We start from the raw sequence: 57,671 nt of genomic DNA, 5'->3' as shown, positions 1-57,671 counted from the left end.
CGACGATGTTTCCACTATTTTCAGCAAGTGCAGTGGCGATGCAGACGGTGGCAATCGTTGGAGCTTTCACTGCGATCTTTGCGGCTTCTATCGGTCTTGTACAAACGGACATAAAGAGAGTGCTTGCTTATTCTACAGTTAGTCAGCTCGGGTATATGATGCTTGCGTTAGGGTCTGCTGGTTATGTAGCTGGTGTTTTCCATTTAACGACACACGCTTTTTTTAAAGCGCTACTATTTTTGGCGGCAGGAAGTGTCATTCATGCAGTGCATACGCAAGACATTAATAAAATGGGCGGTTTACAGAAGAAGATGAAAGTAACGGGTGCACTATTTTTAATCGGTACACTTGCAATTAGCGGGGTTCCGCTCCTTTCGGGTTTCTTTAGTAAAGATGAAATTTTAGCGGCGACTTGGATGAATGGCAATTACGTTTTATTCATATTAGCAGTAATTGCAGCGTTCTTAACAGCATTCTACATGTTCCGGCTCTACTTCCTTGTCTTTACTGGGGAAGTAAAGACAAAGGAAGATGTGCATGAATCGCCCCGCGTTATGACGTATCCGATGATCGTCCTTGGCGTTCTCGCCGTAGTGGCGGGTTATATGAATACACCATGGTTTGGGACATTCCTCGGGGATTGGCTTACGAAAGATGTAGCATTTAAAGTGCGAGAGGCACACGGACCAGTTTGGATTATGATCGTAGCGACTATCGTTTCATTTGCAGGAATCGCTCTCGCATATTTCATATATGGCAAGAAATCTATTTCTAGAGATTGGGCTGGTGGCGATGGAACACCTCTTTATAACCTTTTGAAAGAAAAATATTATGTGGATGAACTATACAATATGACGGTGCTCCCTATTACGAAGGGAATCGCCCATGTGCTTCGCTTATTTGAGGTGTATGTAGTCGAAGGAATTGCCGTTTTAATAGGGAGTCTAATTAAAGGGCTAAGCGGACTCGGTTCTAGACTCCAAAACGGAAATGTACAAGTGTACGGCACTGTAACAGCTGTTTCGCTTGCAGTACTCGTCATTATTTTGCTCTATACGGGAGGGGATTTACGATGAATGATTTGTTATTAACGTTCTTCATTTTTTCCCCGCTTTTAGGAATTCTCTTACTTGTATTAACGCCAAAAAAAGAATCGCGTACTGTGCGAGCGCTTGGTTTATTTGGAACGGCGCTTCCATTTGGAATCGCTATCGTTCTCGCTTGTACATACGCTTCTGGAAAAAGTTTATCGCTATTTGATGAAAAAGTGAAATGGATTAAATTTGGGGATCTTGCAGCGGTGGATAAAAGATGGTTTTCCATTTATTACGAGCTCGGCATTGATGGTTTATCGCTCGTTATGATGGTGCTGACAGCCCTTCTAGCGATGCTTGCAGCAATTGCGGCATTTACTATTAAAAGAAACTTGAAAGCCTTTTATATGCTGCTACTCATGTTAGAAATAGGGATGCTCGGCGTCTTCGCTGCTCAAAATTTAATGTTGTTCTTTATCTTCTTTGAAATTACGTTGCCTCCAATGTTTTTATTAATTGGGAAGTGGGGGAAATTGTCGAGTGAAAAGGCTGCTTATAGTTATTTAATATATAACGGTATTGGCTCCGCTATTTTACTCATCGTTTTCTCAGTTTTATTTGCAAAAACAGGTACAACAAATATTACAGAGCTTAAAGAAATATTAACGAGTGTAGGTGCTGGGGGAGGAATGGCTGTCTCAAGCAGCTTACAGTTCGGTTTGTTTCTTGCCATAATGATTGCCTTTGCGATTAAACTACCCGTTTTCCCGCTACATCGCTGGATGGTCAATGTGCATGTTGAAGCGCATCCGGCTGTAGTTATGCTTCATGCGGGCGTTTTACTGAAGATTGGGGCATACGGTATGATTCGTTTCGGAAAGGGGCTATTCCCGGAATACTTTCGCGAGTTTGCAACGCTTATTGCGATTTTAGGAGTCATTAATTTATTGTACGGAGCCTTCTTAGCGCTCATCCAAACGGACTTCCGGAAGGTACTTGCTTACTCTAGTATTTCGCATATGGGCATCGTATTAATGGGCCTTGCGGCGTTAAATGCACCAGGTACACAAGGGGCACTATTCCAAGTTGTGTCTCACGGTTTAATTGCAGCCTTACTCTTTTTCTTACTTGGCGTTATAGAACAGCGCTTTGGAACTTCGGACATTACAGCGCTTGGCGGACTCGCAAAAAGTGTCCCGGTACTTAGCGGCTTCTTCTTAGCGGGAGGAATGGCATCGCTTGGATTGCCAGGAATGTCTGGATTTGTTAGCGAGTTTCTTGCTTTTCTCGGTTTATTCCAAGGGGAGCCAGTCATTGCTGCAGTCGGTGTACTTGGCATCATTTTAACCGCTGTATACGTATTGAGAGCGACACTTCAAGTAACATTTGGTAAGAAAGAGTGGGAGGCGAAAGCTGATATACACGGTTGGGAGTATGTGCCTATATTGCTACTTATCTTCTGCATTATTGCAATTGGAGTAATGCCAGAAATACTAGGGGATCCGCTTCAAAATACATTGAAAACATTGGGGGTGAAGTAGGATGGATATGAATACGTTACTTAGCTTATCATGGCATCTCATGGTGCCAGAATTCATTATTCTCGGAGCTGCCATCCTTCTTTCCATATGTGATTTGTTTTTTAAGTTGAATCATAGATATGTAGCGCTTAGTGCAATCGCAGCCGTCATATTAGCAATCGTGTCGTTAATCACGCTATACGATGAACCGACAGGAGATATTCTAAATGGATCGTTTGTGTTAGATGGGTTTTCAAAAGGGTTTAAAACGTTGTTATTAGGCGGAGCGGCCCTCATCTTATGCACCGCCATGAGCGATGATAAGAAGAATCCAATTGAAGATAAGGGAGAATATTATTACTTATTTTTAATGGCACTTCTTGGGGCTATGTTTATGGCTTCTAGTGTTGACTTCATTACACTTTTCGTCGGTTTAGAATTGCTTTCACTTTCTTCATATATTTTAGTAGGAATACGAAAAAGGAACCGTGCGTCAAACGAGGCGGCCATGAAATATGTCATTAATGGAGGTATTGGCACGGCAATTACGCTCTTTGGAATGAGTTATTTATACGGTATTACAGGATCAACTAATATCGTGGACATGCAAAAAGTATTCGCAGGGGAGCTTGCTGGTGGTATTCAGTTATTGTTAGCTCTCGCATTTCTACTATTACTCGTTGGACTCTCGTTTAAAATTGCGACAGTGCCGTTTCATATGTGGGCACCAGATGTGTATGAGGGAGCGGCTACGCCTGTTACTGCTTTTCTCGGGACGATTTCTAAAATTGCTGGATTCTTACTCATTATTCGTCTGTTTCTCATGGTTTTTGCAAGTGTATCGGTGCAAGGAGACATGCAATCTTTATACGGACGTATGAGCATATACATTGCAGTACTAGCGAGTATTACGATGATTATTGGAAACGTAGTAGCGTTAAAGCAATATAACGTAAAACGCCTATTTGCCTATTCGGGAATCGCACATGCGGGGTATTTACTCGTTCCGCTTGTCGCATTATCGCCATTTACGATGGATAGCATGTGGTTTTACATGCTTGCGTATATGCTTATGAATATAGGCGCATTTGCGATTATCCACGGCTTAATCTTACAAAGCGACAAAGAAAATATCACCATTTTCACTGGATTATATAAAAGGTCGCCATTTACAGCGATAGTAATGACGATTTTTATTTTATCGTTGGCCGGGATACCAGGAACAGCTGGTTTCATCGGGAAAATTAACATCTTTTTAGGTGCACTGCATGTAGAGCCAGCTCATTACGTACTAGCTTCTATTATGATGGGGACTACAGTTATCTCATTCGTATATTATTTCCCTATTCTACAGCAAATGTTTTTCCGGACGGGAGAAGTGGAAGAGAAAATTCGTTTGCCATTGAATATAAAGGTTGTTATGAGCCTTTGTGCAATCTCGATTGTAATACTAGGGATTATGCCGATGATTGGATACAATTTCTTTTATGAATATTTTCCATTAATGAAGGATTTCTTCTTCTTAGGGAACGTGGTACAATAGTGAAAATAAAAGGTGTGGAGTTGTTACTCTGCGCTTTTTATTTTGTGTGAATTACAATTGAAAATGCATGTAGGTATATGTTTTTTGAGAGCAAATTACGATGTGAAATGTAAGATGTTTATTTGTATTTGAAAAAGTGTGGCTCCTACTTATCATGGTATCGTTTTTATAGTATTTCGTAAGTAGTAGCTGGGTAAAAAGGGGTCGATTTTTTGGCACATCTTTTAGGGCAACAAGCACTGATTGCCATTGTTTCGCATTTATTGTTTATTACCATTACGTGGTGGGCCTTACAAGGTGTTCACATTGAGCGTTTAATGAAGTCTGGAAAAGTGATGCAGACGCGAGTGTTACTCATCCTAATTACAATTGCAATTGGGACATCTGTAAGTAACTTTTTCCTTGATTATTTAGGCTATTCAAAGAGTTTAACGTATTTAGTAAAGTAAGTGTATAGAACCTCATATCTCCGTTAACAATGGGGGTAGGAGGGGATGAAATTGAAGCTTAAAGCCATTCTTATTGTTATGATAAGTGTTGTTTTATTTTTGGTTGGATATAGAGAGATGAAACCGATCAGCGATGAACAGAAAATGGAGAGCATGATTGCAACTTTAGAGAAAAATGATGCTAAAGTAGAGAAGTGGTCATGGTTAGCGCGAGAAACAAAAACAATTTCTAATATACATACGTTTCAAAGGTTGTTAAACGATGTGAAGGACAAGGCGAATATTCAAAAGTGGGAATTAGAGCAATCTCCAGATGGATATAAAGCTACATCCTATAAAAAGTTTTCTTCTTATGAAGAACGAGTAGTAGTAACATGGAGTAAGGAAAATACTAAAGAAAACACTTTCATTATTTTTGAAGTAAGCGGGGCGAAATGGGACCCGAAGTACATTCAGAAAACAAATAAAATTTTTAGTGAAAAACCTATAATTTACACTTGTGTTCAAGGTGTACTGAATGATAAGATTGAAGGTGTTTTGCAAAATAAAACCAATCAGTTTTTGAAAGATCTTTCAGCAAGAGCGATCGAACAGATAGAAGAAAGAGCATTTGTGTCAGTCTCCGCATACAATAAAAAGTGGGATGACGCTCTTTCAACAAATAGAGAGAAAATAAATGTGCAAATAGCAATACGTTCTACAGACAACAAAGATACAATTGTGGTTGGCACACCGATCATAACTTCTGAGTATTGAGTGAATAGATACTGAAAAAAGGACACGGAGGGGAATAATTTGGAAAAGATCATCGTCCGTGGCGGAAAGCGGTTAAACGGCACAGTGCGTGTTGAGGGCGCAAAAAATGCTGTATTACCTATAATCGCTGCAGCCCTATTAGCGAGTGATGGAAAGAATGTACTATCTGAAGTACCAGTTTTGTCTGATGTATACACAATTAATGAGGTATTACGTCATTTAAATGCTGAAGTCGTATTTGAAAATAACCAAGTAACAATCGATGCTTCTAAAGAACTAAACATTGAAGCACCATTTGAATATGTACGTAAAATGCGTGCATCTGTTCAAGTAATGGGACCATTACTTGCACGTAACGGCCGTGCTCGTATTGCACTACCTGGTGGATGTGCAATTGGTTCACGTCCAATTGACCAACATTTAAAAGGCTTCGAAGCAATGGGAGCAAAAGTACAGGTTGGTAATGGTTTTGTTGAGGCATACGTTGAGGGAGAACTAAAAGGAGCTAAAATTTATTTAGACTTCCCAAGCGTGGGCGCGACAGAAAACATTATGTCTGCAGCTACATTAGCAAAAGGGACAACAATCCTTGAAAACGCAGCGAAAGAACCAGAAATTGTTGACTTAGCTAACTTCTTAAATGCGATGGGAGCGAAAGTACGCGGAGCTGGAACTGGAACGATTCGTATCGAAGGCGTTGATAAATTATATGGTGGAAACCACTCTATTATTCCTGACCGTATTGAAGCGGGAACATTCATGGTGGCAGCGGCAATTACTGGTGGAGACATCTTAATTGAAAATGCTGTACCTGAACATTTACGCTCAATTACAGCGAAAATGGAAGAAATGGGTGTTAAAGTTATTGAGGAAAATGAAGGTGTACGTGTTATCGGCCCAGATAAGTTAAAAGCGGTTGATATTAAAACTATGCCTCACCCAGGTTTCCCAACAGACATGCAATCACAAATGATGGCATTATTACTACAAGCTGATGGAACAAGTATGATTACAGAAACGGTATTCGAAAACCGCTTTATGCACGTTGAAGAATTCCGTCGTATGAATGCTGATATTAAAATCGAAGGTCGTTCTGTTATTATGAACGGTCCAAACAGCTTACAAGGTGCTGAAGTAGGCGCAACTGACTTACGTGCTGCTGCTGCATTAATCTTAGCTGGTTTAGTATCTGAAGGTTACACTCGTGTAACTGAGTTAAAGCATCTTGACCGTGGTTATGTAGATTTCCATAAGAAATTAGCTGCATTAGGTGCAACTATTGAACGTGTAAACGAAAAAGTAGAAGAAGTGAAAGAACAAGAAGTTTCTGATCTTCACGCTTAATTGAAATAGTCTCTACGTCTTTTGACGTAGGGACTATTTTTTTGGGTTATTACTGTTATAGTCAATAAATTCTATACTTATGCACGTACCAGTAAAAATATTTAGAAAATTTCCGTTTTAGCTGCTTCCCCCTTAAGTATGTTCTAAAAGGAAGAGTTGTTCCATAAGAATGAATGGAGTAAAGCTTTTGGATATTGGGGGAAATAAGATGAAATTTTCAAAGCCACTTTTTATCACAGTAGCGCTTCTCATAGCGCTCGTTATCATTGTACCTGCTGCTCTTGTTATTCCGTTTGCGAAAGCAAAAGTAGGGGAAGAAGCAGCTTCTAAAACTCCTCCAGCGATAGAAAGTATACCAGCTCCAGGGAAAGTGGATACAGCGGTTCAAGTTGCTGTATATCGTGAGAAACAGAAAAAGGTAGATACATTACCTATGGAGGAGTATGTGACCGGTGTAGTAGCTTCTGAGATGAATGCCAGTTTTGAAATAGAGGCGCTAAAGGCGCAGGCATTAGCAGCGAGAACATTTGTGGTACAGCGTATGCTAAGCGGAGGAAAGAAAAACAATGCGGACGTGACAGATACGGTGAAAGATCAAGTGTACAAAAGTAAAGAAGAATTGAAGAAACAATGGGGTAATAACTACGAAAATAATTTGAAGAAAATCGAAGAAGCTGTTTCGAAAACCGCAGGACAAGTTTTAACGTATGATGGAAAACCAATCTCAGCATCCTTCTTCTCAACGAGTAATGGCCGGACAGAAAATGCAGCTGATTATTGGGGAAATGATTATCCGTACTTAAAGAGCGTAGATAGTCCGTGGGATCAAGCCTCTCCAAAATTTACGAGCGAGCAAACCTTTACAGTAGCTGACTTTCAAAAACGTCTCGGTGTGAAGGTGTTGGCAGACGGGAAGGTTGGAAATATTAAAGATCTTACGGAAGGAAAGCGAGTAAAAGATGTAGCATTTCAAGGGAAAACATTAACAGGAAAGCAAGTTCGTGAAAAGTTAGATTTACGCTCTTCTGACTTCACATGGAAACAAGAAGGGGATAAAATCGTCGTTACAACGAAGGGATTCGGTCACGGCGTTGGCATGAGCCAATACGGAGCAAATGGCATGGCGGCGGAAGGTAAGAAATATACAGATATCGTTGCTCATTATTATAAGGGTGTCGAAATAAAATCGATGAATGATTATGAAGGAAAGTTGATGGTGAAGAAGTAGGGGGAAAAGAGGCCGTTCCAAGAGGTATATTGGGACGGTTTTCTTTTGTTAGTAGATAGGTTCCTTGTCGAATCGTTGATATATTAAAAAATCGTCAATGTTCATCGATGACAGAACTCTGTTTAAGGGGCCCATGGATCGCTGGAAGCTATTATAAGGATGAACGTACAGAAGAATCAATGAAAGACGGTTGGCTCTATACAGGAGACATTGTCACGGTTGATTCGGAAGGATGTATTAAGATTGCTGATCGTACGAAAGATTTAATTAAAAGTGGAGGCGAATGGATTTCTTCCGTAGATTTAGAAAATGCTTTAATGTCACATGATAAAGTGTTAGAAGCATCTGTTGTGGCGGTGCTGCATGAAAAACGTCCCGTTTACTTGCGTTGTACTAAAAGAGGGACAAGCAGTAGAAAGAGAAGATCTGTATGCTTTACTAAAAGCAGAATTTCCGAAAACATCTGTAGGGAAATTCTTAAAGAGAGCGCTGCGTGATCAGCTCAAGACGTATGTAGAGCAAAACTAGAGAAGAAGGCTATCCTTTCATTTAGATATTTTATGATACTTCATAAAATATCTAAATCTTCCATTAATTGTTTGGTATAATAGGATAAAAAGTATTTGGGGGAGACAGAATGGCGTTATTGGAGTTGAGACAATTAGGGAAGACGAACCAGTTACCGGCAGTTGAACTGAAGGTTGAGAAGGGACAATGCGTTGTTTTGCAATGTAATAACCATACAGCTAAAGTATTGCACCGCATCATTATTGGTGAGGAAGAAGCTTCAACTGGCAACGTGCTATTTGAGGGAGAATCGATTGGAAAGAAAAATTATTCCCGCATCGGTTTTTGTTTTTTGAAAGATGAAGCATATGATCGTTTGAAGGTGAAGGAATACTTTAAGTTTTTAATAGGTCTTTATGAATCGAATATGAGTACGGAAGAAGTTGTACAATATGTCGGCCTTTTAGATAAGTTAAACGTTAAAATAGAAAAACTATCATTTTCAGAGAAACGCCGTCTTCATATCGGGCGAGTTATGGTTCATAATCCGGATTTAGTTATTCTAGAAGAGCCAGAGCAAAATGTAGATACAGAGAGCACGATTATTATTCGAAAAGCGATTATGGCAATGAAGGAGAAAGGAAAGGCGATTTTTATAACGTCATCCTTTCTATCGGACGCCCTTTCGTTAACAGAAGATGTATACATATTAAACAATGATGGTGTGAAGAAAATAGAAATCGAACAAGAAGAAATTGAAGAGGTGGATGAAGAAAAGGTTGTTCAAATGATTCCGCAAATGAAACTTGAAAGAATTCCAGCGAAAGTGAACGATAAAATCATTTTACTTGATCCGATGGAAATTCATTTTATTGAAACGCAAAACGGAGTGACACATATCCATGTGCGCGAAGGTGATTTCGTATGTGCATTAACATTAAGTGAACTAGAAGCGAGATTAACAGGGTTCGGGTTCTTTAGATGTCATCGCTCGTACCTTGTGAATTTACAAAGAGTACGAGAAGTCATTACGTGGACTCGTAATAGCTTTAGTTTAATTTTGGATGACGAAAGAAAAAGTTCAATCCCGCTTTCAAAAGGACGAATGGATGAATTAAAAGGTGTGATTGGGCTATAAAATTTGCTCCAGTAAGCTTAAAATACGATTCATTCACCGGTAAAAATACTCCTTTTACCGGTATTTTACTGCGTAACCCTTTTGTTTTTCATATGATTGAGTCAAGAAAAGCGAAACAAACAAACGAAAAGCGCTAAAGCGACTTTCATCTATAAAAAGAAAAACAAAGGGGATGACGGGATGACATTGGCAATTGAAATGAAAGATGTAATGAAAAGTTTCAACGAAAAAACGGCACTTCGAAATGTAAATATTGAAGTGAAGCAAGGAGAAATTTTTGGATTCCTCGGGCCGAGTGGATCTGGAAAAACAACAACAGTAAAGATTTTAACTTCTCAATTGCTGCATAGCGTTGGAACAGTGAGGGTACTAGGTAAAGATATTACCGGACCAAGCAGCATCGATTATAAACGAATTGGTATTTTAACAGACAACAGCGGTTTATATGAAAGACTTAGCATTTATGATAACTTACTATTATTTTGTGACTTATACGATTGTAAAAAAGAACGAATCGATGAAGTACTAGCGCAAGTGAATCTATTAGATGATAAAAAAACATCAGTAAAGAAACTATCAAAAGGAATGAAGCAGCGCGTTACACTAGCTAGAGCAATCCTTCATAAACCAGATATTCTCTTCTTAGATGAACCAACATCTGCACTCGATCCAGTTAACGTACAAAACATTCATAAAATCTTAAAAGACTTAAATAAAGAAGGAACGACGATTTTCTTAACAACGCACAACATGGATGAAGCAGAAACGCTTTGTAACCGCATTGCCTTTCTGTGTGGCGGAGAAATTGTAGCGCTTGATACACCGGAGAACCTTCGCTTACAATACGCGAAAGATCAAATACAAGTCGTGTTAAAGGATAAGAAGAAAGAAACGGTACAAAAAGATGAATTAGGTGCAAAACGTATTTCAGAGTGGATGAAAAAAGGAGAACTATTATCCATTCATTCTTATGAGCCGACGTTAGGCGATATCTTTATTGAAGTTACTGGGAGGGGATTATAATGACATTTTCAATGAGACGATTTTCAGCTATTTTTCGGAAAGAGTTACAAGATTTTAAAACGAATTCACAAACTTTAATTATGTTGTTAATGCCACTTGTCTTTTCGGTATTATTTAGTCGCTCAGATAATATGAGAGAAATTGGAGCGAATTCATTAACTGCGATGACGTTAGTTATGGTCGGAGGTTTTGTACAGGCAATGCTCATTGCCGAAGAAAAGGAAAAAAATACGCTTCGTGTTCTTATGCTATCACCAGCATCATCAATTGAAGTATTAATTGGTAAAAGTTCATTAACAGGTCTGATTACAGTTGCAATCTGTTTTATTAATCTACTTATTTTAGGTAAATTAGAAGGTAATTTTGCATTATTATTACTTATCTTTGTTCTCGGAATGCTAATATTTAACCTTATTGGTACTTGTATTGGATTATTAGCTCAAAATGTACCACAAACATCAACAATTGGATTGCCAATATTAATGATATTTCTTTTCGGTGATTTAATTGGAATGTTTGTGAAGAATGAAGTCGTTACAAAAATAATCGATTATTTACCAACTCGTCATATCGGTGTGGCAGTTAGCAGTGTTATAAAGGGAGCGGGTTTTAGTGCAATTACTAGTAATTTATTGAACATAATAATTTGGTTAGTTGCGGTACTTGTTATTACACTCTTCGTGTATAGAAAGAAACAAATGGACTGAAAACTGAGCCGAAAGTGCTCAGTTTTTTATTTTTTCTATCATTTCCTCGGAAATTTTACAATTCTTATACATATTTTTACAGATTTTGTCGAAAAGTAATTAGTTATAGGTTGTATAGGATACGTGAATATTGTTCAAAATGATTGCTGAGGTGATGATGGAATGCGAGGAAGAAATAATAAAAAGTCGCAAAAGGTAGTACATTTATTTCAAAAAAGATGGGTGTTTCCGGCACTATACATTGCTTGTGCAGCGGTAATTTTAATGGTTGCGCTATGGTTCCAAGGAGCTAATCCGAAGAAGACTCCGAACCAAGATCAAGCAACACCGTATACACAATCGGAAGATCCAGCAGTACCAGTAACGAAATCTTCAGAAGTAGTGAAAATGCCAGCTGCCGCTAATGCGGAAGTAGTCGTACAGAAGAAATTCTATGAAGATGCAGCAACTGAGGCGGAACAAGAAAAAGCACTTGTCTTTTATAACAACACATATTCCCCAAATAAAGGAATCGACATTGCTGCGAAGAATGGAAAAGAATTCGATGTAGCTGCTGCTTTAAGTGGTACAGTAACGAAAGCTGAAAAAGATTCACTTCTTGGTTATGTTGTAACAGTTGATAGCGGAAATGGTGTAGCAGTTTCTTATCAAAGCTTAGGCAGTGTGAAAGTAGAAAAAGGTGCACGAGTTGCACAAGGTGAAGTATTAGGAAAATCCGGTCTAAGTGCAATGAATAAAGAAGCAGGTTCTCACGTTCACTTTGAAGTACGTAAAGACAACGTGGCTGTGAACCCTGAGCGCTACTTAAATAAATCAGTAGCAGAAATTAAAGCTGATGCGGGTGCTGCAAAAGCAACGAATGCTTCTGGTAAAAAGGCTGATGAAAAATCTCAAAAAGAAGAGAAGTCAACAAGCACGAAACCAGAAAGTAAAACAGAAGATAAGTCTCAAAAAGAAGAAAAATCAACAAGCGGTTCGACTAGTGACAAAAAAGAAGAGCCGAAGAAAGAAGAAAAATCAACAAGCGGTTCGACTAGTGACAAAAAAGAAGAACCGAAGAAAGAAGAAAAATCAACAAATGGTTCTACAGAATCATCTAGCAGTTCTTCTTCACAAGAATAAGAAAGTGAAAAAATCAGTTCTCACTAGAGAGCTGATTTTTTTACTTTTACCCCGCATTAACGGGCAGTAAGACCCCTACTTCAAAATTCAGTGAAAGCTAAGAAGTTAGGCCTGGGGTCAACTGCCCGTAAAAGCCCGATTGGTGAAGGCTAAGAATCAGTGGGAAATGGCGCCCACTGATTAAAGTTTCACTTTATATAAAAATACTCAATTTCGAGAAAAAAGTTGCAATAACAAGGAAATATGACGAGATTCTCGAATATATATTACAAACAGGAGGGGATACTGTGTCATTTTTATTTGTTCTGTCGACTGCTATTATTTTATTGTTTGTTTTATTCACTTTATATTATTATATTGCCGGTAAGAAAGAGGTTCCCCACCATCAATTGTTAGAAGAAGAGTTGGAACGAGAAGAATGACACCTTATATACAAGGTGTCATTTTTTTCGCCAAAATAGTCACTGTTAACGTATTTCTCACAAAAAAACGTAATTTTTCTTAACTTAGTCCGCAAAAATAGTGAACATGTAGCATATATCAGTAGTGCGGGCAATACAATGGTATAAACCAAAGCAAAGAGAGTGTTTGAGGTGAGAAATCGTGAATCATTTCATTATAAATCCAAGAATGTTTAACGCTTACAAACAGCACTCACACTTACTTCTTAGTCGTATGCAGCGAGGCTCATTTCACACTTCTCACATCCAATTTAGGGAGGCGAGTGGTGTGCACGATTACATCAAAGAGAGAACTATCAAGATTGGTAAGTATATCGTGGAGACAAGAAAGACAGTGCGTGTCATTGCAAAGGAATTTGGGGTATCAAAGAGTACAGTCCATAAAGATTTAACGGAACGTCTACCAGAAATTAATCCAGAGCTCGCAAATGAAGTGAAAGAAATTCTTGATTATCATAAGTCTATTCGTCATTTAAGAGGCGGAGAAGCAACAAAACAAAAGTATAGAAAAGAAGATGTAGAAAAGCCGGTCCGTCAATAAATATGCGATCGCAAACATTCCGTTTCAATTCGGTAATATTTTTCAGAAGAATTCTTTTTGCGAATATTACGTTTCTGTTAAATTTATGATAAAATCAGAAATTAGGTGTAAAAGAATTCGGGTGTAACCTGATTTTGAATATCGAGGAGGAAATGACGGGAATGTTTGCGCGAGATATCGGAATTGACCTAGGTACGGCTAATGTATTAATTCATGTTAAAGGCAAAGGTATTGTATTAAATGAGCCATCTGTTGTGGCAATTGATCGTAACACAGGTAAAGTATTAGCAGTAGGTGAAGAAGCAAGAAGTATGGTGGGACGTACACCTGGTAATATTGTAGCAATTCGTCCGCTTAAAGATGGTGTAATCGCAGATTTCGAAATTACAGAAGCAATGTTAAAGTATTTCATTAACAAATTGGACGTGAAGAGCTTCTTTTCAAAACCTCGCATTTTAATTTGCTGTCCAACAAATATCACATCTGTAGAACAAAAAGCAATTCGTGAGGCTGCTGAACGTTCAGGTGGTAAAACAGTATTTTTAGAAGAAGAACCAAAAGTAGCCGCAGTTGGTGCTGGTATGGAAATCTTCCAACCAAGCGGTAACATGGTTGTTGATATTGGTGGAGGTACAACAGATATCGCTGTACTATCTATGGGTGATATTGTTACCTCTTCCTCTATCAAAATGGCTGGCGATAAGTTTGATATGGAGATCTTAAACTACGTTAAACGTAAGTATAAGCTATTAATTGGAGAACGTACTTCAGAAAATATTAAAATTAAAGTTGGTACAGTATTCCCAGGTGCACGTAGCGAAGAGCTTGAAATTCGCGGACGTGACATGGTAACGGGCTTACCACGTACAATTACAGTATGCTCTGAAGAAATTACAGAAGCACTAAAAGAAGACGCGGCTATCATTGTACAAGCTGCAAAAGGCGTACTAGAGCGCACGCCACCAGAACTATCTGCGGACATTATCGACCGCGGTGTTATTCTAACAGGCGGTGGAGCTTTACTACACGGTATCGACATGCTTCTAGCAGAAGAACTAAAAGTACCAGTATTAATTGCTGAAAACCCAATGCAATGTGTTGCGGTTGGTACAGGTATTATGTTAGAGAATATCGATAAATTACCAAAGCGTGCTTTACGATAAAGTGAAACTTTAATAAGTGGGGGTATCCCCCACTTATTATTAGCTCGCAAATAGTAGGAAAAATGAGAAGAACTAAGGTGTTAACCGAAGTTCTTTTTTTGTTTTTTTTATTCTTTCATTTTTTTTATTTTATTTTGATTTATTGAGAAAATAGAAGAAAAATAAAGAAAAACGAAGGAAATAGGTAAAATATTCATATATATGGTTAAATTTAATATTTCCTTATTTGAAAACGTTTATAATATAATGAGTCGAATACGACATTAAGGCAAATCATGTTTCAGTACATATTGCCTTTCCCTAATTTGGGCATACACTCTTTTCTACCTCCGTGTCAGTTGCTGGAATATGCAGCTATTTTAAGAGAATAGAGTGTGTGCATTTTTTTATATATAAAGCTGAAAAGATATTAAAGTTTCACTTTATAATGACAAACAATAAACAAAATGGGATAATAAACAATATGTCCAAGTGGTAAGACCAATATTACAAAAGGGGCGATTGTTATATGCTAAATATAGAACAAATTAAAGAAATCATTCCTCACCGCTATCCATTTTTACTTGTTGATAAAATATTAGAAGTAGATGAAGGTAAAAGAGCGGTTGGAATTAAAAATGTATCCGCAAACGAAGAATTCTTTAACGGGCACTTTCCTGACTATGCAGTTATGCCCGGTGTACTTATTGTAGAAGCATTAGCACAAGTTGGAGCAGTTGCCGTATTAAAGAAAGAAGAAAACCGCGGAAGACTTGCTTTCTTCGCGGGTATCGACAATTGCCGCTTTAAAAAACAAGTACGTCCAGGTGATCAACTTCGCCTAGAAGTAGAAATGACACGTGTACGTGGTCCGATCGGTAAAGGAAAAGCAATCGCAACAGTAGATGGTGAAGTTGCATGTGAAGCTGAAATTACATTTGCGATTGGTGATAAAAAAGAATAACAGAAATAAAAAAATCTTCTTGTGAAAATACAAGGAGATTTTTTTATTTCCAATATATATTGGTGTAATTGTTAAAATACAAACTAGTCAGAAGATTACTTGTGTATAGAAAATAATTACCATATAATTACTTTATTGTTTATTTGAAAAATAGGATAAATGATAAGAATAGAAAAGAAGGAAAGTCATTGTCATATTGTTAAGGCGTTTATATAAGACAAAGTAGAATGTTAGTGATTATGATGAGATGTAGGGAAATCAGCAATATAAAATATTAATTAGATGTATGAAATCGAGCATAGAGAGAGAAAAAGGAGAAATGTCGCATTTCACAAAAGGAGACTATGAATATGTTCGGAAGAAAGAAAAGAAAACCATTACGACAATTAATCACACATAAAGAGCCTAAATCACGTGTTGCAGAGCAATACCGTAACATTCGTACAAATATTGAATTTACATCTGTAGATAATCATGTTCGTTCTATTATTGTTACCTCGGCAGATCCAGGTGACGGAAAAACAACGACAATCGCAAACTTGGCAGTTGTTTTCGGCCAACAAGGAAAGAAAGTCTTATTAATCGGAGCTGACTTACGTAAGCCAACAATTCAAAACTTATTTGCCATTCACAATTCAAATGGATTAACGAACCTATTATCAGGACAAGTGAAAATGATGCAATGTATTCAAAAAACAGATATAGAGAATGTATACTTAATGGCGGCAGGTCCAATCCCGCCAAACCCAGCTGAACTATTAGGTAGCCGGATAATGGACGAGACATTACTAGAAGCATATAACATGTTTGATATTATTCTAATCGACACACCACCGGTTCTTGCGGTTACCGATGCACAAATACTAGCGAACAAATGCGATGGAATCGTACTTGTCGTACGCAGTGAAAAAACAGAAAAAGATAAAATTGTAAAAGCGAAGCAAATATTAGACAAAGCGTCCGGTAAATTACTTGGTGTCGTCTTAAACGATAAAAGAGAAGAAAAAGAACAATATGGATATTATTAGAAAATAATGTATAGAATAGTAAATGTGAAAGCTGATAAATATTTTTATCAGCTTTTTTTGAATTTTTATAAAATTTCTTATTGTATTATATGAAAAAGATGATATAATAGAAATTTTGGAAATTCGTTGGAATGTGTTGTCATATTTAAGATTATTTTGTAAGATTATATTTGCTTGATGTCAATAAATGTAGAACTAAAATATTCAAAATAAAAAATGTAAGATTTATATGTTATAATTTTTCTTATGTGCAAATTTTAGAAAGTTGGAGGAACTTATGGAAGAAACAATTAGTTTGAAAGAGTTATTTCATATTTTAAAAAAACGTTTAGCGATGATCCTCGTAATCGCCTTTGGTGCCGCTATAGTAAGTGCTATCATTAGCTTCTTCTTCATGACACCAATCTATCAGTCTTCTACGCAAATTCTTGTTAATCAGAAGAAGCAAGAAGGGGCAATGATTCAAGCTGGTGAAGTTCAAACGAATATTCAATTAACGAATACATATAAGGTTATTATTAAAAGTCCAGTAATCTTAGATCAAGTGAATGAAAAATTAAACTTAAATATGACGCCGCAAGCTCTAACGAAGAAGATTAATGTTGCGAATGAAAAAGATTCACAAGTCATTTCTGTAACAGCAGAGGATAAAAATCCGAAACTAGCTCGCGATATCGCAAATGCAACTGCAGATGTATTTAAAGGTGAAGTTGCAAAAATTATGAACGTGGATAATGTAACAGTACTATCTAAGGCAGAAGTTGCAGAAAATCAATCTCCGATTAAACCACGTCCAATGTTAAATGTAGTGATTGCCTTCGTTGTTGGTTTAATGGCTGCAGTTGGTCTTGCATTCTTACTAGAATACTTAGATAACACAGTGAAAAAAGAAGAAGATGTGGAAAACTTACTTGGTTTACCGGTGTTAGGCATTGTAGCTCGTATGGATGAAGAAACAATGAACGTGAAATCACACGCTCCATCATCAAGAAAAGTGAGGGGACAAACAATTGGCTCTTAATTTATTTAAAAAGAAAAAGAATCATCGTCAACGTCGTCAATTAATTGCTCATCAACAACCGAAATCACCAATTTCAGAACAATATCGTAATATTCGAACGAATATCGAATTTGCAGCTGTTGATACGAATTTACATTCATTAATGGTAACGTCTGCGAACCCAAGTGAAGGGAAAACAACGACAACAGCGAATATGTCAGTCGTGTTTGCTCAGCAAGGAAAGAAAGTATTATTAATTGATGCAGATATGCGTAAACCAGCGATGCATCAAATGTTTCAAGTCGATAATATTTTCGGATTAACGAACGTATTAACACATAGTGAACGTTTAGAAAAATGTGTACAAACGACAGCTATAGATAATTTACACTTTTTAGCGTGTGGTCCAATCCCACCAAATCCAGCAGAATTGTTAGGATCAAAATCAATGCAAGAACTTCTTGCACAAGCATACAGTATGTACGATTTGGTCATTTTTGATTTACCACCAATTTTAGCTGTAACTGATGCGCAAATTATGGCGAATGTATGTGATGCTTCTATTCTTGTCGTTCGTAGTGAATCGACAGAAAAAGAAGCAGCAGTAAAAGCAAAAGGTTTATTAGAATCAGCGAAAGGTAAACTGTTAGGCGTTGTTCTGAATGATCGTGAACGTGAACAAAGCTTATATTATTACTACGGTGCAAATTAATTGAAAGAGTGAGATATGAGAAGAACATATCTCCTTTTTTCCCTTGAATATGAGATGTCTCATATTCAAGGGAAAAAAGATTTATATGAGAGAGGGAGGATGAAACTAATGATAGATTTACATTGTCACATTTTACCTGGTATCGATGACGGTGCACAGACAGTAACAGATAGTTTAGTGATGGCACAAAAGGCAATAGAGGAAGGTATTCATACAATTGTCGCAACACCACACCATCAAAATGGAAAATATATAAATGAACGTACCTCAATTCTTCATCAAGTAAAACAACTAAATGATGAACTGCAACAACATAATATTCCACTTACCATTTTACCAGGGCAAGAGGTCAGGTTATATGGTGACATATTAGAAGACTATGAAGCTGGTAAAATCGTTACTTTAAATGAAACAAACAAATACATATTCATTGAATTTCCATCTAATCATGTACCTCGTTATGCAGAACAACTATTTTATGAACTACGTGTAAAAGGAATGATTCCAATTATCGTTCATCCCGAACGTAATGCCGAGTTAATCGAGAGGCCAGATAAGTTATATAACCTTGTCAATAAAGGTGCATTAACACAAGTAACGGCAGGCAGTTTACTAGGTAAGTTTGGTAAAAAAATTAAAAAGTTTTCATTACAGCTTGTGGAACATAATTTAACTCATATGATCGCATCAGATGCACATAACACAACGTCAAGAGGATTCCATTTAGCAGAAAGCTATGAATTAGTTGAGAAAGAATTCGGAATGAACGTTATGAGCGACTTAAAAGAAAATCCGTATTTAATAATTAGCGGGAAAGCAATTTATAAAGAAGATCCAGAACAAATTCGTCGTAAAAAATTGTTCGGTATTTTTTAAATAAAGGACTGGTGATGTCTCCTAACCGTTATCAACGGAGGCACTCGGTTGTACTGTGGGTAGAAATTTTTATTTCGAACCTACCTTAGACGCTTGTCGTCGGGAGTGTGACGTGAGGGTGGGTTAGATGCCCATAATTTATTTCTAATAGAAACTCTACCTATGGAGTTATAAGAATGACTCTATAGGTAGGGTTTTTGTTATTGTTACATATAAATAAATAGATACGGGGGACTGAAATTGACAAAAGTAAGAAAAGCAATTATCCCAGCAGCTGGTCTTGGGACGAGATTTTTACCAGCAACGAAAGCGATGCCGAAAGAAATGTTACCAATCGTCGATAAGCCGACAATTCAATACATAGTAGAAGAAGCGATAGAATCAGGAATTGAAGATATTATTATTGTTACTGGAAAAGGAAAACGTGCGATTGAAGATCATTTTGATCATTCCTTTGAATTAGAACAAAGCCTTTTAGAAAAAGGAAAGCATGAAATACTTGAAAAAGTACAAGCTTCGTCAAAGATTAATATTCATTACATAAGACAAAAAGAGCCGAAAGGACTTGGACACGCAGTATGGTGTGCACGTAAATTTATTGGAAATGAACCATTCGCGGTATTACTTGGTGATGATATTGTACAAGCAGAAACACCATGTTTACGTCAATTAATGGATCAATACGAAGAAACACAATCGTCAGTTATCGGTGTACAAACAGTGCCAGAAAACGAAACACATCGTTACGGTATTATCGATCCAGTTGAACAAAACGACCGCCGTTATCAAGTACGTCAATTTGTGGAAAAGCCAGCTCAAGGGACATCACCATCAAATCTAGCAATTATGGGACGTTACGTATTAACGCCAGAGATTTTTACGTTTCTTGAAGATCAGCAGACAGGTGCGGGTGGAGAAATTCAGTTGACAGATGCGATTCAACGTTTAAACGAAATTCAACGAGTATTTGCATATGACTTTGAAGGCACTCGTTACGATGTTGGGGAGAAGTTTGGATTTATTAAGACGACGATTGAGATGGCACTACAAAATGAAGAATTAAATTTAGAGTTAATGAAGTATATGAAAGAACTTGTAAAAAAGGAAGAGGTACATTCATAAGGGAATGGTCTTTTTATTATCAATAAGATAGGAATTATATAAAGAAGGGAACATGTATATTGAGTTATCCAAAACGGCTCTCATTATTAATTTTATTAGATTCATTTATTGTATTAACTGCCGTGTATTTAAGTTATTGGTTTATACATCCAAATGTATTAAGTAAAATTCCTACGACAGTAATTATTAGTTCGATTACACTATTGTGTAGCCATCATATTTTTGCTGCTATTTATAAGCTGTATAACAAGGCATGGGAATATGCAAGTATCGGGGAATTAAAACAAATATTTAAAGCAGTTACTTTATCTATTTTAGTGACGGCAATTGTTCAACAAATTATAAATCATGATATTTATGTTCGAATTTTAGCGATTGCATGGATGTTACATTTATTATTAATTGGTGGCTCTCGCTTTGTATGGCGTATGTTTCATGATACATATGTTACTAAAACTAATGACAAAAAACGAACATTGATTGTTGGTGCGGGTTCAGCAGGAACAATGGTGGTACGTCAGTTGCAGCATAATAAGGATGCTGAATTATATCCAATTGCATTTGTTGATGATGACAGAAATAAGCAAAAGTTAGAGATTTATAATGTTCAAGTTATTGGTACGACAAATCATATTAAAGATATTGTAGAAGATAATGATATAGAACATATTATTATCGCAATTCCTTCGTTAAATAGAAATCAAATAAATGAGATTTTTGAGAGATGTACAAAAACGAAGGCGAAAACGCAGATTGTACCAATGCTTGAAGATTTATTAGATGGAAAACTGTCTGTAAATGAATTTCGTGATGTACAAGTGGAAGATTTATTAGGGAGAGAACCTGTTCAATTAGATGATAAGGGAATAGGTGAGAAAATTAAGGATAGGACAGTGTTAATAACAGGTGCTGGAGGTTCTATTGGATCAGAAATTTGTCGTCAGATTTTAAAATATAAACCAGCAAAAATGGTTCTCTTAGGACATGGAGAAAATAGCATTTATCATATCGAGATGGAGTTAAGAACAAAGTATAAAGAGCAAGCAGAGTTTGTGACAGAAATTGCAGATATACAAGATCGAAATAAAATGTTTGAAATAATGAAAAAACACAAACCGTTTGTTGTATACCATGCAGCTGCACATAAACATGTTCCCTTGATGGAGCGAAATCCTGAAGAAGCTGTAAAGAATAATATAATTGGTACCAAAAATGTTGCAGAAGCCGCAGATACGTTTGGAATAAATACATTTGTCATGGTTTCAACAGATAAAGCGGTGAACCCAACAAATGTAATGGGAGCAACAAAACGCGTTGCGGAAATGATCGTTCAGCACATGGCTATGGTAAGTGAAACAAGATTTGTAGCTGTTAGGTTTGGAAATGTATTAGGTAGTCGTGGAAGTGTAATCCCGTTGTTTAAAAAACAAATTCAGAGTGGGGGACCCATTACAGTTACTCACCCAGATATTACCCGTTACTTTATGACGATTCCAGAAGCATCACGACTTGTGATTCAAGCAGGATCTTTGGCAAGAGGCGGAGAGCTATTTGTATTGGATATGGGGGAACCTGTTAAAATTGCAGATTTGGCAAAGAATTTAATTCAGCTGTCGGGTTATTCTATTGATGAAATTGGGATTGAATATAGTGGACTAAGACCTGGAGAGAAGATGTACGAAGAGTTATTAAATGACAATGAAATCCATAAAAAGCAAGTGTTTCCTAAGATTCATATAGGGAAAGCTGTTTTAAAAGATTTTGAATCTATTCAACAATTTATAGATGCATTTGAGCAGATGAGTAAAGAGGATATTAGGAAAACTTTATTAGATTTTGCAAATAATAAAGTGGAAGTAAATAACTAAATTTAAAACATTGAATGTAGAAAGAGTTTCTTACTGGATATTTAAGGTGTGTTAAATAACTTGGGAACAAATTAATAAGTAAAGTGAGGAAGCTTAAATGATTGATACTATGATAAGAAATATTCCGTTTTCTCCACCAGACATTACAGAGGCAGAAATAGAAGAAGTAATAAAGGCAATGGAATCTGGATGGATCACAACAGGTCCTAGAACAAAGGAACTTGAAAAGAAAATAGCCGGATATGTCGGAGCAAATAAAGCTGTGTGCTTAAATTCAGCCACGGCTGCTATGGAACTAACACTGCGAATTTTAGGAGTAGGGCCTGGGGATGAGGTTATTACTTCGGCGTATACTTATACAGCTTCTGCTTCAATTATAGAGCATGTAGGTGCGAAAATTGTTTTAGTCGATACGGCTCCAGATTCTTTTGAAATGGATTATGAAAAACTTGCAGGTGCAATTACTGAAAAAACAAAAGTAATTATTCCAGTTGATATTGCCGGTAAAATGTGTGATTACGATGCAATATATAGTGTAGTTGAAAGTAAGAAAGAGTTATTCAAGCCTAATAATAAAGTTCAAGAACTATTTGAGAGAATAGTTGTAATGACCGATGGAGCGCATGCATTTGGTGCTGAACGAAAAGGAAAGAATTGTGGACAAGTAGCTGATTTTACTTGTTATTCTTTCCATGCGGTGAAGAATTTAACAACTGCAGAAGGTGGAGGCGTTGTATGGCGTAATGATTTAGGTCTGGATGATGATTGGGTATATCAGCAATTTATGTTATACAGTCTCCATGGACAATCTAAGGATGCGTTAGCAAAAACTCAAAAGGGCGCATGGGAGTATGATATTGTCTATCCGGCCTATAAATGTAATATGACGGATATAATGGCGGCAATTGGATTAGTGCAGTTAGATAGATATGAGTCCCTTATGGGTAGACGTAGGGAAATCATTGAAATGTATGATAAAGAATTGTTACCGTATGGATTCCAAAGTCTACAGCATTATGGAAATGATTTTGCTTCATCAGGACATCTTTATTTAGTAAGAATACCTGGAATTGAAGAGTCTGAGAGAAATGAAATTATTATTCAGCTAGCAAAAAAGGGAATTGCAAGCAATGTACATTATAAGCCATTGCCTATGTTTACAGCATATAAAAACTTAGGATTTGATATAAAAGATTATCCTAATGCATTTAATATGTATAAAAATGAGATTACGCTACCTCTGCATACACGATTAACAAACGAAGAGATAAAATATATTACGGATACATTTAAGAAAATTTTAAACAATAGATAAGGAGAACTGTAAATATATGAAAAAGAGAGTTCTAATTCTAGGCGTTGCAGCCGTTCAGATGGATGCAATCTTGGAACTAAAAAAAATGGGATATGAAACTTATGCTTGTGCGATGGCTAAAGATGGACCTGGGGCAGAGGTAGTAGATCATTTTTGTGAAATCAATATTTTAGATTCAGAAGCAATTATTGATTATATCCAGGAAAATCAAATTTCTGTTGTTTACTCTACAGGTTCAGATTTAGCTATGCCAATAGCATCTTTAATTAGTGAGAAATTAAAAATGCCACATTTTGTATCAGAAAAAACGGCACGTATATGTAACAATAAGGACTTAATGAGAAAAACTTTGGGGAACGATTTTGAAGGAAATGTAAAATTCCAAGTTGTAAAAAGTGAAAAGGATGAATTAGAGTTAGAATTTCCTTTTATTTTAAAACCAGCTGATTCACAGGGACAAAGGGGCGTAAAATTAGTTCAAAATCAAGAGGAATATTTAGAAAGTTATAAAGCTGCTAAAGAATATTCTCGTTCAGGATTAGTAATATTAGAACAATATATTTCTGGTCCAGAATTGTCTGTAAATGGTTATCTTGTAAATGGAAAAGTAAAGTATTTAGTTGCTTCTGATCGAGAAACTTGGCCTGAATATACGGGATTAATACATAAACATATTGTTCCAACAATAAACCTTACTTCTAATACTACAAATGTATTAAATGGCATAATAGAAGCAGCGTGCACCAAATTGGAAATAAAAAATGGTCCTGTTTATGCACAAATGAAATTAGAAGAGGGAGTACCGTATATTATTGAAATAACTCCTCGTTTAGATGGTTGCCATATGTGGAATTTATTATCTTATTATAATGAGGTTAATTTAATGAAGCTAACATTTGAGCATCTATTAAATGGAGATACTTCTGAATTGGAAAAAATCAAAGAAAAACCAAATGATAAATATGTTTTAGAATTTATCTGTCAAAAACCAAATACTGCAGCAGAGTATTCGGCGTTTGAAGGTCAAATACAAAGTTCCCTACATAGTTTTAATTATTACAAACACGGGGATAATATTCGACCGGTAAATGGTAAGAATGACAAGATTGGATATTTTATTTATAGAGACTAAATAAAGCTTCTAAATAATTTGAAAGTAGCATTGATCATCAGAAAAAACACATGATGGAGAAATGGAGACTAAAATGAAAGTAGCTGTTACAGGTGGAACGGGTTTTCTAGGCCAATATGTTGTTGAAAGCATAAAAAATGAAGGGAATACTCCTATCATTTTAACAAGAAGAAGTAGTCGTAAAGTGATGAATGATTGCGAATACCGAGTTTCAGATTATACTGTGGAAGATTTAATAAATCAATTGAGCGACGTAGATGCATTAGTGCATCTCGCGGCTACAAGAGGTAGCCAAGGAAAGATAGCTGAGTTTCATGACAATGAAATCTTAACGCAAAATTTATATGATGCTTGCTATGAAAATAATATTAGTAATATTGTGTATGCATCTACAATATCAACTTACTCTGATGAAAGATCTCTACCATGGAATGAGATGGAATTACCGTTACCGGATTTAATGTATGGTGTTAGTAAATTGGCTTGTGAACATATTGGAAATATTTATTCTAGAAAAAAAGGGTTGTATATTAAAAATTTGAGGTTCGCCCATTTATATGGTTTTAATGAAAAAAATAACTATATGATTAATAGATTTTTTAGACAAGCGTTTCACCGTGAACAATTAACTTTACATGCTAAAGGTGTGGCAAAAAGAGAGTTTCTATATGCAAAAGATGCAGCGAAGGCTGTAATTTGTGCATTAAGGCAAGAGAAGCTTTCAGGTGCTTTTAATATAGGTAGCGGGAATGCTTTAACAAATTATGAGGTTGCAAGTACAATTAATAATGTATTTGGAAATAAAGATAATTTAGTAGTGAAAGATCCTAATGCTAATGAGGGAATACACCCTTCTTATATGGATAGTAATAAAGCGAATAAGCTGTTACATTTTTCAACAGATTATACCTTTACTGAATCTATAGAAGAAATATATTTATTAATGCGGGGGTTAGATGATGTACCGTTATGGTATTAAACGTATTTTTGACATAATAATTTCTCTATTATTACTTCCTTTTTTACTATTAATCATGATACCAGTAGCTATCATGATTAAATTAGAGGATAAGGGACCTGTGTTTTATAATGCTCCTAGATTAGGTAAGGGCATGAGAGAATTTCCGATGTATAAATTTCGTTCGATGAAAGTAAATGCACCAGATATTCGTAATGAAGATGGTAGTACGTTTAACGCTGATAATGACCCAAGGGTAACTAAAATAGGACATATTTTAAGAAAGACGAGTATAGATGAGCTCCCACAATTACTTAATGTATTGAAGGGGGATATGAGTTTTGTAGGACCAAGACCGAGCCCGTTAGGAAATAAAGATATTTATCCGAAAGAATTCTTTAAAAAATTCGATGTCCGTCCTGGTATTACAGGTTATAATCAAGCCGTATTGAGAAATAACTCTACAATGGAACAGCGTGTGAAAAATGATGTATATTACGTAGAAAATATATCGTTAGTGCTGGATGTGAAAATTATATTTTTAACAGGAGCATCTGTAATAAAATCGAAAAATATAAACCGAAATACTGACGAAAAACAGAAGGTGGGAAATTAGTGAATAATTGTTTGATACTCTTGACCAATTATTATCCTTTTCATAAAGGTGAAGAATATTTGGAATCGGAAATAGAGTACCTATCTGAAAATTATAAAAAGATTTACATTATTTCCACTATGGTGTCTAGTGAAATGCAGCAAACTAGAACAGTTCCAAAAAATGTTGTAGTTTTACCAATAGGAATCAAGCATTCTATCACTGGAAAATCAAAAATGGTATTAAGACAATTTAGTACTATTAATAAAGATAAGCTAAAATCAAAAATGATTAAAGAAGATTCTAAAGGGAAAATTTCTCATAAATTATACTGTTATTATTTTGAAAGTCGTGCAATGGATGTATATGATCGAGTAGAACATAAATTGAATGAGTATGATTTTGAACAGTATGATTCAATTACATTATATAGTTATTGGTTATATATAACGGCACGAGTTGCTGTAGAATTAAAACATAAATATTTTAAAGAAAGAAATCCATATGCAATTTCGCGCGCACATAGATACGACTTATATGAAGATGCGGCACCTTTAAAGTATTTACCAGAGAGGGACTATTTATTAAAATCTCTTGATGCAATATATCCTTGTTCACAAGATGGCGTAGATGCCTTAAATCGAACATATCCTGCATATAAAGATAAGGTAAGTGTAGAAAGGTTGGGGACAATCTCAACTAATGTACTTAGTAACACTATGAATGATAAGTTATATATTGTGAGTTGTTCTGTAGTACGCAAGGTAAAAAGAATTGATTTACTAATAGAAGCATTAGTAAAGTTAGAAGAAAAGAATATCCCATATTTTTGGACTCATATTGGTGGAGGACCGGAGTTTGAACGTATAAAAAAAATAGCAAAAAGTAAACTCAATATGGAACAAGTTAAGTTTACTGGCTTCGTTAAAAACCAAGAGGTTTTAAATTGGTATAAAGAAAATCCTGCAACTGTGTTTGCAAATTTATCTGCATCCGAAGGCGTACCGGTGGCCATTATGGAGGCGATATCTATGGGGCTTCCAGTTATTGCTACGGATGTTGGTGGTACAAGAGAAATCGTTGAAAATGGAAAAAATGGTTATTTATTAGATAAGAATTGTACAGTTACAGAAATTGTTGAATCACTTAATGAATTCCATATAATGGATAGTGGGAAATATAAGGAAATGTGTGATAATGCATTAGAGATTTGGAAGGAAAGAAGTAATGCCGAGGTTCTTTATTCTGAATTTGTAGATCAGCTAGTTACATGTACAAATGAAGTCTCCTAGTTAATAATTAGGGGACTTTTGTATTGGGGAGAACATTAATCGTAAAAGAAAAATGACTTCAAAAAAAACATATTATAAAAATAATGTGCGAGGACAATTGGAAAGGAGGAGTAAGATGTTAATTTCTCTTATCATTCCAGTATATAATGCTGAAAAATTTTTACCGAGATGTTTAGATAGTGTTAAAAATCAGACTTATAATGATTTAGAAATTATACTAGTGAATGATGGATCTACAGATTATAGTGGGTTAATTTGTGATGAATATGCCCAAAAAGATAAACGATTTAATGTTATTCATAAGGAAAATGGAGGGGTTTCTTCAGCCCGGAATGTTGGATTAGACGTAGCTAGTGGTAAATATATTGGTTTTGTTGATCCGGATGATTGGATTGAAACTAATATGTTTGAAAATTTATACGAATTAATAGAAAAGAATAAGGCAGATATTGTAGCTTGTGGATACATCAGAGAAACTGCGGATGGTATTATCCTAAATAAAAATATTGAATCAGATGTCAAAATATTAAATAAGGAAGAAGCCTTAAATACAATACTTAATCCAAGTGGATTTAGGGGGTTTTTATGGAATAAACTTTTTTCTGTAGATGTATTGAATAAAGACTTTAAAATGTATTTCGATGAAAATATTCATTTTTGTGAAGATTTGTTGTTTTGCTGTCAGGCTGTCTCGAATTCAAGGAATATTGTATATGATTCTACTCCATATTATCATTATATCATTCATAGTAATAATGCGTCTCAATCACAATTTAGTCTCAAAAAATTAACTGCTCTAACAGCGTTAATAAATGTTATAAATTTATTGAGCACTAAAGAAGGGGTAGAGCTAGAAGAGTATAAAGATTATTATATGCATATGAATATTAGTTTATTAATGAATGGTATGCAAGAAGAAAGGCTTGAAAAAGAAAATTATAAGGAATTAAAGGGGAATTTATATCGATTTAAGATTAGTGATTTAACTAGTAAATTTGTGAAGTTATCTTGTATAATCGCTAGATTGAATATTAATCTATATTATTTTATTTGGAAAAAGACGAAAAAAAATTAAAATAATAAATAGGTGAAAATCTTTATTGAATATTATTAGATTTAAGCAGGGGATTTCTAAGTATTATTTTTTATAGAAACGCTTTTACCTTTTCTAATATTTATTGTAAATGGTTCTCGTTAAGTCGTGATTCACCCTGTTTAATAAAAACTAAAAACTATTTTTTACTATATAACTGGTTGTGAAATTCAATGCTTGTATTAATTAAAAAAGAAATTTGAGATGTTAAAAAATCTCTCTAGAAACAGTGAAGTTATTTAAGGGTACAGGAGAATGAATTGTCAGTTTATATATGTTATTGTATAGAATTAAAGAGGTAGTTAGATGAACAGTACAGTTAAGAAATTTGCTCGTAATTTTTCGTATACATTTATTGCTAATATTTTATCTATAGTTATTTCCACGGTGTTGCTTTTAGTTGTACCTAGATTTATTGGTGTTAGTGATTATGGCTATTGGCAGTTGTATATCTTTTATTCTTCATATATATCCTATATGTCCTTAGGTTTGACAGATGGTGCTTATTTAAGGTATGGAGGATGGGAATATAATAATTTATATAAACCTGTTTTCGTATCGCAGTATTGGTTTTTAGTTGCTTTTGATGTTGTTGTGAATTTTTCAATTTTCTTATTTTATAGCTCGATCTCTACGGATACAAGTAAAACGATAGTTGTCGCATTAACGTGTTTGACAGGTGTATTGGTAGTTCCTCGTTCATTATTAACTTTTATGCTACAAGCAACTAATCGGATTAAAGAGTATGCTATCATTCTAATTCTAGAACGTATGGTTTATTTTATTTTAGTTATAATCTTTTTAATGAATGGTATTAAGCAATTTGAATATCTTATTTTTGCAGATATCATTGGGAAGATCTGTTCAATAGTGTATTCGTTATTTTCATGTAAAGAATTGGTGTTTGGGAAGTTGGATTCTATAAAAATAAGTATTAAAGAAATATGGATCAATGTTTCGGTGGGAAGCAAATTATTATTTGCTAATTTTGCAAGTATGCTTATTATTGGTATTGTCCGGTTTGCTATTGAAGGTAATTGGAGTATTGAAACATTCGGAAAGGTATCATTAACATTAAGTATAGCCAATATGCTGATGCTATTTATTAATGCAATAGCAGTAATTTTATTTCCTACTCTACGTCGTACATCGAAGGAGAAACTCCCGGATATTTACAAAACAATGAGGATTTCTATTACAGTACCATTAGTAGGGCTTTTAATTTTTTATTATCCAGCAAAATCCGTTCTATCCGCTTGGTTACCTCAGTATGCGGAAAGTTTAACTTACATGGCATTGCTATTTCCAATGTGTCTTTATGAAAGTAAAATGCTTTTACTGATTAATACGTATTTAAAAACTCTACGTAAAGAAAAATGGATGCTAATAATTAATTTAATCACCGTGGGTTTGAGTTTAGTATTAACATTCATAAGTGTATATCTATTAAATAGTTTAAATTTAGCAATCTTATGCATTATATTTTTGTTGGCATTTAGATGTATTATTGCTGAATTATATTTAGCGAGAGTTTTAAATATTAGGGTTAAGAAAGATATTTTATTAGAATTATTTATGACAATAGTATTTATTAGTGTATCCTGGTATTTAAGTGCTTTATGGGCAGCTGCTATTTATGTAGCAGTTTATATTGGCTATATAGTAATTAAGTGGAATGATATACTTTACATACTAAAAAATATAAAAAGAATTTTTAAGGATAGATAATAACTAGGGTTTAAAAAGAAAAATTGAAAATAGTGAATCTATGTAAGTTATAAAAAAGAAGAATCCATATTTGTAGGGAGTAATTAGAGAGGAAATAAAAACAGGTTAAATACGGACATTTGAAATAGTAGATGTTATGTATATTTACATGAAATTGAGAGAATTAAGAAGTGATTAGTTTTATACTAACATTTATTAAAAACTTGAGAGGTTGTTTATGAATATCCTAATTAGATATGTTTTGTTAATAGGTGCATTACTATTTTTTTTAATAGGTTTAATATTTCAAGAACCTAAGGTGTTATTAATAGCAACATTAATTATTTTTTTTCATAATGTGTTTTATGCACTTGGGAAATTTTATGAAAGAAGTATATTCTTATGCTTTAATCTAACATTTTTTACTTTCTTGATAGGAAGAATGGTCGTCACTGAAATTTTTGGTTACAATGTAAATTTGTTAGGAATTTTTGGGCTGGCTTTTGAAGATAAAAGTATTATAAATATTACTTTAATTTGTTTGTTTTTAAGTCTATTTGCTATTTTTATTGGATATGCAGTCATTCAAAAGGCTGATTTGAGTTTTCTAAAGAAGAAGAAGGAACTTAGTATAGGGTACCTTTACTCGCTTAGGTTATTTAGTCTATTGTTTTTTTATTTTTGTATGATATTCCGATTAATTTATGTTTATGAAATGAAGCAGACAGCTGCCACAGAGGGATATTACGAAAGTTTTATGACGTTTACATCTTCACTACCAACTGTTTTGATTACAATTGGAAATATGTATGATGTAGCCTTTTTTGCTTATTTAGCAACTAATCCATCTAAAAGAAAAAGCTTTTTCCCAGTATTGTTGTATATAGGTGAAGGATTGTTTGCTGCTTTAGCAGGTAGAAGATCAATTTTTATTTTAAATTTATTAATAGTGTTTATTTATTATTGTATGAGAAGTGTTCAGAAGACAGGGAAACAACCTGAACAAGAAAAGAAGTGGTTAGGTAAATTTGAATGGACTTTAGGTGGGATTGCAGTCCCAATACTATTAGCTTTTATGACATTTATAGGTAATTTAAGAGCTGATTTTAGTGCGGGAGGGAAGGCGAAAAATGTTGGTAATTCAATTTTGGAGTTTTTCTATTCTCAGGGAATTAGTGGGAATCTAATTGGATATACAAAGTTGTACGAAGATCAAATACCCAAAGACAAATATTTTACCTTCGGACCTTTAATGGAATTTATTAATAATAAAATTATAAGGCCACTAAATGGGCTACCTGAGTATTTTGGACAAACGGCTGATAGGGCGATTAATGGTAATTTATTCGCTCATACCCTTACTTATATAATTATGCCTAGTGCGTATTTATTAGGATATGGATATGGGTCATCTTTTGTTGCTGAAATGTATAATGATTTTTCCTTTTTAGGTGTATTTATAGGAAGTATTATATACGGCATAATACTGTATATATTCTATTACATGCTGCAAAACTCAAATTTTATAGTGGTGATTTTCACATTAATGATGACTAGATCGATTTTATTTGCCCCTAGAGGAGCTGCATTATCGTTTATAGTTTCATCATTCTCAATGCCAAAAATATTTGCCGTAGTTTTCATTATCATTGGGTCCATACTGCTACATTCTATTTTTGGGAAAAGACATGTGATTAGGCGGTTGAATGGTATCAATAAATAATTATTGAACTTGGGAATAAATTAAGGAAGATAGACTGCTGGATTTAGTGTATCTAGTTGGATCATGTATAAAATGTATTGCATGTGATTCAGAATGATTGTATTGATAACTAAATAAAAAAATTGTTTTATGAAAAGGTTACGTTAAAAAGAATGGACAGATAAGTAGAAAGAAGGATAAAGAATGAAAAAGAAAATCCTATTTTGGATATTAGGAATTGTAGGAGTATTAATTATAGGTGGAGGAGCTTATGCCTATAGTATATACTCTTCTGTCTCAAAAACATTAGATGAAGTTCATAAGCCATTGAAACGCGATAAAGATTCTAAAGGTACTGAAGAAGTGAAAATTAGTAAATCTGAACCAGTTTCAATTTTATTATTAGGGGCAGATGAGCGAGGGAATGAAAAAGGTAGATCAGATTCTTTAATGCTTATTACATTAAACCCTAAAAATAATTCAATGAAAACAGTAAGTATCCCTCGTGATACATATACAGAAATCGTTGGAAAAGGGAAAAGTGATAAAATCAACCATGCGTATGCATTTGGTGGCGTAGACATGTCTGTCGCGACTGTAGAAAAGTTCTTAAATGTACCTATTAATTACTATATTGAAGTGAATATGGAAGGTTTTAAAGATATTGTCGATGCAGTTGGCGGTGTAGATGTAAATAATGATTTAGAATTTACACAAGACAAGCATCATTTTACTAAAGGGAATATTCATTTAACTGGTGATGAGGCACTATCATTTACGCGTATGCGTTATGAAGACCCGCGCGGTGACTTCGGACGTCAAATGCGTCAACGTCAAGTGATGCAGGCTGTTATTAAGAAGGGGGCAAGTTTCTCTTCGTTATCGAGCTATGGTGATGTGTTAACAGCAATTCAAAAGAACGTGAAGACAAACTTAACACAAGATCAAATGTTTGATATGCAAAAGAACTATAAAGATTGCTTGAAAAATAGTGAAGATATCCAAATCTCAGGTGACGGCCACAAAGCCGCTGATGGTATTTGGTACTATTATGTTCCAGATGCAGCGAAACAAGATTTAACGAATAAGTTAAGAGCGCATCTTGAAGTGACTAAGTAATATGTAATAACCCAACTCCTTTGGTAGGAGTTGGGTTTATTTTTGCATGGATTTATATTAATATTATATATTGTGAGATTAATAGATGAGGTGAATCGATGAATAAGAAAGCAGTACTTGTCCTAGTTATTTTTGTATTGTTTGTCGCTTCGGTTGTGAGCGGTAAATTGTACTGGAATAAGAAGATTGCGAATGCGACGGGACAGACGAGTGAAGTAACGAAAACGAAGTCTGAAGTGAAAGATAGCGGAGCGAAGAAAGCAGAGAAAAAACAAGATGCGAAGTCATCTTTTAATGAAGCATATGCGAAGAATTTACCAGATGAAGTGAAAGAGAAGTTAAAGAAAGCTGCTGAGGATAAAAAGGTGGTAAACCTTGTTATTGTTGGTGATGAAGCTTCTTCATCTGAAAAAGATGCTTGGGCAGCTAAGTTAACGGCTAATTTAGAAACTGCTTACGGTAAAGGGTTATGGAATGTGACAGTAAAGGAATATAAGGGTGAAAGTACAGACGAGTTAATCACAAATAAACGTGATAAAGAGATTGCGAAAGAAAATCCAGATGTGATTTTATTCGAGCCACCGTTTATTACTGACAATGGTAAAACTGGTAATGGAAACTCTGTTGCGAGTACACAGAAGTTTGTGCAAGCACTTTCTACTAGTGCAAAGGGTGCTACGATTATGATTCAACCACCAAACCCAGTGTATGGTGCGAAGAATTATCCGAAGGCGATTGAGGCGTTAAAGCAATTTGCGACGCAAAATGGTTATACATATGTGGATCATTGGGGAGCATGGCCTGATGCAGCAACGAAGTCTATCCTGCCATATTTAACAGAAGAATTCGGTTTCCCAAGTGCTAAAGGACATGAAGTTTGGGCACAATATGTAACGGATTATTTCGTTGCTAAGTAATAAAGGTACACAAAAGGTATACGAGCAATCGTATACCTTTTATAATAAGTAAGTGAATAAGAAATCCTAATATATGTAGGAGGAAGACAATGAATTCAATTCTAATCTGCGGCGGAGCTGGTTATATCGGTTCTCACGCTGTGAAAAAATTAGTAGACGAAGGTTTATCTGTAGTAGTAGTAGATAACTTACAAACTGGTCATGAGGATGCAATTACGGAAGGTGCGAAGTTTTATAATGGCGACCTTCGTGATAAAGCATTTTTAAGAGATGTTTTTAAACAAGAAAATATTGAGGCGGTTATGCATTTCGCAGCTGATTCTTTAGTTGGAGTTAGTATGGAGAAGCCTCTTCAATATTATAATAACAATGTGTATGGTGCACTTTGCTTATTAGAGGTAATGGATGAGTTTAAGGTAGATAAGTTTATTTTCTCTTCTACTGCGGCGACGTATGGTGAGGTAGATGTAGACCTTATTACTGAGGAAACGATGACAAATCCAACGAATACGTATGGAGAGACGAAGTTAGCAATCGAGAAGATGCTTCATTGGTATAGCCAAGCTTCTAATTTACGTTATAAGATTTTCAGATACTTTAACGTGGCTGGTGCAACTCCAAATGGTATTATTGGGGAAGATCACCGCCCAGAGACGCATTTAATTCCTCTTGTGCTGCAAGTGGCGTTAGGTCAACGTGAGAAGATTATGATGTTTGGTGAGGATTATAATACACCAGATGGTACTTGTATCCGTGATTATATTCATGTTGAAGATTTAGTGGCAGCTCACTTCTTGGGGCTTAAAGACCTACAGAACGGTGGAGAGAGTGATTTCTATAACTTAGGAAATGGTAATGGTTTCAGTGTAAAAGAAATCGTTGATGCAGTTCGTGAAGTTACAAATCATGAAATTCCAGCTGAAGTAGCGCCACGTCGTGCGGGAGATCCAGCACGTTTAGTTGCTTCTTCTCAGAAAGCGAAAGAGAAGCTAGGATGGGATCCTCAGTATGTAAATGTGAAGACAATCATTGAGCATGCTTGGAATTGGCATCAGAAGCAACCTAATGGGTATGCTAAATAAAATATAATAAGTGAAAGAGAGGGTATTGTCGTTCAACATATGTTCGACAATACCCTCTCTTTTTTTATAGGATTTTTGCTATACTAAACTGTACTATAATACGGGATGGAAGGAGGAGAATAATGAAAATACTTGTAGTTGATGATGAATCGAGTATTCGTAATTTGATTCGGATGCAGTTGGAGATGGAAGGGTATGAAGTGCTCACGGCGGCTGATGGAAGAGAAGCTTTAGAGAAATGGAATGAAGGACCGGATGTATTAATTTTGGATGTTATGCTACCAGATACAGATGGGTATGAGTTGCTTCGCTTGTTCCGTGAGAAGAATAGGGATATTCCAGTGCTCATGTTAACTGCAAAGAGTCAGATGAATGATAAATTGCTTGGTCTGCAGCTTGGTGCGGATGATTATGTGACGAAGCCATTTAATTATGCGGAGCTTATTCTTCGGGTCAAGAATATGACGCGGCGTGTGAAGAAGGCAGAGGTAACGGTAAGTCATGAAGTAATTGGGGCAGGAGAGATAACGATTTGTCCTAAGGAAAGAAAAGTGCATGTTAGTGGACAAGAAATTCAGTTAACGTACCGAGAGTTTAATTTATGTCAGTTGTTTGTTTCAAATCCGCAGCGTGTATTTATGAGAGATGAGTTACTTGAGAAAGTATGGGGGTTTGAGTATATCGGAAATACGAGAGCGGTTGATATTATGGTGCAAAGGCTGCGGAAGAAGCTAGGGAATAGCGGGGAATATATTAAGACAATTTATGGCGTTGGCTATAAACTAGATTGTTAAGTGGTGATGGTATGTCTTTAAAAAGGAATATGGTGTTTGGAATAGTGGGACTGTTAATCCCGATTTTTGTTCTTTTGTACGCAGTTGTTTATATTACGTTAGAAAAGAATATGTATCATAACGCGGCAAATTCTTTAGAGAAGTTAAGTGTAGAAGCACAAATTTATACAATGAATTATTTAGAGAAGGAAGCAGAGGTCGAGACGCTCGGCCCGAATTCACTTTTAATTGCTTCGTATTTAGCGAAGCGCATGGATGTCCGTGTACAGATGATTGGGAAGAATGGAGATGTTGTTGCGGATACGCAAAAAGGAGCACTCCTTCATCGGAATATCGATATTGCGAGTTCTTTGAAGGGGAAGAAATCTTATGTTTTTGAAGAGGGAGACCCAGCTCCAATTCTTTTGTTTTCAAGCCCAGTTTATTATGGAAACGATGTCATCGGAAGTGTTCGTTTTATAAATGAGTTAACGGGTGAGAAGGAAGTTTTAACAAATGTTGGCTGGACGTTCTTAATGACGTCTCTTTGTCTCGTAGCTGCAGGTATTTTCTTTGCAATTCGTTTGGCGAAGTCTCTTCATAAGCCGATTGATCAGTTAAGACAAATGGCAAAGCGGCTTGCGAATGGTGATTATAAAAGTAAGATTGAGCTAAATGAATATGTGGAAATTGCTCAGCTTTCAGCATCTTTTAATGCGATGGCCGATGGAATTGAGCTGCATATTAAGCAATTGAAAGAGGAGAAAGAGAAGCAGAAAGATTTCTTAGACCGCATTACGCATGAGCTAAAAACACCGTTAACGGCGATTATTGGCTATGTGGATTTAATTCCGAAGTTAAAGGCGAAGGAAGATGTAAAAGAGAGCCTGCGATATGTGGCTGTAGAGAGTGAGCGTTTATTATCACTTGTAGAGGAATTGCTTAAGTCTTCAAAGTACGGGAAGAGTACGTTTGAAGTGTCACCTACAGTTGTGAATGTAAAGGAATTAGCAGAAGAAGCAGTTTCAATTGTGAAACCTCGCCTGCAGAAATTTGAGATTGAAGTGATAAATGAGTTAACAGATGTACATGTTGTTGCGGATTTCGATAAAACGAAGCAGATCTTCTTAAACGTGCTGGATAATGCGATAAAATATAGCGATGCTACACAAATTCGTATGAATGTAATTGTAAATGAACGTGAGGCGAAGGTTTTTGTTCATGATGATGGCATTGGTATAGATGAATGTGTGCTTGCAGAGTGGAATGAATCGCCAGAAGGTAAAGTCCTGCCTTCTAGTTACGGGAATGGTTACGGTTTGTATATTTGTCAGGAGATTATGAATAAGCAGGGCGGAAGTATGCGAATTGAGAGTAGTGAAGAGATTGGTACTACAATATTTATTACATTCTTGCTTCCGAGACGAATGGAAGACATAAAAAACTTGAAAGCGGTTAAATGATACATTTATGAAACAATTATGCGGTATTTTCGAAACAACGTTTTTTTATCTTGGAGGTAGGCAGAAATGAAAAGGCTATCATTTCAAATTCTTATGTTTGTTCTTTGTATAATTGTTTCTCTTATTTTGTTTTATGTGATGGAGAAGCAAATATATAATCGAATCACAATAGTGAATGACAAACAAACTGTTTTACAAAGAGTGAATGAATCCCTGCCTACTGAAATGAAGGTTAGGCATGAAAAGTGGGGAGAAATTGTTATAACGGATGAAGTTCGTTTGCATACGATTGTTTCATTCTTTGACCGAATTCAAATAGAACCGAGAGAAGCTAAGAATCAAGAACAAGTATTTACTGGAGAAGTAACGTACTTGAATGGACATAAACGTACTTTTGCAGTAGGTGACTTGTTCCAGTACGGGGCTGATATGTACGGAAAGAATGGTACGGACCCAATGATTTCAGCATTTCAAACGTATTTGTTAAGCCTGTATTACACACCAGAACGTATTAGTGATTTTTTTGCATCAGCGCAGGATGTCATAGTACGCCAAGGTGATGTAGAACGTGCGATGAATCTTACGCACATACTTGATTCGATTCGGTACGCAAAGCAAATTACAGATTACGGAGAAATACAGAAATTATTACAATCACAGAATGAACCGATTGCTTATATTACCGCTTATAAAACAGGGAAGCGTATAAAGAATGAGCGGGAAGACATTCTTACTATTTCTGTATATCCATCTTACTTTGTTGTGCAATATCTCGGCGATAATAACGGGAATGTTATGTATATGAAAAGCTCCCTCGCAAATTTATTTGTAAAGGAGAATGTGTCATGAGAAAGATAGCCTTTTTCTTCTTTTTGCTAGTAATTGGAGGAGCGATGTCTAGTTGCTCTCGAGATACAACCTCTATTAAATATAATAAAAGTGGTCTCCCTATTTTGGATGATCGTCATCTTGTTGCGTATGTAGCAGCTCGTGAGGAAGTTGGTGAAGCTTTGCTGTCATCATTTTGTAAACCACGCGGCTGTACGTATGAATTTATTCGTCTTTCGACAGAAGAGCTTCTTCGGAGGGTAGAAGAGGAAGCTGGAAATCCGAAAGCGGATATTATTATTGGCGGTACGGTAGACGCGCATCAAATGATGAAGCAAAAAAATCTATCTATTCCTGTTACGAGTCAGCATGCGAACCGTATTTCAAAAACTGTTAAAGATAAAGACGGTTATTGGTACGGTTATGAAGTGGAGAAGCTGGCAATTGCGATCAATAAAGAGCGGTGGAATGAAGAAATAGCACCGCTTGGATTTCCTTATCCATCAAGGTGGCAAGATTTATTAAATCCAGTATATAAGGGGAAAATTGTAATGCCAGATCCAAATGTCTCAGGAACAGCATATACGTTTTTTCAATCACTTATTGATACTTTAGGTGAAGTGGAAGCGAAGGAATATGTGAAGAACCTTGCAGGACAAGTTGGTGAAGTAACGGTGAATGGTTACATACCAGTGGAACTTGTTGCGAGCGGTGAGTATATGATAGGCATCAATTTCATGGGAGATCAGAGAATGCTTCAAAAACGAGGCTTTCCAATTGTAAGTATTGTACCTGAGCAAACAGGGTTATCTGTTAATGCGATTTCGAAACTAAAACGTGCACCGAATGGTATTATTGCGGATTTATTTATTGATTATTGTTTATCAGAAGAAGCGGGTCACATTTTAGAAAAGGTTTCGTTTGGCGTACCAACGATGTTTGCGAAGAACGAGAAAGAAATAGAAGGACAGCCGGTTAGAAGAACAAACCAAAATATATCAAATAGCGGAATAATCGAGATATGGAATAGACAGCGTCTCTCTCAGAAGTGAGAAAAGGAGACGGAAATATATGTTTAAATGGCTCAAGCCAGCACCTGCAATTGAAAGATTGCCAGCGGATATGATTGATCGAGTATACAAATTATTACGTATTCGTGTATTGATGGGAATTTCAGTTGGGTATGCTGCTTATTATTTAGTTCGTAGTAACTTTACGTTATCAAGTACGTATTTAGTACAAGAATATGGATTTAGTACAGCTGAAATTGGACTACTAGGTTCAATCATGGCAATTGTTTATGGATTTAGTAAGTTCTTTATGGGGAATTTGTCAGATAAAGCTTTCGCCCAGCGCTTTATCGCAGTCGGTTTATTCTTATCAGGGCTTGTAAATATTTGTTTCGGTTTTGCATCGTCATTTGGAATGATTGTTACACTACTTGTCCTAAACGGTATTGTACAAGGTATGGGAGCACCCCCTTGTAGTATCGTTATGACGAAATGGTTCTCGAAGAAAGAACGAGGTACGAAAACAGGTATTTGGAATATTTCACATAACGTTGGTGGAATGCTCGTACCACCACTTGTCGGAATTGGTGTAGCTATTTTTGGTGAAAATCATTGGCAAGGCGGCGTGTTTATTTTCCCTGCGATTATCGCAATGGTAATTTCAGTTCTTGTTTGGATTAATGCGAAGGATACACCAGAATCAGAAGGTCTTCCTCCAATTGATGAGTATCGTAATGACTATGAAAATCTTGAAAAAGCAGATAATGCTAACAAGATGTCACCAAAAGAAATATTAATGAAGTATGTAGTGAAAAATAAATTTGTATGGTTCTTATGTATTGCAAATGCATTTGTGTATTTAATTCGTTTCGGCGTTATTAACTGGGTTCCACTTTATTTAACGACAGTTAAAGGCTTCTCAAAAAATGAAGCACACGCGGCGTACGCAATCTTTGAAGGTATGGCAATTCCAAGTTCATTAATAGTTGGTCTTTTAAGTGATAAATTATTTAAAGGAAAGCGTATGCCATTATGCATCATTAGTATGGTCGGAGTTGTTATTGGTACATTTGTATATTGGCAAGCAACTAGCATACTTGTTGTAAGTATTGCAGTTTCTATTATCGGTTGCTTAATTTATGTGCCACAGTTCTTAATCGGTTTAAGTGCGATGGAATTAGTACCGAAATTTGCAGTAGGTACGACAGTTGGTATGTGTGGTCTGTTCGGTTATGTAGGCGGAAGTCTTGTAGCAAACGCAGCAATCGGTGTTATTGTTGATCGTTCTGGCTGGGACGGTTGCTTCATCTTACTATTAACAGGTGCAATTTTATCAACAATCTTCTTGTTCATCGTTCAACGTGGACATGAGGGGAAAAAAACTAAAGTAGCGTAATATTTTGTTTGAAAAGCTATCCAATTGTTATATTGGATAGCTTTTATATTAGCAAAAACAAAAAGTATGTAAAATTGCAGTTTTATGTGTAAGTGATTTTTGTTAATTAGTATAATTTTTTTAGGTTTAATAAACCAATCATGTACATAGTTACACCGAAAAATATACCGCCGCAACTCCAAAGCCCAACATCAAATAAAGAAATAGAGATTTCTTCTGAACCTACATAGGGAAGGATATAATTCATAAAAACAAACATTTGAAAGCCCCAAAGTACACCTGCTTTTAAGCCCGCTTTTCTTAATTTTTTCTTATGTTGCAAATACTCTTCTTTTGTTGCACATTCAGTCTCATTTAAACCTTTTTTCTTAAGCTTAAATGTTAAATAATTAGCATAAATCATATTAGATAGAAAAACTAATATAGTTCCTATAGATATTGTGTGGTTCATAGTATCAACAAGTAACATAATAAGCATTACCAACATATTTAACCACCATAAACCAATTCCAGCTACAGATAATTCTTTATTGATTTCTTGTTTTTGATATTCATCTCTTTCACTCATTGTTCCAACAAAATTATTATAAACTCTTTCTTTCCATTCAATTTTTATCATTTAATCTCCCTCCCAAAATAGACTGTTTAAATCTGTTTGTAGTGCTTTTGCTAATTCGATACATAAGGCTAAAGAGGGGTTATATTTATTATTTTCAATTAAGTTTATTGTCTGTCTCGCTACATTAACTTTTTTAGCTAATTCTAGCTGCGATAGACCTTCAGATTTTCGATATTGTTTAACGTTATTCAAATATAAACCTCCTATTAATAATTGTAGACCTCGTGCATCAGAAATGTCATTTATATGTGACATTTTATAATTTGATAAATGAAATGTCAAATATATATGACAAAAATGATAATGGTGCAATTAGGAAAATAATTTTAATAATTTATCTTGGTAAGGAGTTGATTAATAAAGGATGGCTTTTCTTATATTAATATAATCTTTCCTTAAATCTATCTTAAAAGACAAGATGTCATATTTCTAATCATTGGAATTTTTGTTACAATATAAATGGATGTGTAAAACTTTGTAAAAAGAATGTAATAATATGTAATCTGTTTTCAGAAAGTTTTATACAATTCTTATATTAAACTATTAAGTTATAAAAGGAGAGAGAATATGGTACCAAATACGGTTCGTACTCCAAACAAGAAGAAGAAATGGATTATCATCGGGGTTATTGCACTAATTGTTATTGTAGCAGCAGTTAATATTTTTATTATGCAAGGTAAGAAGAAGGGGGCATCAACATCTGCTGATGCTGTGAGCTTTGAGAAGGTAACGGAGCGAAAGCTTAATAATACGAAGTTAATTTCTGGTCAGGTGAAACCAGGGAATATTGAAAGTTTCTATGCGGATCCGACTAAAGGAAAAGTGAAAGATATTGCAGTGAAAGAAGGACAAGAGGTAGAGAAAGGTACGAAGTTATTCTCTTATGATAATGAAGAGATTAACTTGCAAATGAAGCAAGCTGAGCTTGATCAGAAGATGGCAGATATGCGTTATGATCAAGGAAAGAAGAAAATTGATTCGTTGAAGAAAGAAATTAAGAAGGCAAAGGATAGCGGAGCTGGGAAAGAAGTAACAGATCCGATGGATGAGCAAGTAAGTGAGTTAGAGATGGCGCAAAAGACAACTGATCTAGAGAAAGAAAAAGGGAAGTTGCAAAAAGAAGAGTTAAGTAAAAAGCAGAAAGAGCTTACGATTTATAGTAATTTTACTGGTGTCGTTCAAAAGTTAGATAAAGATGCGGCGCAAAGTTCATCTCAAGCGTTAGGTGGTCAAGGGAAAGCATTTTTACAAGTGGCGTCTAAAGATCCATTCCAAGTTCAAGGGACGTTAACTGAGCTTCAGAAGTCACAAATTCAACCAGATCAAACATTTACTGTCACTGCGAAAGCAAATAGTAAGAAGAAGTGGACAGGTAAAATTACAGAGGTAAGTGAATTCCCAACGAGTGCAGAGATGGCTCAAGCTGGTGGTATGGGTGAAGCGACTCAAAATATGTCCCAATATACATATAAAGCAAGTCTTGATAGTCAAGATGGTTTATCTCCAGGTTATCACGTTTCTCTGCAAGTAAGTTTAGAGAATAAGACGATGATTGCTGTTCCAACTAAGAGCATTGTAGAAAAAGGCGATGATGCATTTGTTTATGTTGAGGAAAAAGGGAAGCTTCGTAAACAAAATGTGAAAAAAGGTTCTACTGATGGAGATTGGACAGAGATTGTTGAAGGCGCAAAAGTGGGGCAAAAGGTGGTTAAAAATCCTTCCGACGACGTGTATGACGGAATGGAAGTGAAAGAGAAATGATTACGTTAAATAATATTGCTAAAACGTATTATCAAGGAAAATTGGCAGTGCCGATTTTGCACGGTATTAGTTTAACGATTCAAAGCGGTGAGTTCGTTTCGATTATGGGACCGTCTGGTTCTGGTAAATCAACGCTTATGAATATTATCGGTTGTTTAGATCGTCCAACAGAAGGCGAATATATGCTGAATGATGTGAATATCTTAACAGCAGACGAGTCAAAGCTTGCTTTAATTCGTAATGAATATATTGGATTTGTGTTTCAGCACTTTAATTTGCTTCCGCGTCTTTCGGCAGTCGAAAATGTTGAACTTCCGCTCGTATACGGTGGTGTGAAGAAAGCAGAGCGTCGTCAAAGGGCTCTGGAAGCGCTTGGTAAAGTCGGTTTGTCAGATAGGGTTCATCATTTGCCGAATGAATTATCAGGTGGACAGAAGCAGCGTGTAGCGATTGCAAGGTCGATTGCGAATAATCCAACGTTCATTATGGCTGATGAGCCTACTGGTGCGCTTGATACGAAGTCTGGTGAGCAAGTGATGAATATTTTCACAAAGCTTAATGCAGAAGGTACAACGATTGTTATGGTTACACATGAAGAGGAAGTAGCAGCGTATTCTTCCCGCCGCATTGTACTGCGAGACGGGAAAATTACAGAAGATAGAAGGTGTGCGGTATGAGTTTACTAGATAGTATAAAAATTGCCCTATCTTCTATTTTAGCTCATAAACTGCGTTCAGCTCTTACGATGCTCGGTATTATTATCGGTGTTGGTTCTATTATTACTGTCGTTGCAATTGGGCAAGGCGGGGAAGCGATGCTGAAGTCGAAATTCGCAGGTTCTGGTGGTAATAACCTTATGCCAATTCAATTTAAACCAGATATGAATGATGAGTTTGCTATAGGCGGATTTGAAATACCAAAGTTAACAGAAGAGGATATTATGGAAGTAAAACAAGTGAAAGATGTTTCACATGTTATTACGACAAATTCGACAACAGAGATATTGGATGTAAATGATAAAAAAGCAAATCTGAATGTTATTGGTCTTGATAATGAATATTTTGCGGTTAATAAAGTAAAGGTCGTAAAGGGACGTACTTTAGGTGAATCAGATATTTCTCATGCAAATAACGTTGTGATGATTAGTACAAAAACAGAGGAAACGTTATTTAAGGACGTAAACCCAGTAGGACAAATTATTGAGATGAAGGGGCAGCCAATGCAAATTGTTGGTGTGTATACATCTGATAATGAGTTTATGGGATTTGAAATGGAAGAAGCGTTAATCCCCCTTACATTATGGCCTGTTTTATTCGGAACAGATGATATTCAAAATATCGCAATTCAAGCTAAAAATGTAGACAATTTAGAAGCAGCTGGGAAACAAGCTGTTGATGTATTAAATAGTCGTAAGCCAAGTGAGATTCCAGGTAAATATGAACTGGTGAATTTAAAAGAACTACAAGAAAATGTTTCTAAAGTCACTAGCATCATGACGATGATCATTGGCGGTATTGCGGGTATTTCACTAGTCGTTGGTGGTATTGGTGTTATGAATATTATGCTCGTATCTGTAACGGAGCGTACGCGCGAAATTGGGATACGTAAAGCGCTTGGGGCAACGCGTAGTAAAATTTTATTACAATTTTTAATTGAAGCAGTCATGTTAACGCTTCTAGGTGGTTTGATTGGAATTGGTCTTGGATATGGTGGGGCATATATCGTTTCCACATTTGCAAAATGGCCACCACTCGTTTCGTGGGAGGTTGTCGTTGGAGGCGTACTGTTCTCTATGACACTTGGTATTATTTTCGGATTAATTCCAGCGAATAAAGCTGCGAAGTTAGATCCAATTGAAGCATTACGTTATGAATAAGTTAGTAGTGTAGTAGAGAGGGGGCTCTCTACTACACATTACCGTTCTAGTGGGCGGTTCGTAGCCTCTATGTTGAGGAAGTGAACCGCCCGTTAGAACGGGTTATATAAATAGAAGGAGGCGTTATAATGGAAGCGAATATTAATACGCAAAAAGCTGGCGGAGAGAAGCCATCATTGTTTGGAATGATGACTTCTCCTGGCTTACAGTTTGAGAGAATGAAGACGACTGAGAAAGTTTGGGGCATGTTCTTCATAGTGGCACTATTACAAGGACTTGTAGGTGGTTTAAATTCGTATATTACGTATACATCACCTGAGATGATTGAAATGCAAAAGAAATTAGGTGGTGCACTTGCAGAACAGGGCTCGCTTGTATCAAATGTAGTTTCTAGTACGATATGGGGAACAGTAGGTGTTATGATCGCAACATTCGTTGTTGCAGCTATTTATAAAGTGTTTATGATGTTTTACGGGAATGATACTTCTTACAAAAAAATAGTAATGATTATTGTATACGCGGATATTATTGTTATTATTGGTGGTCTCATTAATGGTATTATAGCTTTAATTTTAGGTGCTGCACCAACTGCGTATACAAGTTTAGGTCCGTTATTTGAGAAAGGCTCACTTGTATACGGAATCGGTAATTCAATCGAAGTGTTCTCTTTATGGAATTTAGTTTTAATTTGGTTAGGATTACAAGTTACAGCAGGATTAAGTAAAGTGAAAGCAGCTATTCCAATTATCATTTTATTCATTATTAAGGCAGTATTCTTAGCTGCGATTGTTGTATTGATGGCAAAGTTTTTACCTGGTTTACCGGTATAATATGATTGGACTAAAAGGTGACTCTCCCAAGAGTCACCTTTTTTATTTTTACCCTTATTTCAAATACGACCAGCAGAATTTCAAATTCTACTTCGTGTAATTTCAAATTTCGGCGGTAGTATTTGAAATTACTCACAGTGAAATCGCTTCTTTATTTTTATATTGTGGAGGTACCGGCGGAATAACAAAGAGGTATACCTTTTAGAAACAGGTACTGTGTGAAGCCAGCGACTTTTACAGAGACAGTTGTTTTGTATGAAGGAATGATTGTAAATCAAATAAAGAAGCTAGGTATTTATCAAGATCATGAAGAGTATTATCAATGTGGTTTAATTGGTCTTTGGCATGCTTATGAAAGATTTGATGCGGAGAAAGGAAGTTTTCCTGCATATGCAGTTGTAACGGTGCGTGGTTATATATTGGAAAGGTTGAAGAAAGAGTCTGCCTTGCAAGAAAGGAATGTTTACGTAGGTGAATATGAGGAGATTTTTACGTTTGAAGATGCTGAAATAAGAGCAAAGGATTTTATGAGTGTATTAGATGAGAAGGAGAAGTATATTATTTTCGAACGTTTTTTTGTAGGGAAGACGATGGGGGAAATCGCTAGCGAGATGGAAATGACTTATTATCAAGTGAGGTGGGTGTATCGGCAAGCACTTGAGAAAATGCGAAATAGCTTAAGAGGATAAATAGGATTATAAGAATGGAAGGCAATGGATATTGCTTTCCATTCTACTTATTCTGTTAAGGTAGTAAATGTAATAAGAGGTTTTTAAATTGTAGTGAATCTTGCATGTTCATACGTGATAATACGTATCCAGCTTTTAATAATTATTGTTTTAACTTATGGGGACTGATATGTATTGTTGTAGTAGTGCCATTTGAAAAATGAATGTTAGCTTTTTTACTCTTTTTGAAAAATTCTATGTCATCTATATGGTTATAAAATAGCCATATACAGTTTGGAGAAGAGGGAGATTCTGTCGGGAAAGCACAAATATATTCTCGATGATTAATTGGAATTGGGACATTTTGTTTAAATTTAAAGTTTGTTTGGACTGCATTACGTCTGCCTTGATAAGTAGAGTGAACATTGGTTAGACAAGATTGCTTGATGAGTTGGAGAGCAGTTTGACAGGAGTAAAGATGGTTCCCGCTACTGTCGATAATTTTGGTGCGATAATAAGGGTGCTTGTAAGGTTCCAGCATCATTGTAGAATTAGAAATAATAATATCATTTTCTTCATTCATAAATTTGATTCCTCCCTTATAAATAATAGTAATACCAAATATAATTATATACGAATTAAGTAAATTAATTATTAATATTCTGTTTCATATTGTAAATTTTGACTATTCGTTTACAATCAATAGATGTTAGTCTTTCTAATTTGCATCGCTTGTACATATATATGAAAATAGAAAAGAGTAGGCGGTGAGATAGTATGAAGAAAAAGTATATTATTATGGCTCTAGTTGTTGTTCTTCTAGTATATTTAGCAAATAGTAATCCGAGTAAAGGTGAATATACGGATTGGGCAGCGAAGCAGTTTATGAAACGTAATGATGTAAGTAAGAAGCTAGACGAAGTTCAAAAGGAAAATGAAGAAGGTCTCCTTGGCGATTTAGCATCGGCTGGTAAGAAGTTGGCGAAAAAATATGTTGAGCCACAAGTTGGATTATTAATCGAGAATTATACAAAGCGAAATGATTATATTTTCTTCTCAACATATACGACCGAGTTTGATATAGGCGGAGAACATTATAAATATGTATGCGTCGGTTTTTCAAAAATCTTTATTCCGATTGAAATGCCGAAGAAAAAAGACGAATCTGCAAAATGATGCAGATTCGTCTTTTTGTTTATAAGTTAATTGGAACTTCAGATACATTCTTTTCTACGAGACGGGCTCCTTTTTTTCGGGTATTTTCATTAATTGATGAAAATACAGATGAGGCAAGGATGGTATCCATTACTTGATTTACGACTTGTGCATCGACGGGTGTGATAGGTTTCTCGATAGAAAAAACAACTGTTTTTCCATCTTCTTTCGCAAAAATTAATTCTAGTACTTGCATATGTTATTTCCTCCTTTTTATTTATCCCGCTATATTGCGGGCAGGGTGATTGGTGTTGGTTCATACTTAGCGGGGGATGAACACCCCCCACTAAGTAAATTTTAACCTTATAGGGTAGAAAGATCTGATGTGCTAACAAGCTGTATAGCGTGAAGCGGCGATACTTGTAAAGAAGCAAGAGCACGTGCTACGTTTTGTACTTGCTCTAAGTTTGCGTTTGTTTTAACACGCTTAAATTGTTTTTGCTTAAAAGCTGTTTTTCCGTTCTTATCTAATCCACTGTTTAAGACAAGACGTAAAGTTAAGTCCGTTACGATTGTTCCGACTGCCATGTTTATCACCCCCTTTCACTTTATAAATAGGGTGCAAATGTCATGTTTTGGCGTGAAATTTATTCTTTTTTTTGGTACGCTTAAAAGACTAAGAGAGGGGCTTCGGAAGAGTGAAACGTAAATGGTTATTTTGGATTCCTGTTTTACTATGGATGGGGTTGATTTTCTATTCCTCGGCACAACCATATAAAAAGCAGGATATGCGCTCGGATATTGAACAATATGTAAATGTTGAGTTTGTGAAAGAGCATTTCTCGTGGGTATCTATCGATTATGGCGGTGGTACACCTGTTAGCATTGCAAATAAAGGTGTAGGCGGATTTATTGAGTTTTTCCTTCGTAAAGGTGCGCATTTTATGGTGTTCTTTATGCTCGGTTCATTGACGTATTACGCTTTTCATCGATTAGGTTATTCGAGAAAAAGGTGTTTTATATACGCTCTTCTTTTCGTTGCGGGATATGCAACATTTGATGAAATTCATCAATGGACTACGGGAGATCGTACACCGATGTGGCAAGATTCATTACTGGATACATGCGGCGGATTAACAGGAATTATAATAAGCAATTGGTTTTGGAATAGAAAAAGGAGCTAATCTTTTGAGATTAGCTCCTTTTGTTTATACACCAAGTAATTCTTTTAGTTCATCTGTAGATAGTTCGGTCATCCAACTATCGGTTGTAATGACAGCGTTGTTTAATGATTGTTTTCTTTCTAACATTTCATCAATTTTCTCTTCGAGTGTCCCCGTTGTAATCAGTTTATGAACGTGAACGAAGCGTTTTTGACCAATACGATATGCGCGGTCTGTTGCTTGGTTTTCTACAGCTGGATTCCACCAACGGTCGTAGTGAATGACATGGTTGGCAGCGGTTAAGTTTAAGCCAGTTCCACCTGCTTTTAACGATAAGATGAAAATGTCATACGTTCCGTTTTGGAACTGCTCGATCATTTTGTCACGTTCTTTCTTTGGTACACTACCGTTTAAGAAGAGGACGCGCTGACCGAAATGTTCTTCTAACACATTTTTTAGCATGTTCCCCATACCGATGTATTGTGTGAAGATTAAACAACTTTCATTTTGATCTTTTATATTTTCAATTAGCTCCATTAGCGTGCTCGTTTTCATGGAACGTTCGATGATGTCTTTTGGTTCTGTTTCTTTTAAATAAAGAGCAGGGTGATTACAAATTTGTTTAAGTTTGTTCAGCATGAGTAATATAAATCCGCGTCTTTCAATCCCACTTAATCCTTCTACATTTTGCAATGTATCTTGAACAAGTTGCTCATATAAGGAAGCTTGTTCACCAGTAAGTGGACAGTACGCTTTCTGTTCTTGTTTATCTGGTAAGTTTAATGCGACTGTTTGATCTTTTTTCGTACGACGCAGTAAAAATGGTGAGATAAATCGTTGAACTTGTTGGATTTTTCCTTCGTCACGATCTTTTTCAATAGGTGAGACGAAGCGGCGCTGGAATTGTCCTAAGCTGCCAAGATATCCGTGATTAATGAAGTCAAAAATAGACCAAAGCTCGGAAAGTCGGTTTTCCATCGGTGTACCGGTTAAAGCGATTTTGTGAGTTGCTTGCAAGTTTCGTACTGCTTTCGACTGCTTCGTATGTGGGTTTTTAATATTTTGTGCTTCATCCAAAATAACAGCATCCCAGCATAACGTACTAAGTTCTTCTTCATCAAGCTGAGCTAATGCATAAGATGTTAATACAACATCTGCTGATTGAAGGAAGTCTTTAAATGATTCACCTTTCGCTCGGTTACTTCCATAATGTAACTGAACACGTAAATTTGGTGCGAAACGCTCAAATTCTTTTTGCCAATTTCCAAGAACAGATGTCGGTGCTACGATTAAAGCAGGGCCTGTTTGGAGATTGTTCTCTTTTATATATAGTAAGTAAGTGATCGTTTGAATACTTTTTCCAAGTCCCATGTCGTCAGCTAATAATGCTCCGAATCCAAGCGTTCTTAAATATAATAACCATTCAATGCCATGTTGTTGATACGGACGGAGTGTTGCGTTTAGTGCAGAAGGGACATCTACTTTTGGAATATCTCCAATGTGCAGTAGTTTTTGGAATAGTTCTTCATAATATCCATCTAGCTCGATTTCAATATCGGTAAATGGACTATCTTCTTCTACAATTTCTGTTTCAGCAGTGTTTGATAAATGTTGCTGAAGGACATCTTTCATTTCTAGTCCATATTTATCGGCACGGTTCATAAGCTTTCGTACTTCTTCAATAAAGGCTGGATCCAGTCTCATCCATTGACCATTTATATTGAATAACCGTTTGTTTTGTTCAACGAGTTCGAAAAATTCGCTTTCGGATAAATCAATGCCGTTCGTTGAAATGCGCCAGTCAAAGTTAACGAGTGTATTCATGCCGAAGAAAGATTGCGTTTGCGTGGCATTTTGCTTCAGCTGCACACGTAATTTTGGTTTTGTCGCTTTTAAATTTTGCCACCAGGATGGCAGTAAAATCGTAATACCTGCAGCGAGTAATTCGTTACTTGCTTCTGTTAAGAAGTTCCACGCTTCTGTTTCAAAGAGCTCACTTCGGAATGTATCGCCTTCTTTTAACCACGGCACGAGCTTACTGAATCCTTCTTGTGTTTCAAGAATACGTTCTTCATAATCGTGCCATCGTTTTGGTAAAGAATCGATACTTTCATATACATATATGCGATGTGCCCCGCGCTTTGGTGTAACAATTGTCTCAAGCTTCCACATTTCAAATTCTTCTTGCGGCTCTTGTAGCCGTAGTCCAATTGTAAAGGGAAGGTCATCTTCAATGTAACCAATTTTTCGAAGCCAATCTTCTTCATGTAGTGCTGCATCCAATTGTCTTTTCGTAAAGTCGTAATGTTCATAAAGTCTCTTGGCATCTTCCCATCCGTCGTTTGAACGGTTATCTTGTAATATGCTTTCATTTACCGCGGCCGAGAAAAGAGATGCCAATGTGTCATCTTCGATTGGGGTATTTTGCACTTTCCAAGATGGTTGTTTGGGCCAACGCTCCATATCAGGTACGAAGCTACCGCTTGTGAAGGCATCCCATAATTCGTTCGCATCTTTCGTAAGTGCTGTAATAGGGCCATTCATTTGAATATGGGCAAAGGAGTTCATCGGTTTATTAGCGATGTATTCAAATGCTTGTGCGTTTGTTAGCATAACACCTTGTTTTCCTTCAAAGGTTGCTTCCTTTAGAAACGTGCCGTAGAAGGAAGTGGAGTGCCATGTAAATGCATTTCGTTTCCAACTTGTTACGGATAATGGAGTACCGCTGTCATCTTCTCCCCAAAGGAACCAACCTTGACTAACGTGCTGGAGCCTAATTGTTACTTCAGTTTGATTGATCATCGATTAATTTTCCTTTCCGTAATTCCTCTTGTAGTGCACGCAGACGTGAATGTAAGTTTGCGATGTGAATAATGAAAGCATCCCATTCATCAGTACGCTTTAATCGTTTATATAATGTACGTAATTTCTTTAAGTAACGAACTGCACGTCTATATGATTTGCGGTTTCGCTCTTCAATGGCCTCGGTAGCAGCAAGGTGATAAAGAGGAAGGGCTGCTTCTGGTGCTTCCTTTTCAATATCTTTCAGTGGCTCTTTCAAAAGTTCAATTGCTTCAAACCCATGTAAGAGCTGAAGTTCTGCCCATGTACGATATTGCTTTTTCGCGAGTACGTATTGCTCATAGTTTGCGAAACTATATGGTAATAGCTCTTGCAAAATCATTTCGAGTCCGGCTTGTTCATTTGTATGGGTTGCATACGTTTCATACATGATGACAAATAAGCGAACGATATCTTTTATGAAAATTGTATTTTCGTGCTCATGTATCGTTTTCTTCACTTGTTTATACGTAAAGGAAAGCCAGTTTTTCGCACGATCCCACTGCATTGTATTTAATAGCTCTTCTAACCAATAGAAGTACAGACTTACAACAGAAGCAGGCTGTTTCTTTAGTAAGTCCATAGCTAATAGGTCTTCGTCATTTAAAAAGAGTAGATGAGAAGATGCTAATGCTTTGGAAAGTGGATTGATTTTCGTATCGATTCGCTTTTCTTCTTCTTTCAGTTTCTCTTTATTGTGTAAGAGTTCACTCCATATGTGACGATAAATAAAAAATCTTTCTTGCGTATAGGCGTCGGTGGAGAAGAATACTTCGTGAACGAGACGAGCTGTTTCTTGCAAAATTGCTTCAGACTCTGAAGGAATCGCTTCTGATTGTAAGTCCCGAACGATGGATTCCACTTTGTCTACAAATAAGCGAACGACGTTAACAGGCTGGTGATAAGAATACGTTTTATTTGCTTCGAAGTCCTGAATTTCTTCTAATAATTTTTGAAAGCAATAAAGCGCTGCATGTAGCCTGAACAACTCATGTATCGCAACGATACGCGGAGCTTTCCGCTCGAGTTTCGTATAGAAGTCTGTAAAAATACTCATAAGAAAATACATTTGTTTATAAGTAAGCCGAGCTTGTTCTTTTTTAAATGATTCATATTCGTTGTCAAAATACGATTGCCAACTTTTATAATCCGTTTCTTCAAACGCTGATGATTGCAATACTTGTCTTGCAGTTCGAATAGGAGGAAGGGAAGGTTTCGTATTATTTTTAAATAAAGTTAATACATCTCCTACTTGCCCGAAACTAGATGCTGCAGATAGTAAAACAGCGAGCATATGCTCACATTGCGTTGGTGCAAAGCAATCGCAATAGCTTTCAGCGACGTTACGAATCGGGATATGGACGCTATATACGCTGCCTGCAGCATCTACAGTTCCTGATAGCGTATAACCATCAAAGTCAACGTTGTAGACAACACCACTACGATATAGGTGCCGAGCTGTAGCGACATGTTCCTGATCAGCTGTTTGCTGTGGATCTAGTCCTTGAACGAACTCATTCGCAATCATCATAATTTCATCTTTCGTAATTGAGTGTTGCAGCATAATATTCCTCCGTACACATATTTCTTTCCTTTACCATTATAAACAAAAAATACTCAAAACAGAAAAAATGAAATTTGGATTACATAAATTGAAAATCATGGTAATATATATAGTGTTAATTTTGTATATTACTATATATGTATAGGAGGAGAAATGGTTTGTCAGATTTACAGACGAAGTTAGGCAGTGGAATGAATAAGTTACAAGAAGGAATTGAGCAAGGGAAGATGAAGTTACAAGTTGCGCAAGAAATCGCTCAACTGAAAAAAGAAATGCAAGTGCAAATGCAGAAAAAGGCAGAGGTTCTATTAGAGATTGGACAACGAGTCTACGTTCAATTAAGAGGAAACGGAGTAGATGAAGCTAGCCTACAAGAAATGATTGCTCCAGTTCAAGAATTTGATGTAGCTATTTATCAAGCAAGAAAACGCATTGTTGAACTGCAAAAGCAACAAGGCGAGAAAGCTACATGTGAATGTGGTGGACCTTTATCAATAAATGATAAGTTTTGTGGTTCGTGTGGAAAGCCTAATCCAATGTTAGCGATAGAACATGAAGGTGAAACGACAAATTGTATTTCATGTAATGAACATATCGATCAAAACTCTACTTACTGTCCAGTTTGTGGGATTAAGCAAAGTGGGGAGTGAATTAGATGTATTGTCGCACATGTGGAAATCAACATGGTGAAGAGGTAAACTATTGCCCTAACGAAGGAAGTATGGAGATTGCAGGAGCTATAGAGGCAGTAACGTTAGAACAAGATACTGCAAAATACTGCAAAGGTTGTGGCAGTGAAAATGCTCAGCAAAATTTATATTGCCAAAAGTGTGGGCATTCTTTATTTATTGTGAAGAAAAAGGAACAATCTATCAAATTGCCTACAATGGACGGTACGCCTGAAGTTAAATTTACAGCAGATAAAGCTGTTTTAAAAACAGGTTTTATTGGTGGGGCTGTTGCAAGTATTCTCATGTTAATTGCTGGTTGGATTGGTAGTGTATTATTTGCTTCTATATTAAGTGAGATGTTTAGTAAATTTGCGAAAGAATTAGAAATGTTGCCAAGCTTTTATTCGAGTGCAACTTCTACGATGTTAAGTTATCATTTACTTGGTTTTACAGCTAGCGACGATAGCGGATTGATATTTTCTTTATCATGGCATACTCCATTTACATTACTATTAATCATTCCATTTATGATTTTCGCTGGTACAGGAATTTGTTTAGGAAAGCAGCGTGTTGCAAAAACGATTAAGGATCAAATCTTTATAGCAGCAACAGTTGGTATTATTTATGGTGTCTTTTTATTCATTATAAGTTTTATAGCATCACAATCTTTCGCAATTCCATTTTCAGAAGCAGGTAAGATTACGGTTGGCTATTCAGCGATTAAGAGTTTACTGAGTGGTTTTGTGTGTGGGACATTATTTACCTTAATAGGATTTATTGCTCATACAAGCAAAAATAATATGGCAGCAGCATTTCAAGAGTTAATGGCATATGGAGCGTCTGTTTATTACGGTATTTCAGCCATGATAAAAGGACTTTTAGTAACAGCAGTAGTAGTTTGTATTATGGCGTTAGTAAATAAGGAAGACAGTATTGAACCATTAAAAGAAATAACAACTTTAAAATCTGAAAGTACATTATTAGCATTAGAGTTAACACCTCAATTATGGAGTATGGCTCATTTTGCTCCGTTAGAAGTATCAAGTCCAGCACTTAGTAAGGAGTTTACTGGAATTGGTAAGAAATCAAAATCATCTGAGAGCACATTATCGTTTTCATTTATATCAGGCATCTCTGTAAATGGCGTAGTGGTTAGAGATATAATGATTTCAAAAGGAGCAAGTCAGGAAAGCCTTGCTGAATTTGATGAAGTGAATAACGTATTCCATTACGGTTTATTACTGCTTATTATTCCATTGTTCCTTATGTTTAGAGCGGGAAGAAAGTTAGCTGAATTATCGACTGCCAATATGTATATTACATTAGCAGTATGCAGTGGTTCTTACACAATTATGATGATTGTAATGAATATGATTTCTAAGTTCCAAATTGATGTTTCAGGGACTGTAACAAGTTTGTTTGGAACAAGTGGAACGGTATTATCTATGCAAAATTCATTTGTATATTTAACTTTGTGTAGTTTTATTGTGACATATGTAGCAGCATTTGTTGGAATGAAGTTAGCTAAAAAATAGGAGGAGAGCACGTTGAAGTTTTGTGGAACATGTAAAAAGAACGTTGCAGACCATTTGAACTTTTGTCCTGAGTGTGGGAGTAAAGTAGAAGTAATCGTCGATAACACTGCCGCTACATATACAGAAGTACAAAGCGAGACACAACCAGTGAAAAGTAAGAAAAATTTATTTTTAATTATTGGTTTCGCCATTATTATTATTTTAGTATTTGGGGTATATAAATTTGGAGCATATAAGTTTTCAAAAGAAAAGCAAATAAATGTAATGATTGAAGCATTCCAAAAGAAAGATATTAATGCAATTGATGAGTTTGTGAAAGCAAATGATTCAAGCTTAAAGATTAAGACAGAGGATATTAAAGCGTACATGCGTTACTTAAAAGAGAACCCTTCTTACAATAAACAATTATTGTCTTATTTACAGAAAGAGACAGTAGATCAAAAGTTAACAAAGGATAAAAATTCGTTTAAAGATGGGGAAATTGTAGCAGAGGGAAAAGAGTGGTTCTTATATCCAAAGTATAAGTTTAGCATGAAATCTTATTATATGAGTGTTAGTACAACTGCAAAGAATGCAGAAATATATGTGAATGATAAAAAAGAAACAGAACTTTCTAGTGATAAAACTTCGAAAGAGTTAGGTCCATACTTCCCAGGTACGTATGTTGTCAAGGCAACAGCGAAGACAGAACTTACTGAATTAGAAACAGAGAAAGAAGTAGATTTAGCAGATGAACAGAGCGAGAAAGTGAATGTAGATTTATCGCTTGAAGGAAAGTATGTAAGCATTTCTTCTGATGAAAATGATGCAACCGTATTTGTAAATGGTAAAAAACGTGGGAAATTAAGTTATGGTAATTATAAACTGGGTCCTGTATCCACAGATGAAACAGTAGAAGTACATTTAGAGAAAACTACTGATTTTGGTGTAATAAAATCTGAAAGTGTTAAAATTGGAGACCAAAGCACGTATTACTTAAAATTCCCGAAAGAAACATCAAGCTCAGCAGTTGGTGATTTTGTACGAAATCACATTTATAATAACGTACGCGCGATTTCATTAAATGATTTTAGTCTAATTGAAAATAATTATGATAAGAGCGGGAAATCGTATAAGGAAGACCGTGATTATATACAATATTTACACAAAAAGGGAATTACTGAAGATTTATTAACAATGGAAATTCGTAATGTAGAGCATCAAAGTGATACGAAATATAAAGTAACGACATATGAAGAGTACCATATTCGTTATGGTGATGGATCTGTGAAGTTCAAAAGCTTTAATAATGAACATATCGTTACTGTTAATGGAAATGGAAAGATATTGTACCATTCTCTTGGAGCGAATAATACGCTTAAGTCAGAGGAAGTATCTGGTCCGAACCGTTAATAAAAAGACTATCTCATATAATTGAGATAGTCTTTTTTCGATTAGGAGCGCGTTTCCTTTAATATCGCTTGCACATATGGATCATGTAATATTTGTTCTATAATTGGTAACATGTTTTGTTCGAATGGAATATCGATAGGAAATGGCTTTTGTGAGCCGGGTTTGATTCCATATTGGACAATTTTGTAATGTGTATTTGCTTCAGAGCTGAGCACAATTAATTTATATCGATTGTCATCGCCAGCGAGTGAAAAGTCAATGGAAGTAGCGTCGTATGTTACTTCATCTTTATATATATACGGTTTTGGTGTACCGATCCAGTCTACTTTTGCTTGTACATTCATGAACATAACCTCCTTATAGTTATTATAAAAAAATAAAAGCCAGCTCTCAACAAAGAGAACCGGCTTTAGCAGTCATTGGTTATTTTAAAATTTTCACTTTAACAGTTTTGCGTCCCCATTTTTGAGCAGCGCTATCTGATCCAAGTAGGATGTCGATACGGTTACCTTTAATTGCACCGCCAGTATCTCCAGCGATAGCTTCTCCGTAACCTTCAACCCATACTTTAGATCCTAATGGGATTACTTTCGGGTCAACAGCGATCATTTTCATGTTTGGGTTCGCTGTTAAGTCATGACCCATTGCAGTTAATACACGGCCACCGTATGTGCCACCGTTTTCGCTCGGATGAGCTGTATATGCTGTAGCTACAACTGTTAACTCACGACCACCAGAAGGTGTGCTAGTTTCAGCAGCTTTCACAGCAGGCTTAGCAGCTGTTTTTGCTTGTGCTGCAGGTGCTTTAGCTGGTGCTACAGTTTTAGCAGGAGCAGGTTGTTCTTGTTTCTCGATAACAGGTGCTGTACCTGTTAAGAAAGGAACGTGAACATAAGCTGTTTTCCCGTTATATTCAAATTGTAACCACTCATTTTGTACTTGGTTCGTTGTTTCGATCATATCGTCTTTCTTCAACGTTCCAAGAATTTCTGAGTTTGTGTTCGCTTCAGCACGTACGTTTAATACGTTAGCTGTTACGTAGTAGATGCTTTTTGTAAACTCTGTACTTACGAATGCGTCTTTACCATCTAAAGTGATTTTTGACCATCCGTTCTCTGTATTTTGAACA

General features: G+C 35.8%; 55 protein-coding genes and 2 pseudogenes (2 of these 57 cut by a window edge). 48 read left to right on the top strand and 9 right to left on the bottom strand.

Annotation, left to right across the window (positions count from 1 at the left end; genetic code table 11):
- From nuoL to ACU8YW_RS26020, 38 genes and pseudogenes are all read left to right on the top strand, one after another.
- Nucleotides 1-1,076 carry the 3' portion of an NADH-quinone oxidoreductase subunit L gene (nuoL, locus tag ACU8YW_RS26205; RefSeq protein WP_088064862.1) on the top strand. Its footprint begins 787 nt before the window's first position, so the window shows 1,076 of its 1,863 coding nt (coding positions 788-1,863); its start codon lies off the left edge, out of view; its stop codon occupies nucleotides 1,074-1,076.
- Entirely contained in the window at nucleotides 1,073-2,575 is a 1,503-nt protein-coding gene (locus tag ACU8YW_RS26200; protein ID WP_088608240.1) for an NADH-quinone oxidoreductase subunit M, read from the top strand. Before nuoL ends, ACU8YW_RS26200 begins: the two co-directional genes overlap by 4 nt.
- A 7-nt stretch (nucleotides 2,576-2,582) precedes the next feature.
- Nucleotides 2,583-4,097 (top strand): NADH-quinone oxidoreductase subunit NuoN, encoded by a 1,515-nt coding sequence (gene nuoN, locus ACU8YW_RS26195; protein WP_426934200.1) that lies wholly within the window; start codon nucleotides 2,583-2,585, stop codon nucleotides 4,095-4,097.
- 212 nt (nucleotides 4,098-4,309) lie between these two features.
- Nucleotides 4,310-4,546 (top strand): DUF1146 family protein, encoded by a 237-nt coding sequence (locus ACU8YW_RS26190; protein WP_000940744.1) that lies wholly within the window; start codon nucleotides 4,310-4,312, stop codon nucleotides 4,544-4,546.
- 51 nt (nucleotides 4,547-4,597) lie between these two features.
- The gene (locus ACU8YW_RS26185) at nucleotides 4,598-5,302 is read left to right on the top strand and encodes a YwmB family TATA-box binding protein (RefSeq protein WP_371399543.1); all 705 of its coding nucleotides are present in this window, start codon (nucleotides 4,598-4,600) and stop codon (nucleotides 5,300-5,302) included.
- 39 nt (nucleotides 5,303-5,341) lie between these two features.
- Nucleotides 5,342-6,646: a UDP-N-acetylglucosamine 1-carboxyvinyltransferase gene (gene murA / locus ACU8YW_RS26180; RefSeq protein WP_000411269.1), complete on the top strand. Its 1,305-nt coding sequence runs from the start codon at nucleotides 5,342-5,344 to the stop codon at nucleotides 6,644-6,646.
- A 208-nt stretch (nucleotides 6,647-6,854) separates the two neighbouring features.
- Nucleotides 6,855-7,874 carry a stage II sporulation protein D gene (gene spoIID, locus ACU8YW_RS26175; RefSeq protein WP_088064859.1) on the top strand — a complete coding sequence of 340 codons (1,020 nt, stop codon included), beginning with the start codon at nucleotides 6,855-6,857 and terminating at the stop codon, nucleotides 7,872-7,874.
- Between the two features lie 107 nt (nucleotides 7,875-7,981).
- Nucleotides 7,982-8,402: pseudogene (locus tag ACU8YW_RS26170) on the top strand (AMP-binding enzyme); the annotation flags it as partial.
- A gap of 109 nt (nucleotides 8,403-8,511) precedes the next feature.
- On the top strand, nucleotides 8,512-9,519 hold the full coding sequence (locus ACU8YW_RS26165) for a LytTR family transcriptional regulator DNA-binding domain-containing protein (RefSeq protein WP_088064858.1): 1,008 nt from the start codon (nucleotides 8,512-8,514) through the stop codon (nucleotides 9,517-9,519).
- Between the two features lie 180 nt (nucleotides 9,520-9,699).
- On the top strand, nucleotides 9,700-10,542 hold the full coding sequence (locus tag ACU8YW_RS26160; RefSeq protein ID WP_098857506.1) for an ABC transporter ATP-binding protein: 843 nt from the start codon (nucleotides 9,700-9,702) through the stop codon (nucleotides 10,540-10,542).
- Entirely contained in the window at nucleotides 10,542-11,249 is a 708-nt protein-coding gene (locus ACU8YW_RS26155) for an ABC transporter permease (RefSeq protein WP_088123779.1), read from the top strand. The genes ACU8YW_RS26160 and ACU8YW_RS26155 overlap by 1 nt, the downstream gene beginning before the upstream one ends.
- A 162-nt stretch (nucleotides 11,250-11,411) precedes the next feature.
- The gene (spoIIQ, locus tag ACU8YW_RS26150) at nucleotides 11,412-12,371 is read left to right on the top strand and encodes a stage II sporulation protein SpoIIQ (protein ID WP_426934146.1); all 960 of its coding nucleotides are present in this window, start codon (nucleotides 11,412-11,414) and stop codon (nucleotides 12,369-12,371) included.
- 287 nt (nucleotides 12,372-12,658) lie between these two features.
- The gene (locus ACU8YW_RS26145; protein WP_000008903.1) at nucleotides 12,659-12,793 is read left to right on the top strand and encodes a hypothetical protein; all 135 of its coding nucleotides are present in this window, start codon (nucleotides 12,659-12,661) and stop codon (nucleotides 12,791-12,793) included.
- A 307-nt stretch (nucleotides 12,794-13,100) separates the two neighbouring features.
- Nucleotides 13,101-13,373, top strand: coding sequence for a sporulation transcriptional regulator SpoIIID (spoIIID, locus tag ACU8YW_RS26140; RefSeq protein ID WP_000544012.1), 273 nt, complete (start codon nucleotides 13,101-13,103; stop codon nucleotides 13,371-13,373).
- A gap of 161 nt (nucleotides 13,374-13,534) precedes the next feature.
- Nucleotides 13,535-14,536: a rod shape-determining protein gene (locus tag ACU8YW_RS26135; protein WP_000457990.1), complete on the top strand. Its 1,002-nt coding sequence runs from the start codon at nucleotides 13,535-13,537 to the stop codon at nucleotides 14,534-14,536.
- Between the two features lie 508 nt (nucleotides 14,537-15,044).
- Nucleotides 15,045-15,479: a 3-hydroxyacyl-ACP dehydratase FabZ gene (gene fabZ, locus ACU8YW_RS26130; RefSeq protein WP_000931959.1), complete on the top strand. Its 435-nt coding sequence runs from the start codon at nucleotides 15,045-15,047 to the stop codon at nucleotides 15,477-15,479.
- A 350-nt stretch (nucleotides 15,480-15,829) separates the two neighbouring features.
- Complete coding sequence (locus tag ACU8YW_RS26125; RefSeq protein WP_426934147.1) at nucleotides 15,830-16,507, top strand: CpsD/CapB family tyrosine-protein kinase; 678 nt, start codon at nucleotides 15,830-15,832, stop codon at nucleotides 16,505-16,507.
- A 277-nt stretch (nucleotides 16,508-16,784) separates the two neighbouring features.
- The gene (locus ACU8YW_RS26120; RefSeq protein ID WP_426934148.1) at nucleotides 16,785-17,528 is read left to right on the top strand and encodes a YveK family protein; all 744 of its coding nucleotides are present in this window, start codon (nucleotides 16,785-16,787) and stop codon (nucleotides 17,526-17,528) included.
- The gene (locus ACU8YW_RS26115; RefSeq protein WP_426934149.1) at nucleotides 17,518-18,219 is read left to right on the top strand and encodes a CpsD/CapB family tyrosine-protein kinase; all 702 of its coding nucleotides are present in this window, start codon (nucleotides 17,518-17,520) and stop codon (nucleotides 18,217-18,219) included. The genes ACU8YW_RS26120 and ACU8YW_RS26115 overlap by 11 nt, the downstream gene beginning before the upstream one ends.
- Before the next feature lie 108 nt (nucleotides 18,220-18,327).
- Nucleotides 18,328-19,095: a tyrosine-protein phosphatase gene (locus ACU8YW_RS26110; RefSeq protein WP_098962323.1), complete on the top strand. Its 768-nt coding sequence runs from the start codon at nucleotides 18,328-18,330 to the stop codon at nucleotides 19,093-19,095.
- 240 nt (nucleotides 19,096-19,335) lie between these two features.
- Entirely contained in the window at nucleotides 19,336-20,217 is an 882-nt protein-coding gene (gene bpsC, locus ACU8YW_RS26105) for a UTP--glucose-1-phosphate uridylyltransferase BpsC (RefSeq protein WP_426934150.1), read from the top strand.
- A 59-nt stretch (nucleotides 20,218-20,276) separates the two neighbouring features.
- Nucleotides 20,277-22,085 carry a polysaccharide biosynthesis protein gene (locus ACU8YW_RS26100; protein WP_426934151.1) on the top strand — a complete coding sequence of 603 codons (1,809 nt, stop codon included), beginning with the start codon at nucleotides 20,277-20,279 and terminating at the stop codon, nucleotides 22,083-22,085.
- Between the two features lie 97 nt (nucleotides 22,086-22,182).
- The gene (locus ACU8YW_RS26095) at nucleotides 22,183-23,400 is read left to right on the top strand and encodes a DegT/DnrJ/EryC1/StrS family aminotransferase (protein WP_426934152.1); all 1,218 of its coding nucleotides are present in this window, start codon (nucleotides 22,183-22,185) and stop codon (nucleotides 23,398-23,400) included.
- Between the two features lie 16 nt (nucleotides 23,401-23,416).
- Entirely contained in the window at nucleotides 23,417-24,532 is a 1,116-nt protein-coding gene (locus ACU8YW_RS26090; protein WP_426934153.1) for an ATP-grasp domain-containing protein, read from the top strand.
- A 73-nt stretch (nucleotides 24,533-24,605) separates the two neighbouring features.
- Nucleotides 24,606-25,511: an NAD-dependent epimerase/dehydratase family protein gene (locus tag ACU8YW_RS26085; protein WP_099004605.1), complete on the top strand. Its 906-nt coding sequence runs from the start codon at nucleotides 24,606-24,608 to the stop codon at nucleotides 25,509-25,511.
- Nucleotides 25,492-26,106 (top strand): sugar transferase, encoded by a 615-nt coding sequence (locus tag ACU8YW_RS26080; RefSeq protein ID WP_098048757.1) that lies wholly within the window; start codon nucleotides 25,492-25,494, stop codon nucleotides 26,104-26,106. Before ACU8YW_RS26085 ends, ACU8YW_RS26080 begins: the two co-directional genes overlap by 20 nt.
- On the top strand, nucleotides 26,106-27,377 hold the full coding sequence (locus ACU8YW_RS26075) for a glycosyltransferase (RefSeq protein ID WP_426934154.1): 1,272 nt from the start codon (nucleotides 26,106-26,108) through the stop codon (nucleotides 27,375-27,377). Before ACU8YW_RS26080 ends, ACU8YW_RS26075 begins: the two co-directional genes overlap by 1 nt.
- A 115-nt stretch (nucleotides 27,378-27,492) precedes the next feature.
- Nucleotides 27,493-28,452 (top strand): glycosyltransferase, encoded by a 960-nt coding sequence (locus ACU8YW_RS26070; RefSeq protein ID WP_426934155.1) that lies wholly within the window; start codon nucleotides 27,493-27,495, stop codon nucleotides 28,450-28,452.
- A 324-nt stretch (nucleotides 28,453-28,776) separates the two neighbouring features.
- A complete protein-coding gene (locus ACU8YW_RS26065) occupies nucleotides 28,777-30,198 on the top strand; it encodes a lipopolysaccharide biosynthesis protein (RefSeq protein WP_426934156.1) in 1,422 nt (473 codons plus the stop codon).
- Nucleotides 30,199-30,415: 217 nt separating this feature from the next.
- Entirely contained in the window at nucleotides 30,416-31,900 is a 1,485-nt protein-coding gene (locus tag ACU8YW_RS26060) for an O-antigen polysaccharide polymerase Wzy family protein (RefSeq protein WP_426934157.1), read from the top strand.
- A gap of 183 nt (nucleotides 31,901-32,083) precedes the next feature.
- The gene (gene tagU / locus ACU8YW_RS26055) at nucleotides 32,084-32,998 is read left to right on the top strand and encodes a polyisoprenyl-teichoic acid--peptidoglycan teichoic acid transferase TagU (protein ID WP_426934158.1); all 915 of its coding nucleotides are present in this window, start codon (nucleotides 32,084-32,086) and stop codon (nucleotides 32,996-32,998) included.
- 98 nt (nucleotides 32,999-33,096) lie between these two features.
- Nucleotides 33,097-33,915 (top strand): SGNH/GDSL hydrolase family protein, encoded by an 819-nt coding sequence (locus tag ACU8YW_RS26050; protein ID WP_426934159.1) that lies wholly within the window; start codon nucleotides 33,097-33,099, stop codon nucleotides 33,913-33,915.
- Between the two features lie 89 nt (nucleotides 33,916-34,004).
- Nucleotides 34,005-34,997, top strand: a complete 993-nt coding sequence (gene galE / locus ACU8YW_RS26045) for a UDP-glucose 4-epimerase GalE (RefSeq protein ID WP_088022282.1) — start codon at nucleotides 34,005-34,007, stop codon at nucleotides 34,995-34,997.
- Nucleotides 34,998-35,119: 122 nt separating this feature from the next.
- Nucleotides 35,120-35,791: a response regulator transcription factor gene (locus ACU8YW_RS26040; RefSeq protein ID WP_064476140.1), complete on the top strand. Its 672-nt coding sequence runs from the start codon at nucleotides 35,120-35,122 to the stop codon at nucleotides 35,789-35,791.
- Nucleotides 35,792-35,802: 11 nt separating this feature from the next.
- A complete protein-coding gene (locus ACU8YW_RS26035) occupies nucleotides 35,803-37,233 on the top strand; it encodes a HAMP domain-containing sensor histidine kinase (protein ID WP_426934160.1) in 1,431 nt (476 codons plus the stop codon).
- A gap of 66 nt (nucleotides 37,234-37,299) precedes the next feature.
- The gene (locus tag ACU8YW_RS26030; RefSeq protein WP_000826638.1) at nucleotides 37,300-38,082 is read left to right on the top strand and encodes a DUF3919 family protein; all 783 of its coding nucleotides are present in this window, start codon (nucleotides 37,300-37,302) and stop codon (nucleotides 38,080-38,082) included.
- Nucleotides 38,079-39,113 carry an ABC transporter substrate-binding protein gene (locus tag ACU8YW_RS26025; protein WP_098230429.1) on the top strand — a complete coding sequence of 345 codons (1,035 nt, stop codon included), beginning with the start codon at nucleotides 38,079-38,081 and terminating at the stop codon, nucleotides 39,111-39,113. The genes ACU8YW_RS26030 and ACU8YW_RS26025 overlap by 4 nt, the downstream gene beginning before the upstream one ends.
- A gap of 19 nt (nucleotides 39,114-39,132) precedes the next feature.
- On the top strand, nucleotides 39,133-40,467 hold the full coding sequence (locus ACU8YW_RS26020) for an MFS transporter (RefSeq protein ID WP_046955541.1): 1,335 nt from the start codon (nucleotides 39,133-39,135) through the stop codon (nucleotides 40,465-40,467).
- Between the two features lie 106 nt (nucleotides 40,468-40,573).
- Here the strand turns inward: ACU8YW_RS26020 and ACU8YW_RS26015 are convergent, their stop codons facing one another.
- Nucleotides 40,574-41,086 carry a DUF3278 domain-containing protein gene (locus ACU8YW_RS26015; RefSeq protein ID WP_088608266.1) on the bottom strand — a complete coding sequence of 171 codons (513 nt, stop codon included), beginning with the start codon at nucleotides 41,084-41,086 and terminating at the stop codon, nucleotides 40,574-40,576.
- Entirely contained in the window at nucleotides 41,087-41,278 is a 192-nt protein-coding gene (locus ACU8YW_RS26010) for a helix-turn-helix transcriptional regulator (RefSeq protein ID WP_088064837.1), read from the bottom strand.
- Nucleotides 41,279-41,653: 375 nt separating this feature from the next.
- Here ACU8YW_RS26010 and ACU8YW_RS26005 point away from each other — a divergent pair, with 375 nt between their 5' ends.
- The 5 genes from ACU8YW_RS26005 (at nucleotide 41,654) to ACU8YW_RS25985 (ending at nucleotide 46,242) form a co-directional block, all read left to right on the top strand.
- Nucleotides 41,654-42,847: an efflux RND transporter periplasmic adaptor subunit gene (locus tag ACU8YW_RS26005; protein ID WP_088064836.1), complete on the top strand. Its 1,194-nt coding sequence runs from the start codon at nucleotides 41,654-41,656 to the stop codon at nucleotides 42,845-42,847.
- Nucleotides 42,844-43,524 (top strand): ABC transporter ATP-binding protein, encoded by a 681-nt coding sequence (locus ACU8YW_RS26000; protein ID WP_098133472.1) that lies wholly within the window; start codon nucleotides 42,844-42,846, stop codon nucleotides 43,522-43,524. Before ACU8YW_RS26005 ends, ACU8YW_RS26000 begins: the two co-directional genes overlap by 4 nt.
- Nucleotides 43,521-44,723 (top strand): ABC transporter permease, encoded by a 1,203-nt coding sequence (locus ACU8YW_RS25995; protein ID WP_426934161.1) that lies wholly within the window; start codon nucleotides 43,521-43,523, stop codon nucleotides 44,721-44,723. The genes ACU8YW_RS26000 and ACU8YW_RS25995 overlap by 4 nt, the downstream gene beginning before the upstream one ends.
- A 128-nt stretch (nucleotides 44,724-44,851) precedes the next feature.
- Complete coding sequence (yknW, locus tag ACU8YW_RS25990; protein ID WP_426934162.1) at nucleotides 44,852-45,553, top strand: YknW family membrane protein; 702 nt, start codon at nucleotides 44,852-44,854, stop codon at nucleotides 45,551-45,553.
- 218 nt (nucleotides 45,554-45,771) lie between these two features.
- Nucleotides 45,772-46,242 carry a sigma-70 family RNA polymerase sigma factor gene (locus tag ACU8YW_RS25985; RefSeq protein WP_087985940.1) on the top strand — a complete coding sequence of 157 codons (471 nt, stop codon included), beginning with the start codon at nucleotides 45,772-45,774 and terminating at the stop codon, nucleotides 46,240-46,242.
- Between the two features lie 55 nt (nucleotides 46,243-46,297).
- On the opposite strand, the pseudogene ACU8YW_RS25980 reads toward ACU8YW_RS25985, so the two are convergent.
- Nucleotides 46,298-46,804 (bottom strand): annotated as a pseudogene (locus ACU8YW_RS25980) (competence protein ComK).
- Nucleotides 46,805-46,998: 194 nt separating this feature from the next.
- On the opposite strand from ACU8YW_RS25980, the gene ACU8YW_RS25975 reads away from it, so the two are divergent.
- The gene (locus ACU8YW_RS25975) at nucleotides 46,999-47,397 is read left to right on the top strand and encodes a DUF4359 domain-containing protein (RefSeq protein ID WP_000731403.1); all 399 of its coding nucleotides are present in this window, start codon (nucleotides 46,999-47,001) and stop codon (nucleotides 47,395-47,397) included.
- A 19-nt stretch (nucleotides 47,398-47,416) separates the two neighbouring features.
- On the opposite strand, the gene ACU8YW_RS25970 is transcribed toward ACU8YW_RS25975, so the two are convergent.
- Both ACU8YW_RS25970 and ACU8YW_RS25965 read right to left on the bottom strand, forming a co-directional pair.
- Nucleotides 47,417-47,632 carry a DUF2922 domain-containing protein gene (locus ACU8YW_RS25970; protein ID WP_001197599.1) on the bottom strand — a complete coding sequence of 72 codons (216 nt, stop codon included), beginning with the start codon at nucleotides 47,630-47,632 and terminating at the stop codon, nucleotides 47,417-47,419.
- A gap of 107 nt (nucleotides 47,633-47,739) precedes the next feature.
- Nucleotides 47,740-47,964: a DUF1659 domain-containing protein gene (locus tag ACU8YW_RS25965; RefSeq protein WP_088064834.1), complete on the bottom strand. Its 225-nt coding sequence runs from the start codon at nucleotides 47,962-47,964 to the stop codon at nucleotides 47,740-47,742.
- Nucleotides 47,965-48,074: 110 nt separating this feature from the next.
- Here ACU8YW_RS25965 and ACU8YW_RS25960 point away from each other — a divergent pair, with 110 nt between their 5' ends.
- On the top strand, nucleotides 48,075-48,560 hold the full coding sequence (locus ACU8YW_RS25960; RefSeq protein WP_088064833.1) for a VanZ family protein: 486 nt from the start codon (nucleotides 48,075-48,077) through the stop codon (nucleotides 48,558-48,560).
- A gap of 24 nt (nucleotides 48,561-48,584) precedes the next feature.
- Here ACU8YW_RS25960 and ACU8YW_RS25955 read toward each other — a convergent pair whose 3' ends face one another.
- Both ACU8YW_RS25955 and ACU8YW_RS25950 read right to left on the bottom strand, forming a co-directional pair.
- Entirely contained in the window at nucleotides 48,585-51,341 is a 2,757-nt protein-coding gene (locus ACU8YW_RS25955; protein ID WP_097907702.1) for a DEAD/DEAH box helicase, read from the bottom strand.
- Nucleotides 51,325-52,944, bottom strand: a complete 1,620-nt coding sequence (locus ACU8YW_RS25950; protein WP_088064831.1) for an SWIM zinc finger family protein — start codon at nucleotides 52,942-52,944, stop codon at nucleotides 51,325-51,327. Before ACU8YW_RS25950 ends, ACU8YW_RS25955 begins: the two co-directional genes overlap by 17 nt.
- Nucleotides 52,945-53,102: 158 nt before the next feature.
- Here ACU8YW_RS25950 and ACU8YW_RS25945 point away from each other — a divergent pair, with 158 nt between their 5' ends.
- The 3 genes from ACU8YW_RS25945 to ACU8YW_RS25935 are packed head-to-tail and all read left to right on the top strand — an operon-like array spanning nucleotide 53,103 to nucleotide 56,542.
- Complete coding sequence (locus ACU8YW_RS25945; protein WP_087985935.1) at nucleotides 53,103-53,594, top strand: zinc ribbon domain-containing protein; 492 nt, start codon at nucleotides 53,103-53,105, stop codon at nucleotides 53,592-53,594.
- Nucleotides 53,595-53,599: 5 nt separating this feature from the next.
- The gene (locus ACU8YW_RS25940) at nucleotides 53,600-55,150 is read left to right on the top strand and encodes a zinc ribbon domain-containing protein (RefSeq protein ID WP_426934163.1); all 1,551 of its coding nucleotides are present in this window, start codon (nucleotides 53,600-53,602) and stop codon (nucleotides 55,148-55,150) included.
- A 12-nt stretch (nucleotides 55,151-55,162) separates the two neighbouring features.
- Nucleotides 55,163-56,542, top strand: coding sequence for a zinc ribbon domain-containing protein (locus ACU8YW_RS25935; RefSeq protein WP_098082132.1), 1,380 nt, complete (start codon nucleotides 55,163-55,165; stop codon nucleotides 56,540-56,542).
- 41 nt (nucleotides 56,543-56,583) lie between these two features.
- Here ACU8YW_RS25935 and ACU8YW_RS25930 read toward each other — a convergent pair whose 3' ends face one another.
- Complete coding sequence (locus ACU8YW_RS25930; protein ID WP_097907699.1) at nucleotides 56,584-56,886, bottom strand: DUF3910 family protein; 303 nt, start codon at nucleotides 56,884-56,886, stop codon at nucleotides 56,584-56,586.
- Between the two features lie 79 nt (nucleotides 56,887-56,965).
- On the bottom strand, nucleotides 56,966-57,671 hold the 3' portion of the coding sequence (locus tag ACU8YW_RS25925) for a cell wall-binding protein EntA (protein WP_098133478.1). It continues 167 nt past the right edge of the window; the window shows 706 of its 873 coding nt (coding positions 168-873); its start codon lies off the right edge, out of view; the stop codon is at nucleotides 56,966-56,968.

Source organism: Bacillus pretiosus (assembly GCF_052947655.1).
The sequence above is the reverse complement of the archived record's forward strand: the minus strand, read 5'-3'. Positions and strand labels throughout refer to the sequence as shown.

Bases quoted from the DNA above. Each gene is read 5' to 3' on its own strand.
- ACU8YW_RS25975 (WP_000731403.1), top strand. From the start codon at position 46,999: ATGAAGAAAAAGTATATTATTATGGCTCTAGTTGTTGTTCTTCTAGTA.
- ACU8YW_RS25950 (WP_088064831.1), bottom strand. From the start codon at position 52,944: ATGCTGCAACACTCAATTACGAAAGATGAAATTATGATGATTGCGAAT.
- ACU8YW_RS26005 (WP_088064836.1), top strand. From the start codon at position 41,654: ATGGTACCAAATACGGTTCGTACTCCAAACAAGAAGAAGAAATGGATT.
- ACU8YW_RS26000 (WP_098133472.1), top strand. From the start codon at position 42,844: ATGATTACGTTAAATAATATTGCTAAAACGTATTATCAAGGAAAATTG.
- ACU8YW_RS26020 (WP_046955541.1), top strand. From the start codon at position 39,133: ATGTTTAAATGGCTCAAGCCAGCACCTGCAATTGAAAGATTGCCAGCG.
- ACU8YW_RS26160 (WP_098857506.1), top strand. From the start codon at position 9,700: ATGACATTGGCAATTGAAATGAAAGATGTAATGAAAAGTTTCAACGAA.
- ACU8YW_RS26070 (WP_426934155.1), top strand. From the start codon at position 27,493: ATGTTAATTTCTCTTATCATTCCAGTATATAATGCTGAAAAATTTTTA.
- ACU8YW_RS25930 (WP_097907699.1), bottom strand. From the start codon at position 56,886: ATGAATGTACAAGCAAAAGTAGACTGGATCGGTACACCAAAACCGTAT.
- ACU8YW_RS26030 (WP_000826638.1), top strand. From the start codon at position 37,300: ATGAAAAGGCTATCATTTCAAATTCTTATGTTTGTTCTTTGTATAATT.
- fabZ (WP_000931959.1), top strand. From the start codon at position 15,045: ATGCTAAATATAGAACAAATTAAAGAAATCATTCCTCACCGCTATCCA.
- galE (WP_088022282.1), top strand. From the start codon at position 34,005: ATGAATTCAATTCTAATCTGCGGCGGAGCTGGTTATATCGGTTCTCAC.
- ACU8YW_RS26035 (WP_426934160.1), top strand. From the start codon at position 35,803: ATGTCTTTAAAAAGGAATATGGTGTTTGGAATAGTGGGACTGTTAATC.
- ACU8YW_RS26155 (WP_088123779.1), top strand. From the start codon at position 10,542: ATGACATTTTCAATGAGACGATTTTCAGCTATTTTTCGGAAAGAGTTA.
- ACU8YW_RS26085 (WP_099004605.1), top strand. From the start codon at position 24,606: ATGAAAGTAGCTGTTACAGGTGGAACGGGTTTTCTAGGCCAATATGTT.
- ACU8YW_RS25970 (WP_001197599.1), bottom strand. From the start codon at position 47,632: ATGCAAGTACTAGAATTAATTTTTGCGAAAGAAGATGGAAAAACAGTT.
- spoIIQ (WP_426934146.1), top strand. From the start codon at position 11,412: ATGCGAGGAAGAAATAATAAAAAGTCGCAAAAGGTAGTACATTTATTT.
- ACU8YW_RS26060 (WP_426934157.1), top strand. From the start codon at position 30,416: ATGAATATCCTAATTAGATATGTTTTGTTAATAGGTGCATTACTATTT.
- ACU8YW_RS26135 (WP_000457990.1), top strand. From the start codon at position 13,535: ATGTTTGCGCGAGATATCGGAATTGACCTAGGTACGGCTAATGTATTA.
- tagU (WP_426934158.1), top strand. From the start codon at position 32,084: ATGAAAAAGAAAATCCTATTTTGGATATTAGGAATTGTAGGAGTATTA.
- ACU8YW_RS26110 (WP_098962323.1), top strand. From the start codon at position 18,328: ATGATAGATTTACATTGTCACATTTTACCTGGTATCGATGACGGTGCA.
- ACU8YW_RS25995 (WP_426934161.1), top strand. From the start codon at position 43,521: ATGAGTTTACTAGATAGTATAAAAATTGCCCTATCTTCTATTTTAGCT.
- ACU8YW_RS26090 (WP_426934153.1), top strand. From the start codon at position 23,417: ATGAAAAAGAGAGTTCTAATTCTAGGCGTTGCAGCCGTTCAGATGGAT.
- ACU8YW_RS26065 (WP_426934156.1), top strand. From the start codon at position 28,777: ATGAACAGTACAGTTAAGAAATTTGCTCGTAATTTTTCGTATACATTT.
- ACU8YW_RS26015 (WP_088608266.1), bottom strand. From the start codon at position 41,086: ATGATAAAAATTGAATGGAAAGAAAGAGTTTATAATAATTTTGTTGGA.
- nuoN (WP_426934200.1), top strand. From the start codon at position 2,583: ATGAATACGTTACTTAGCTTATCATGGCATCTCATGGTGCCAGAATTC.
- ACU8YW_RS25955 (WP_097907702.1), bottom strand. From the start codon at position 51,341: ATGATCAATCAAACTGAAGTAACAATTAGGCTCCAGCACGTTAGTCAA.
- ACU8YW_RS26165 (WP_088064858.1), top strand. From the start codon at position 8,512: ATGGCGTTATTGGAGTTGAGACAATTAGGGAAGACGAACCAGTTACCG.
- spoIID (WP_088064859.1), top strand. From the start codon at position 6,855: ATGAAATTTTCAAAGCCACTTTTTATCACAGTAGCGCTTCTCATAGCG.
- ACU8YW_RS26120 (WP_426934148.1), top strand. From the start codon at position 16,785: ATGGAAGAAACAATTAGTTTGAAAGAGTTATTTCATATTTTAAAAAAA.
- yknW (WP_426934162.1), top strand. From the start codon at position 44,852: ATGGAAGCGAATATTAATACGCAAAAAGCTGGCGGAGAGAAGCCATCA.
- ACU8YW_RS26125 (WP_426934147.1), top strand. From the start codon at position 15,830: ATGTTCGGAAGAAAGAAAAGAAAACCATTACGACAATTAATCACACAT.
- ACU8YW_RS26025 (WP_098230429.1), top strand. From the start codon at position 38,079: ATGAGAAAGATAGCCTTTTTCTTCTTTTTGCTAGTAATTGGAGGAGCG.
- ACU8YW_RS26040 (WP_064476140.1), top strand. From the start codon at position 35,120: ATGAAAATACTTGTAGTTGATGATGAATCGAGTATTCGTAATTTGATT.
- ACU8YW_RS25965 (WP_088064834.1), bottom strand. From the start codon at position 47,964: ATGGCAGTCGGAACAATCGTAACGGACTTAACTTTACGTCTTGTCTTA.
- ACU8YW_RS26080 (WP_098048757.1), top strand. From the start codon at position 25,492: ATGTACCGTTATGGTATTAAACGTATTTTTGACATAATAATTTCTCTA.
- ACU8YW_RS26095 (WP_426934152.1), top strand. From the start codon at position 22,183: ATGATTGATACTATGATAAGAAATATTCCGTTTTCTCCACCAGACATT.
- ACU8YW_RS25940 (WP_426934163.1), top strand. From the start codon at position 53,600: ATGTATTGTCGCACATGTGGAAATCAACATGGTGAAGAGGTAAACTAT.
- ACU8YW_RS26200 (WP_088608240.1), top strand. From the start codon at position 1,073: ATGAATGATTTGTTATTAACGTTCTTCATTTTTTCCCCGCTTTTAGGA.
- ACU8YW_RS26050 (WP_426934159.1), top strand. From the start codon at position 33,097: ATGAATAAGAAAGCAGTACTTGTCCTAGTTATTTTTGTATTGTTTGTC.